Consider the following 57,424-nt stretch of genomic DNA (forward strand, 5'->3'; position numbering starts at 1 on the left):
CATCGCGTCAAGATCATGTGTACCGTTTGCCAGAGGCACTTCTATCGAAACAGCACCTTCGATATCGGCATTGCTCTTGTATACGGAGAAGGTCTGATCTGCCATAATTGTCTCGTCACCCGGCAGGAAAAAGGCACGTGTAATCAAGGCGATGATTTCATCGGAGCCGCAGCCGAATATGATATTGTCGTTCTCCACGCCAAGGTGGCTTGCCAGTGCGCTTGTCAAATCAGCGGCCGCGCCATCAGGATACAGAAAAAGATTGTCCAGATCGGCAATAATAGCAGCTTTTGCGCTCGGCGAAGGTCCATAGGGGTTCTCATTGGACGCCAGTTTAATGACCTCGCTTAAGCCCAGTTCTTTCTTAACCTCATCAATAGGTTTGCCTGGCTTGTAGACAGGGAGGTTGATAATATTTGGTTTCGGATTCATTTATGTTCCTCGCTCTCCATGGGTAAGATAGCTGCTCTCAGATCTGTTAGCAGACCGTTATGGTCTTAATTGTGCCACAAATTCACGAATTTGCAACAGTCCTTGGCTGCGGGTATCCGGATTGTCCAGCAGCGGAATCACATCCTCCACCTTGCGGACAATGGCACTGCCTACGACCACACCGTCGCAAATGCGGGCAAACCGTGCCACCTGCTCGCCCGTCGAGATGCCAAATCCAACAGCTACCGGCAAGTCTGTTGCCCGGCGTACGGATTCAATAAAGTCATCCACTCCGGTATGAAACGACGATCTTTCGCCTGTCACACCAAGGGAGGAGACACAATAGACAAAACCGCTGGCACCGGAGACAATTTTGGCAATCCGCTCACTGGAGGTCGGCGCGACAAGCGGTATCAGATTCACACCAGCCTCACGGCTACGCAGGCGCATCTCCCCGGACTCCTCCACAGGCAGATCGGGAATGATCAGGCCGCTGATTTCGTGGGTCTCAAGCTCTGCAAAAAAGGTGTCCAAGCCCATCTGCATAACCGGATTATAATAGGTGAACAAAATGAACGGAAGCTCGCTTCCCGCCTGTCGGGCCTTCAGTGCCGTTTCCATACAGGTTCGAAGGTTAATGCTGCCTCGCAGCGCTCTAGCCGATGCCCGCTGGATCACCGGACCATCCGCGAGCGGGTCGGAGTAAGGAACGCCCAGCTCCAGAATATCTGCACCCGCTGCCTCCAGTTCGGCAATGATATCAAGCGTGGTCTTCAGATCCGGATCGCCTACCGTTAGAAAAGGAATCAAGGCCGTCCGGCCGGCCTCTTTAAGCTGCCGGAAGGTCAAATCCATCCGGTTTGTCGTGTCCGTTGTCATTGCTTACCCGCTCCTTCCGTATAGGCCATTATAGATTCCACGTCTTTGTCGCCGCGCCCGGACAGACAGATGACTACAATATCATCCTTGGTGAGCGTGGGTCCGATCTTAGCAACATGCGCCAAAGCGTGGGCCGACTCCAGAGCCGGAATAATGCCTTCAGTCATACACAGCAGCTTCAAAGCTTCAAGCGCTTCCTCATCCGTAACCGGCACGTATCGGGCACGCTCTATGTCTTTGAGGTAGGAATGCTCAGGGCCAACTCCCGGATAATCCAATCCGGCAGAGATGGAATGCGCCTCTGTAACCTGTCCATGTTCATCCTGCAGCAGATAGCTCAGGGAGCCTTGAAATACTCCATGGGTTCCCTTGCTCATTGTCGCAGCATGAAAAGGGGTATCGATCCCCTTGCCTGCAGCCTCTACTCCGATCATGCCGACATTCTCATCCTCCATGAACGGATAGAACATACCGATTGCATTGCTTCCTCCGCCTACGGCAGCAACCAGCAGATCCGGCAGCCTGCCTTCGGCCTCCAGAATCTGGCGGCGGGTCTCATCGCCGATAATCCGCTGGAAGTTGCGGACCATCATCGGATAAGGATGCGGCCCAACTGCAGAGCCTAAGATATAAAAGGTATCTTCAACATTGCTGACCCAGTAGCGCAGCGCTTCATTCCCTGCATCCTTGAGCGTCCGTGATCCGGAAGTCACCGGTATAACCTCTGCCCCCAGCAGCTTCATACGGAAAACGTTAAGCGCTTGGCGGCGAGTATCCTCCTCCCCCATAAACACCTTGCACTCCATCCCAAGGAGCGCTGCCACCGTAGCCGTAGCTACGCCATGCTGGCCTGCACCTGTCTCGGCAATAACCTTCGTTTTGCCCATCATCTTGGCCAATATTCCCTGACCGATCGCATTGTTGATCTTATGTGCTCCGGTGTGATTCAGGTCTTCACGCTTTAGATAGATCTTAGCCTCACCGATATGTTTACTGAAACGTTCCGCATAATACAGCGGAGTCTCCCGTCCGGAATACTGCTTCAGCAAATAATCTATTTCTTCCTGAAAAGCCGGTTCCCCCGAATACTTGCGGTAGGCTTCCTCCAACTCAATCAGTGCATTCATTAAAGTTTCAGGAACGAAGCGGCCTCCAAAAGAACCAAAACGCCCATTGATGTCCGGTACTTGTATCATGATTGCTTCACCCTCTCCACAAAAGCTGTCATTTTAACAATATCCTTAATTCCGCCGCTCTCCACTCCGCTGGAAACATCCACGCCATCCGGGGCGTAGCCCGTAAGCAATTCACTGACATTCCTCGGCTCCAGACCCCCGGCGATAAATAAAGGCAGCCCATACGCCGCTGCCGCCTGCTGGAAGTGAGGAATACGTGCCCAATCAAATGTCCGGCCTGAACCGCCGCCCTGCGGATCATAAGTATCCAGCAGCAATGCATCCACCACACCGGCATAGCTTTCCAGGCTACTATAGCTATCCGAAGCTTGTTCCGTATCACGGCTGACCACAGAAAGAGCCTTCCAGACCTGTACCTGCGGAAACGCCAGCTTAACCTCACGGCAGAATTCCGCACTTTCCTGCCCATGCAGCTGTATCACACCCAGTGGAACTGCGTTCATGATTTCCCGAAGCTCTGCCAGTTCAGGGTTCACAAACACACCTGCGGCTTCCGGAGCCTTGTCTGCCTGCCAGTCCGCAAGCTGCGCGGCAAGCACTGCTGCCTGCTCCGAGGTTATTCTGCGGCGGCTGGGAGCAAAGACAAAACCGACATAATCCAGTGGTAATCGCTTCATAGATTTTAGCACTTCAACGTCCTGAAGTCCACAGATTTTTACCATTGTCTCACTCATGCACGGCACGGCCTTTCCCTGCCTGCACCGGACCCAGCAGCTCATTCACCGCCTGCTCCACGTTCTGCTTACGCATTAAATATTCTCCAACCAACACGCCAAGGGCGCCGGTTGTGCTCAGATAATCTATATCGCCGGGCCCGGCAATTCCACTCTCACTAATCACTGGCACTCCCTTAGGTGCAAGCGTGGCCAGCTCTGCTGTAGTCGCAAGCGAGGTCTCAAAGGTATGCAGGTTGCGGTTATTGATTCCCAGCAGCACATTCGGATGTGCCGCTTTGCCGGTCTCCAGTAGCATTTCCAGTTCATTGCGGTCATGAATCTCAATAAGTACGTCCATTCCCAGTGAGGAAGCCAACTCTGTGAAGTTAGCAAGCCGGTTCGGGTCCAGAATAGCCGCGATCAGCAGGATGGCATCCGCTCCCAGCAGACGCGCCTCATAAATCTGTTTCTCGTCGATAATAAAATCCTTGCGCAGCAGTGGAAGACTTACCGCCTTTCTAACCTGCTGCAGGTATAAACCGCTGCCCTGAAAATACTCGCTGTCCGTAAGAACGGATAAGCAGTCAGCACCTCCCGCCTCATAGCCTTGCGCTATGGAAACCGGGTCAAAATCCGCCCGGATCAGACCTTTGGACGGGGAAGCCTTCTTTACTTCCGCAATCAGCCCCATCTCTCTGTTCCGCCGCTTCGTGAGCGCATCACGGAATCCTTTTGTGGACGGCAGCCCGGAAATTTCAAGTTCAGCCTGAGCCAGCGAAAAAGTCGCGGCCAGCGCCTCTACCTCTTTGATTTTGGTGGCAACAATCCGTTCAAGATACATAATCAAGCTCCTTCGTCATGACTTTCAGCTGCTCCAGCTTGAGCAGTGCCGCGCCTGAATCTACTACTTCTCTTGCTTTCTCTACGCCATCTCTCAATGTATCCGCCAATCCGGCGACATAGATACAAGCACCTGCATTGACCAATACAATATCACGGTAAGGATTAACTTCTCCGGCCAACACGGCGGTGATAATCGCTGCATTTTCAGCTGCATCTCCGCCAAGCACATCTTCCAGCGGATGTCTGCTGAGGCCCATTTCCTCTGGAGTCACTTCATAGGTAAACACAGCCCCGTCTTTCAGCTCGGATACCTGTGTAGGTGCCGAAATACTGATTTCATCGAGACCATCCAGACTGCTTACAATCATCGCCCGCTTGGAGCCGAGCTCCTTCAGCACATTCGCAACTGTTTCCGTCTTGTTGCGGTCATAAATGCCCATCAGCTGCCGGTCGGCTCCCGCTGGATTGGTCAGCGGTCCAAGCATGTTGAATACGGTCCGGACGCCGAGCTCACGGCGGGGTGCAGCGGCATGCTTCATGGATGGATGATAGATTTGTGCGAACAGGAAGCAGATACCGATGCTGTCCAGGCACTGCCGGGCCTGCTCCGCATTCAGATGAATGTTGACGCCCAGCGCTTCCAGCACATCAGCGCTGCCCGCTCTGCCGGAAGCAGAACGGTTGCCGTGCTTGGCGACCCGGACCGAAGCGGCTGCGGATATGATCGCCGAGGCCGTAGAAATGTTGAATTTATGGATTCCGGAACCGCCGGTTCCGCAGGTATCCAGCAGCCGGGTGCGCTCCGTAAGCACTGGAGTGCCGAAACCGCGCATGGCTTCAGCGAAACCGGTAATCTCCTCCACCGTTTCCCCCTTGATCCGCAATGCGGTCAGCAAGGCGCCTATTTGCGCCGGCGATGCCGATCCCTCCATTATTGTTCCCATAAGCTCACGAGCCTCTGTGCGGGTTAGATCCCTGCCCTCGATCAGTCCGGCAATTCCTGATTGCATCAATTGACTTGCTTCCATAGTTCTTTTCCTCCTAAAAGTTTTATGGAGCATTCTCTGCTCTGCTCATCTTCGTAATAAAACTCGCTTCGTAAGCATTCGCTTAAGTTTTGTGAGCATATGCAGCCTGAACCCGCGTCGAACAAAACTGACACCGGAAGCATACGCTAAAAGTTTTATGGAGCATTCTCTGCTCTGCTCATCTTCGTAGTAAAACTCGCTTCGTAAGCATTCACTAGGTTTTATGGAGCATTCTCTGCTCTGCTCATCTCTGCTATTCCCTGGTTAAGGGGTATATTCGTACATGTAATCCTGGTTGATTACCTGTTTTTCTTTCACCTCAGCCGGGAACATCGCTTCCGCCATGCGGATCGCCTTCAGCATCCCTTTTGCCTTGTTGAGGGTCTCCTCATATTCCTTCTCCGGAACAGAATCCCAGACAATGCCCGCCCCGGCCTGCACATAAGCCCGGCCCTTGCGGAAGATAATGGTGCGGATCGTAATGCAGGAATCCATATTTCCGGAAAATCCGAGATAACCGATGGCTCCGGCATACGCGCCTCTTGCTTCGCGTTCCAGCTCCGAGATAATCTCCATAGCCCGCAGCTTCGGTGCTCCGGAAACGGTGCCGGCAGGAAGGCAGGACAGGAAGGCGTCGAAGAAATCCTTGTTCTCGTCAAGCGTTCCGGATACGTTCGAAACCATGTGCATCACATGGGAGTATTTTTCAATTTCCATGAAGGAATCGCATTTGACGGTGCCGAACTTGGAGACCCGGCCCAAATCATTGCGCCCCAGATCGACCAGCATCAGATGTTCTGCCCGTTCCTTCTCATCATGCAGCAGTTCCTCAGCCAGTTCCCGGTCCTGTGCTTCATTCTCGCCCCTAGGACGGGTTCCGGCAATCGGGCGGGTCTTAACCCGGTCACCGTCCACCTTCACCAGCGCTTCGGGAGAAGTGCCGACAATGATCTCTTCATCCATCTTCAGATAATACATGTACGGCGAAGGGTTCAATGTGCGCAGCATCCGGTACACATGGAGTGGCGATACTTCCGTTTCTATGTGCAGCCGCTGTGACAGCACCACCTGAAAAATATCCCCGGCCCGGATGTACTCCTTGGCCTGCTCCACATTGCCGATATATTGCTCCTTCGTCAGGTTGGAGTGGATTTGGCCCAGCTCGATATCCTGCGGTATGCTGCGCCGGTTGACGTTTTCCTTCGGTCCTTCCTTCTGCAGCTCTTCAGCCATAACCTCCAGCTTGCGGCTAAGCTCTTCATAGCCTGCGCGGATGTCCGAGTCCGTATCTCCGTCCTTGATGTGCAGATTGCCGACAAGCAGGATTTGCTGCTTCACATGATCAAAGACAATGATCCGGTCGCAGAACATAAAGCGGATGTCGTCCATATTAAGATCATCTACGGCATGTGCCGACAGCTTCTCGTAATACTGCAGCAGATCATAGCCGAAGAATCCGATGGCTCCGCCTGTAAAGGGAGGCATTTCTTCCAGCTTCGGGCTGCGGTAAGAGCGGAGCAGCGCTTTAAGCTCCTCGACCGGCTTGCCCAAGAGCCGTTTTTTCTCTCCGCCGACTTCAACGTGAATGATGCCTTTTTTGCCGGAGATCATGAGGAACGGATCACTGCCGATAAAGGAATAACGGGCCCATTGAATGCCGCCCTCTACACTTTCCAGCAAAAATGCACGATCCTGTTCGGCAAAACGCTGGAACAGCCGGATCGGCGTCTCCATGTCGGCAAGCAGCCGCTTTACGACCGGAATTAAGTTATACTCCCGGGACAACGCCACTACTTCTTCGACTCTTGGGTTCGTCATTTGAAAACCCTCCTTGGGATCTGATATTATGTCCGAAATACAGAAAAACCTCTACCGAAGTAGAGGTTTGTATAAGTGTAAGTATGTGAAAAAGCGCTCAGGACCGGCATTATGAGCCATATATGCGGATATCTCCTATGTGGGAATAGACGGGTAGCGCTGTGAAACTCTACACCAAAATAATCCCAGAAGGGAATCACAAATAAATGGATTGCCTATACGAACTAAATCCTGCACTCAACTCAGCTATACTCATCTCATCTAAACTAAACTCTGCTTCACTCGGCTAACTCCACTATACATGATGATGGAGGTCATTGACAACCCCGCATCTGCAAATTATTACTTGCTCTGTGATAGATCCGGGCGAAGCTTCTGGGCTTCGTTCAGATACACATGGCGGATATCCCGCTGCGATTTATCGGTGTTGACCTGCACCATGAGGCGGATGCACTGTGGCAGGCTCCCCTTGACCGGGATTTCGACGGAACACATGAGCGGCACCATCTCCCAGCCTTCAATCTCACGGATCGCCCTTGCCGGGAAGGTAGCATCCAGATCAGCAGTCATCGTAATCCATACGCTGCAAATATCCTCTGCAATCACGTCATTGCGTTCGACGATTTCCCGCAACAGTACAACCGTTTCACGCAGGATCTCGTTTTCCTCGTTTTTCGCTACGGTTGTTGCACCGCGTATCCCCCGGTTTACCATGGGCTTTCCTCCTTCTTAAGCTGCGCTATAACCTCACGAACAGATGATTGCTGCACATCATTGACAATACTGACCGAACCTATGGAATCTGGCACGATAAAGGTCATTTTGCCTTCTTTGAATTTCTTATCATGCATCATCGCCGCCATCAGTTCATCCTCACCATATTGCGCCGGCAGTCTTACCGGCAAGGCGAGCGCCGACAGCATAGATACCGTGTCTTCATAAATGGACTTATCTTTGCCCAGTTTGGCCGCTAAAAGAGCCGATCCGGCCATTCCGATGGCAATCGCTTCCCCGTGCAGGAATACACCGTAACCCCCCACTGCCTCGATCGCATGCCCAATGGTATGACCAAGGTTCAGTATGGCCCGTTGTCCATGCTCACGCTCATCATTGCCGATTACGGCGGCTTTGATCGCACAGCCCCGCTCGAGCGCATAACCAAGCGCTTCTACGTTCAACTCAAGCAGTTCTGCCGCATGATCACGGCACCAGTAGGCAAAATCCCTGTCCAGAATCAGGCCGTGTTTTACAACCTCGGCCAGCCCTGAAGAAATCTGGCGCAGCGGAAGGGTACGGAGCGTGTCCAGATCATACAGCACCATAGACGGCTGATAGAAGGCGCCGATCATATTTTTGGCTAGCGGATGATTAACAGCCACCTTCCCGCCGACACTGCTGTCATGGGCAAGGATGGTTGTCGGAATCTGCAGGAAGCCGATACCGCGCATGTAAGAAGCGGCCACAAAACCCGCCAGGTCACCGACCACACCGCCACCGAGTGCCAATACCGCCGAGCTGCGGTCCAAACCAGCCTGAATGGCTGTTGTGATAACCTCTTCATATACGGCCAGAGATTTGGAAGCCTCCCCGGCAGGGATAATATGGCTTACGACCGTATATCCCTGAGTCTGCAAGGAGCTTTCCACCGTGGCCAGAAAATGTGGGGCAACTTCACTGTCACTGACAACCAGCAGCGGACTGCGCAGTGGAAATCCGGCTTCCTGGCAGCGTTCACCGATACCCTGAAGCAAACCGCTGCCGATATGGATCGGATAAGAACGTTCTCCCAATTCTACAGTAATACTGCGCATAATCAGTAGCTCTCCAGTTGGGACAAGTAATTATTATAGTTGGCTCTGATTTCTTCCAGGGAATCGCCGCCGAATTTATCCAGGAATGCCTTCGCGATCTCCCAAGCCACGACATTCTCCAGCACAACACAAGCTGCCGGAACAGCGCAGGCATCCGAACGCTCCACCTGCGCGGTGAAAGGCTCTTTGGTATCAATATCAACGCTTTGCAGCGGTTTGTAAAGTGTAGGTATCGGCTTCATCACTCCGCGGACAACAACCGGCATTCCGTTCGTCATGCCACCCTCAAAGCCGCCCAGCCGGTTGCTTGCCCGGTAGTAACCTCGTGAGGCTTCATACATAATTTCATCATGGACCTGTGAGCCGCGCAGTTCACCTGCCTCGAAACCAATACCGATTTCAACACCCTTGAAGGCATTGATCGACATTACCGCTCCAGCGATAGCTGCATCCAGCTTACGGTCATATTGCACATAGCTTCCAAGACCGGTAGGCAATCCTTCAACGACGCATTCCACGATTCCACCGATGGAGTCGCCTTCCTCCTTGATCTTGTCTATGTAAGCCTCCATCTTCTGTTCGGTCTCTTTATCAACAACTCTCACAGAAGAGGCTTCGGTCAGCTCGATCAGTTCATCAATCGGAAGATTGTTGGCCGGCGCTTCAATCTCGCCGATCCGGATAACCTGTCCGGCAATCTTCACTCCGAAAGCGGCCAGCAGCTGCCGGGCCACAGCGCCTACGGCTACTCTTGCTGCCGTTTCACGGGCGCTGGAGCGTTCCAGCACATTCCGCAGGTCGGTAAGATTATATTTCAGTCCGCCGTTCAAATCCGCATGCCCTGGACGCGGCCGGTTTACCCGCCGCTTCTCTTCGTCGCTGCCGGGAATCGGTTCGATATTCATAATGTTCTTCCAGTGTGTCCAGTCCTTGTTCTCTACTACCAGCGCTACAGGAGCTCCTGTCGTAGAGCCATGGCGTACACCGCCGACAATCTGTGCGGTATCTTTCTCGATTTGCATCCGGCGGCCACGGCCGTAGCCCTTCTGGCGCCGCTGCAATTGAAAATTGAGCTCTTCGAAATTAAGTGTCAAATTGCTGGGCAGTCCTTCAATAATTGCTGTAAGCTGGGGGCCGTGCGTTTCCCCCGCTGTTAAATAGCGTAAACTCATGCTGCGTTCCCCCTTCACACTTTTAAACTGTAAACCGCTAAAATCTTAAATGTCTTTGCTCATTATAGTATAGGGAATCCGCTTTGACAAGAAAGGGATGGCCTCTAATCAGGTGCCCCGCATCCATAAAAGAACAGCGCCGCCATACTCTTCCGAGTAAAGCGGCGCTGCAGAGCGTCCGGGGTCAAGAGCCTCTAATCAGCCCCCGATCCTCCGGTTTGACGGAGGTAATGTCGTCTTGCTCTCCTCAAGCTGCAGCAGGCTTTGCAGCTGCAGCTCCTCAATGCCTAGAATCTGCCCGCATTCGCGGACGGTAAGGAAGCCGCGTCTGTACGCGGCAATGACCTTGCTTTTGTCCATCTGGATTTACGACCTTTCGCATAGCGTACGGGTATCTACTACTCAGTATCACTGAAAAGAAGCGAAAGTATACGTTTACCAGATCGGGCGGTACAGCACTATTTCTTCCGGTAGAAGAACGTTTCCGTCGATTCAAAGCCATACTGCGCAGGTGTAAAGATTTGCTCCGTACTGCCCACGAACAAATATCCGCCCGGGCGCAGACTGTCCGAGAACTTATGATAGAGCTTATTCTTAGCCTCTTCTGTGAAATAGATCATCACATTCCGGCAAATGATCAGGTCAAACCCTTCGTCAAACTTATCAAGCAGCAGGTTCTGCTTGCGGAAATCAATACTTTTTTTGAGTGACTCGCTGACCTTGAACACCGGTCCCTCCGGCGCGAAATAACGGGCGGCTACATCTTTTGGCACGTCCTTTAAGGATCGTTCCAAGTAGAGGCCCTGCTTTGCTTTGGCCAGAGCGCCATCATCGATGTCAGTAGCCAGAATACCGGTCTGGGAAAGAAGATTTTTGTCGGATAAAATCATCGCCAGCGTATAGGGCTCTTCCCCGGTAGAGCAGGCGGCACTCCATAGCTTTAACCGGCGCCCCGAGCGCTGCAAATCAGGCAGAATGACATCCCGCAGGACTTCCCATCGGTTCGGATTGCGCCAGAACTCCGAGACATTAATCGTCATCCGGTCCAGAAATTCATAAAATAAAGCCTTGTCCTTCATCATTGCGGCATAAAAATCCTGAAATGAATGATAGCCGTTCTTCATCCGCAGCGTAGTTAAACGCCGTTTCATCTGTGCTTCCTTGTACTGGGCGAGATCGATTCCCGTACTTTGCTTGACGTTATGGATAAACCCGGTGTAATCCGGATCTGCTGCTTCAATCTCTTCACGTTCTGCCATATGACTTCTCCTGCCTCCCGCCTGATGTTACATCCATGCCTGGATGTCTTTGTTGTAGTGAGCCAGTTCATTCGGAGCAAAGAAATTGGCAATTTCACGTTCAGCACTTTCCGGTGAATCCGATCCATGAATAAGGTTAAGCGGTGTATGGCTGGCAAAATCGCCGCGGATTGTACCCGGCAACGCTTCGCCTACCTTGGTCTTCCCTATCAGCAGACGGGACAGCGCCACTACATCATCGCCTTCCCACACCATGGCAAACACAGGACCGGAGGTGATAAAGCCCACAAGTTCAGGAAAGAAATCTTTACCTTCGTGTTCTGCGTAGTGCTTCTTGGCTTGTGCTTCTGTGACAGTAATCAGCTTCGCGGCAATCAGCTTAAATCCTTTGTCCTCCAGGCGGGCGACAATACGCCCGATCAAACCGCGTTGTACTCCGTCCGGCTTGATCATCAGATACGTTTTTTCCATAGAGTCACTCTCCATTTTTATGAATAGGTTAGTACATCGCTGCGAATTCAAGTGGTTTATTTTCTGATATTATCAGAAACCCGGTCATCTGTGAACGCTTATATTTCAAAGAGGAGCGAAGTCTAATAGGCTCTGCCTGTTACAAAAAATGCAATATCCCGCAGATTGCGCTTTGTTTTGTTGTTCGGAAGCTCATCCAGCGCCGCCAGTGCTTTGGCTATATAGCGTGAAGCCAGCTCTTCTGCGCGGGCAATACCTTCTCCTGACAGGATCAGATCAATGGCCCGGCCCACACTCCGCTGCCCTTCACGGATAAGCTTCAGCTCCTCCAGCAGCGAATCGCGAAGCCGGTCGTCCTCAAGGCTGTAGATCACGGGAAGTGTAATGTTACCCTGGCGCATATCGCTGCCCGGAGGTTTGCCGATTTGCTTCTCCGTTCCGGAAAGATCGAGCAGATCATCACGGATCTGAAACGCCATACCGACGTTGTATCCGTAATTATAGAGCAGCCGGGCTGTCTCCGGCTCCGCGTCAGCTGCCAGCGCGCCCAGCTGGCAGCTGATCGCGATGAGCAAGGCCGTCTTGCGGCGGATCCGCCGCAAATAGTGGCGCACACTCTGCTCGCTGTTGAAGAAATCACGGATCTGCTCCATTTCTCCGATGGACATTTCAACCATCGCCTTGGAAAGGATTTGGTGGATGCGGGGATTTTTCAACTCCGAAGTCATAACGAGCGCTTTCGCATAAATATAGTCCCCGGTGTACATGGCGATCTTGTCGCCCCACTTCGCTTTGACAGTAAGCTCTCCACGCCGCAGCTCTGCATCGTCGATCACATCATCGTGAACGAGCGAAGCACTATGTATGAGCTCAAGCGGGATAGCTACACGCTTCAGCTTCTCCAGATTATATTGGCCAAATTTGCCGCCCATCAGCACAAATACTGGACGCAGACGTTTGCCGCCCGCCTTCAGCAGATGCAGGGAAGTCTCTGTCAGCAGACCATCATCGCCTTGAACGCTGCGGTACAGCTCTTTTTCGATCAGATCCATATCCTTGTTCAGCAAACCGAATATTTGCATTCGTTTCATTCTTTCACCCGTGTCAGCAGATTGTGGCTCCAAAGCTCCATCTTCACTTCCTGCGGCAGCAGGCCCATTTCATAGGCGTAGCGGAAATAGAGGTTCAGACCTTCCTGCTGCCTTTCCCCAAAGTCATAACATAAATTACGGAAATATCCTTCCCAGTAGGCAGCCGTTCCGCCGATAGCCATGCACGCCTCCCGAATAACTGGCGCGAGTTCGCGGATTCCGCGTCTTTTACTTTCCGCAAAGGCCTCGGCAATTTCGGCAATCGCTTTAGGCTTACTGTTCGCTGCCTCCCGGTTTACCGCCCAGACGGCAAAGGTCATGCTGAGTCCAGTCCACTCATTCCACAGTTCACCCAAATCAGTAACGATGTAGCCCTGATTCTGCCACGAGGCTTTGATCGCATTGTCGCCGATTAAGAGGCAGGCGTCCGACTGATCCATCATGTGATCCAGATCAGGCTCTGCACTGATATATTCCGGTTTGCCATGAACGGCTTTCTCCATCAGAATCTTCAGCAGATTCACCGATGTTGCGGAGGTATTAGTTACGGCAATCCTCGCGTTTCCAAGCTGCTGAACAGGCATCCGGGAGAACAGCAGAATTGATTTGACCGGTCCCTCCGCACTGACGGATAGATCCGGAAGCAGCAGCAGACGGTCACTGGCTGCTGCATAGGCAAAGGAAGATAATGCACCCACATGGATAGTGCCCTCAGCCATGCCCTGATTAAGAATGGCAGGCACTTCACTCACCATCTCTGCAGGATAACTTAACGAAGAGGGGTGAAAATTGTGAAATACCGGCCATGAGTTGGTATAGCTGATTTTACCGATAACGGTATGCTGCGAATTGACCATCCCTCATTCCCCCCATCTGCGAAATAAAGTGTGCTCAATGTTAAAGCTGTCCAGCACCTTGCCCACCATAAAGTTAATCAGATCATCCATGCTGCCCGGGCCAAAATAAAAGGCAGGCATTGCCGGGATCAGCTTGACGCCCAGCCGGGACAGCTTCAGCATATTCTCCAGGTGAATGGCATGCAGCGGTGTCTCCCGGGGGACGAGGACCAAGGGGCGCCCTTCCTTCAGCATGACATCGGCAGCCCTTGTCATCAAATTATCGGAGCTGCCATGCGCCACAGCAGAAAGTGTACCCATGGAGCAAGGCATAATAATCATCCCTTCCGTGCGGAAGGAGCCGCTGGCGATCGATGCCCCGATGTCCTGTACTTTATGATAAAGCAGAGAACCGGGATAGCCGCTGAACTTTTCGTTCAGAAAGCCTTCCCGGTCAGAGGCGGCAAAGCCAAGCTCCTCTTTAAAAACACGCCAGCCCGCATTGCTCACAACGAGATGGACCGTATACCCCAATGAAAGCAGGGTTTCCGTCAGACGAACGCCATAAATGCCTCCGCTCGCTCCGGTAATTCCTACAACGAAATTTTTAGGCTTCTGCTCTGTCATTTGTAAAACTGCACCACCAGGTCAATCAAAGTAAATGAGAACACCACGATGCTCAGCACCCCGTTCATGGTAAAGAACGCAGTCTGCAAGCGGCTTAAGTCACTTGGAGACACAATGTGATGCTCATAAAAAAGAATGATGTAAGCAATCAGCATCCCTGCTACATACCACCAGCTTAAATCAGTGATAAAAAGGAGCGAAACGAATCCGATGCCCGTAAGAAAGTGAAATACCTTCGCAATGTCCAGCGCCCGCGGAACACCAAAGCGAACCGGAATGGAGTAAAGGCCTTCCTTCGTATCAAATTCAACATCCTGGCAGGAATAGATAATATCAAAACCCGCAGTCCAAAACACAATCGTGAAATAAAAGATCATGGCTGTCCAGTCCACAGTGCCCGTGACGGCAACCCAGCCCCCAAGCGGAGCCAAGGCGATGGTTAGCCCGAGTATCAGATGGCAGGCCCAGGTAAATCGCTTCGTGAAGGAATAAAAAACAAGGAGAAAAACAGCGATCGGCAGCAATTTGGCCGACAAGGGATTAAGCTTGAAAGCAGCCCAGAATAGTAAAAAGAATGAGATCCCAATAAAGATAATTACTTCTCCAACCTTCAGCAGCCCTGCGGGAATCGCTCTTCCAGCGGTCCGCGGATTCTTGGCGTCGCTGATCCGGTCAATCAGCCGGTTCAGCCCCATGGCCGCGCTGCGGGCGCCAAACATGGCGATAACAACCCAGCCGATCTGGGCCCAGGAAGGGAGTGTGCCGAACATGACAACTGAACCGAGCAATGCGCCCATAAATGCGAAGGGTAATGCAAAAACAGTATGTTCAAACTTGATCATTTGCAGAAAAACGCCGACTTTTTTAAACATTACAGTTCTCCTTGAGCCCAATATGTAATGCTGCGATGCCGCCGGTCAAGGGATAGGATTCCACTTGCTCAAGACCGGTTTCACGGAAAATCACCGCAAGCTGCTCTCTGTCCGGAAATAGGGCCAATGATTCGGGAAGCCATTTATATTGCTCGTATCTTTTGGCAAACAGTTTCCCAAGGAGCGGAAGTACACGCTGAAAATAAAAATAATAAATGCCTTTGAACGGCTGTTTCATCGGCTTGGAAAGCTCGAGGCAGACAACCATTCCTCCCGGCTTCACTACACGCTTCATTTCGTTCAACACTTGAACGAGATCAGGCACATTGCGAAGTCCGAAGCCTATCGTCGCATAATCAAAGCTGTTGTCACCGAAAGGCAGGTCCATCGCATTGCCCTGGACCAGTGAAATGCGGTCCTGCAGTTTGCGCTCTTCCACCTTGCGGCGGCCTACCTCCAGCATGCCTGCACTGAAGTCAAGCCCGATAACACTTCCGGTCTGGCTGGCATCAGCCAAGGCAATACTCCAGTCACAGGTACCGCAGCACAAGTCTACAGCGGAATCGCCGCGCTTCATGCCCATCTTGCGCATCGTGAACTTTCGCCACGCTTTATGGCGGCGGAAGCTTAGAATATCATTCATCAGGTCATATTTGCCGGCGATGCTCTCAAATACGGAGTGTACAAATTGTTCCTTCGGTTTGATGCCCTGGTCACCCAAAGGTGACGTTTTCTCTATAGTCATTCTCTACCCCTCCACGGCCGCTTGTCCGGAAATTTTCGTCTGCAGGAGAAAGTGGTCAAGCGCGGAGCTAAGCTCGCTGATCAGGTACTCGTCCTTAATGTCTTTCAGCAGTCCCTGTATGGACTGGAGCGACCCATGCAGCTTGTCGGTCAGCAGGGAATCGCATTTATATTTCAGCTTCAGCTTCTTCCAATCCTTCAGATCTAGATTCTGCTCGCCCAGCAGCTGCCGCTCTTCTTCGGTGGCTAATTCCATCACCTTCCAGTAACAATAGCCTTCCCGGGCACTTGCCGGATTACCAGACCGCCGCAGTTCCAGACATAAGGTCTCGCAGTGGCTGAATTCAGCCAGCAGCTTCTCCCACAGCTGGGTGAGCGACTCCTCAATCATCGGTGTAAAAGAAAGGAACAGCCGCATATTGAGCTGTACCGTGTGCCGCAGGTATTGTTCAGCGGAGAGCAGCATCCCCTTCATTTTGCCGTAAAGATGGGCTTTCATCACGTTAAAGTCGGCAATGGCCGTACTTAAGATGCCCACCATCTCAATCTGTTCACGTTTCGCAAGCAAATGGTAAAACCAGCTGCTGAAGTAATCGCCGGCCAGCACCTTGAGCTGACGGGAACGCATCTGGTCTCCCCCCGGTTCTTCAAGGGATATATCGATGCTCTCATGTGTATCAAGACCTAGCTGCACAAGTGCTGTTACCAGAGTATACAACTCACCGTTTTGTGCACCGTCCGGGGTGCCGTGATTCAGAAAAATATATAACAAATGACCACGCCCATCGGAAAACGGCGGTAATTCCGTATGCCGCTGAATCATATCGTAGTCGGTGTAAGGTTTAGCAAGTTGTGGTATGCGGTACGGTTTCATTTCAGCCTCCGAAGCCATTGACGTTATGACAATATCTTTGTTCACAATCTTGTCTATTATATCACATGTTTTTTTGTCACGCACTCTAGGGCGTTCTAGTTTCATTTACCCACATCAGGGATAAATGAACTGCCTTTTCCACAGCTCGCTTTCACGAATACGGAAGCCTTTCTTGAGCGCATCTGGCAGCGGATCATTCCCGGACGCCTCCAGCTTCTGCTGCAGTTGAAGCGACCACTCCATGCGTCTGATATCCCCGGCAAGCAATAGACGGCGGGTGTCCAGCCATTTGTCCTCGGCAACGATGCGCAGGAGCAGCTGATCGACATTCCCCGTGTCTTGGAAAGCAAAGGAGATCGCCTGAGCCATATTCTGATACAGTTCCCTAGGCTCGTGGTTATTGCCTGTTACCTTCAGATCCAGTGACAAGACGCTCTGATCAAAGTCTACGCTATCAATGGACAGGGTAAATGGGATCCCGTTCAGTATATCTACAAGATTATCATTATCGAGAATCGTATTTGCACCGCTGAAGGTTTCCACTACTCCCCGCTGATTCTGCAAGGAAGGTTCGAGCTCCGCCAGCAGCGGCAGAATTACGGCAGAAGCCGTGGTCACGAGCAATACAGTTCCGATTAGCCAGCCCCGGTTCATGACCTGCCCCCTTATCCATAATTTCCGCCTTGCCGTGCGTTTATACGATCCTGCGGACTTGCCTATACTTAGTTATATTTTGAAAAAAAGCAGGCTATGCCTGCTTTTCAGCTTTCGCTCTCCAGTTGTCCGTGTTTGCTCCATATTTCCGCCTTGCCGCGGATTTTCATAGCTGAGGTATGATCGGTGAATTGAGCGATCAGCACCTCGCCTTTGTCCAGCTTCTCTGTGTGGTGGAAGCGCGTATCCAGTCCTCTGGTAAGCCCGATTACCTGAACGCCGTTCTCTTTGGCCTTCACCACGATGTACTCGCTGCCTGACGGTGCAGGGCTAACGCCATTATTCTTCTCGGTCATCTTTGATCCTCCTAAAAGTTTTGTGAGCATCTACTTCCTTGAAATTTCTTCGTACAAAACTAGCTTCGGAAGCATTCACTTAAGTTTTGTGTGAGTATACGCTTTCTCTAAGCAATTGCGGATAAAGATTGCAAAAACAAATGCCGCCTTGGAGGGCGGCATAGTTGTTACTCGGAAGACTATAGGATCGATATGTAGAAATCTCTATTTGATTCCGTCTTTAAGCGCCTTACCGGGTTTGAATGCCGGTACTTTGCTTGAAGGAATTTCGATTTCTTCACCAGTTTGCGGGTTGCGGCCTTTACGTGCGGAACGTTCGCGCACTTCAAAGTTTCCGAATCCAACCAGTTGTACTTTATCGCCGCTTTGCAGAGCACCTGTGATCGCTTCGAAAACGGCATCTACCGCTTTAGTAGCATCTTTCTTGGGAAGTTCAGTTGCTTCTGTTACTACGTTGATCAAATCTGATTTATTCATGTTTTCTCACCTCCCTGGGTAAATTTCCGGTATCATACACTGTTTCCGTTTCAACGCAAAATATACGTGATAATCCCGTTTATTGCTAGATACTGGCGCCCTTCTTCCTAGAAGCGCAACAAACTTATAGTAATACAGCCCACCCATAATTTCAAGGCGTTCCTCAAAAAAGGAGCAGAAAGTATCTACTAAACCCTCAATAAGGCCGAAAATGAGAGACTATTAATGGAAGAAATTCCTATTAACCATAAAGTAGAGAAGCATTTCCGTGTGAAAAGAGCGCGGAGGGGAAGCCATCGGATGTCATATGCCCCCACTCCGGACATAACAAAAAGAGAGCCGGAAATCCCTGCTCTCTTTTTGTTATGAGATATGCCTTACAAAATGATGGCGATCAGGCCGCCAGAACCCTCGTTGATGATCCGTCCAAGTGTTTCCTGCAGCTTGTAGCGGGCATTATCCGGCATCATGGCAATTTTGCCCTGAATACCCTCACGCACAATCGAATGCAGCGAGCGGCCAAAAATATCCGACTCCCAAATCTTGATCGGGTCATTCTCAAAGTCCTGCATCAAATAGCGCACCAGCTCTTCGCTCTGTTTCTCTGTGCCGATGATCGGCGAGAACTCCGATTCCACATCCACGCGGATCATATGAATCGAAGGTGCTGTCGCCTTCAGGCGAACCCCGAAACGCGAGCCCTGGCGGATCAGCTCCGGCTCATCGAGAGCCATTTCCGCGAGTGAAGGAGCGGCTATCCCGTAGCCGGTTGTTTTGACCATTTCCAGCGCTTCGGAGAAGCGGTCATACTCGCGTTTGGCATGGGAGAAGTCCTGCATCAGCTGCAGCAGATGATCTTTTCCGCGGATTTCAACCCCTACCACTTCCATCAGAACCTGATCATACAGTTCTTCCGGCGCATACAGGTCAATCTCGGCTACACCTTGGCCCATGTTCATTCCGCTAAGCCCTGCTTTATCGATGAAATCATATTCCGTAAACTGGGAGACCAGCCGGTCAACATCACGCAGGCGGCGGATGTCTTTCACAGTATCGCGGACGGAATTCTCATAGCTGCTGCGCAGCCAGTGATTTTCGCCCAGCACCATCACCCAGCTAGGCAGGTTCACATTGACCTCATGGACCGGGAATTCGTACAGCACTTCGCGCAGCACACCGGTCACATCGTCTTCCGTCATATTCGCGGCACTAAGCGTCATAACGGGAATATCATATTTAAGGGCCAGCTCACTGCGCAGCTGCTGTGCCTCTTCACTGCGCGGCCGGGTGGAGTTGATCACAAGCACAAACGGCTTGCCTACTTCCTTCAGCTCCGCAATGACCCGCTCTTCGGAATCAATATAAGAGTTCCGCGGGATTTCAGCAATCGTGCCGTCTGTAGTCACAACTACACCCAGCGTGGAATGCTCCTGAATCACCTTACGCGTGCCAATTTCCGCCGCTTCCTGGAAAGGAATCGGTTCCTCAAACCAAGGAGTGGAGATCATGCGAGGGCCGTTCTCATCCTCATACCCTTTTGCACCCTCCACAGCATATCCTACACAGTCGACCAGCCGGACATTCACTTCCAGCCCTTCCGCAACCTTGATCTGCACCGCGTTGTTCGGTACAAATTTCGGCTCAGTTGTCATAATAGTTTTACCCGCTGCACTTTGCGGAAGTTCATCCACTGCCCTTACCCGGTCTGCCTCGCTGGTGATGTTCGGCAAGACAATCGTCTCCATGAACCGTTTGATGAACGTCGATTTCCCCGTGCGAACCGCGCCGACGACGCCAAGATAAATGTCTCCGCCGGTACGCTCGGCAATGTCCTTGAAAATATCCACTTTTTCCAAAAGAGATCCCCTCCTCATATTACTCCGAAGAAAAAATGCCTGAAGAGCATCGACTTCGCGTTCCGCCGGCAATCTGACCCTTGCAGGACATCCACCGGACTTTCGTATGTCCGCCCGAAGCCTAGCTGCTGCTTAAGGGCGGAACACTTTTGCCCCGCGCTAAACTCCGAATGCTCGGACATGCATTTGGACTAGTATCATCATATGTATCCGGAACGGATTTATGACCCGCAGCTGCGCAATTTGTATAGTAATTTGCGAAATGAGGTTCTGCACCCCCGCAGGCGTCATGACGCCCGGAAGTCTTCTCATCAATCATATGAGCGCGGAGTAGCAAGTAGAACTACCTCTCTCCTTGCATGTGGCCCCTTCCTCAGAAGCACTGGATAATACAAAAAAACAGTCCCAGAATAACTTCTGGAACTGCTGCCGGCTGGAAACGGTCTATGGACTGTCCGGAGGCTGAGGAACTGGCTGACCATTAATCCACAAATACGGCAACGACTTCACCGGTACATAATAAGAAGCCTGCTCCAGCTCAATCCGCAGATCCTGATTGGCCGCAGGTGTTGCGCCTTCCTTGTCGATGGCAGACATAATATCAAAGCTGTAGTCGACATACACTTCACCGTTCTTGTCCATGATAAACTCCAGCGGCTGTCCGGAATAGACGCTCTTCAGCGTTATAGCAGCCGTTCCCGCCATTTTGGAATCAATGGTGAAGAAGCCCGGATACCGTTCCTCCCCTGCCGGGAGTGCGCCTCCATGCGCTGATTTGTAGCGGTTAACCTGGCGGGAGACATCATTTACCTTCTGCACGGTAACGAGATCCATCAGCTTCACGGTAGGATCACTTTCTTCGTCCAAGATAAGAAAATAGGCCCTGCCGCCCTTCTCAAAGGCCGCAGCCGGAATTTCATCCAAATAGCCTTTTTGGCGCAGCTTCTCCAAATCAATTACGAATTTCTCATAGCGTGGAGTAGATTCCTCGCTATTCAGAATCGGCAGCAGACCTTCCTCCTGCTGATAATCATCCACTGCCGCCTGAACCCGCTTGACACTCTCGCGGAAATTGCCGGCAGGCTGGTTCTGTTCTCCGCGGTACATACAGCCCGTGAGAACTAAGAGCAGTAAGCTTATCCCCAGCAGCAAGCCCATTCTGATTCCGGATGTCTTCTGTCCATCTGTGAAAAGCACTCCGTCCGCCCCTTTCTGCTCCAGCATTCTCCAAAAGTTACTTCACAAGCTTACCACAGCCCGTCCTCTTCCCCACGACGCGCTGCTTCCAGCCTGCGCCGTACTGCGGCTTTGAGCGGGTCCTCGGGGACAATGACGCTCAAATCGTTCCAGACGGCTGCCTGGCACGCCAGACGGACGCCTGAATCCAGCAAGCCGCCAAGCTTCCGCTGCTCGGCATCCCCCGGCGGCCGAAGTGCAGCCGCCTCTTCCTGTGGGACCGTCACCTTGCACATCAGGCAACCGGCTTTGCCGCCGCAGCGGGTAGGCAGGACCACTCCCGCCTTGCGCGCAGCTTCCAGCAGGGTTACCCCGTGCTGCACTACTGTTTTTCGTCCTTCAGGCTGGAAGGTGACAGTCCATCCTTTTTGCGGCTTCATGACATAGCTTCCTTCCTTTGCTTCTTGTTAAATCTGTATCGATGTCGACACTCCGAGCAGTTTCTCCAATTGCAGTCCAAAGGCTTCATCCAGTCCATTCTCCAGAACTAGCTGCTGCAGCAGTGGTAAATGAACAGCCAGATTGACCTTCATAAAATTGGCAATAGCACTGCACCGCTCCACCCTGCACCGCAGCAGGTTGAACACCAGCTCGTGAGCCGCAGGCATGAGGCGCATGAAGCCGATACCGTTAAAATCCTCGATGAGTGCATGCGGCAGAAGCTGCTGAACATCCACGGCATACCGGCGCGTGCCCGAGCTGATCTGAAAACCACATACCAGTTCTACCCTCGCATCTCCGATACGGTAACGGCTGCGCAGCGAATAGCAGCCTCCACTATAATCTTCTTCCGGACCTCCGTCCACCGAATAACAGCTCAGAGCCGAATGAAGTACTTCAGCATCCTCCAGATCGGCGTAGAGGTCGATGTCGCGCGGAGGTGCACTCAGCTGCACTCCGTGCAGCAGAAGCCCGCAGCTTCCTCCCAGTAGCCATACAGGCGGCTTCTCCAGCCAGCTCAGGTCTAACACCTCGGATATAGAGGCTAGCGCTGCTTCCAATATGTAGGGAATTCCCGAATCTGCCATCTACTCACTTCCTATTCCTGCAAAAAAAGTCCAGTGATTCTTCCAAGAACCTTCTGCCTGAATTCAATGTAAATGCTTACATAATTGAAGCGGCTCCACCCAACAGCCCGATCAGCATAATGACAAAGGCAATTAATGATAATATAGCTCTCAGCAGGCCTTTTGTCTTGCTGCGCGCAAAGGTTATCAGAAATACGGACAATCCCATTACCAGAATCGCTATTAGCGACAACCACATTTTCGTCATCGGATCCATGGACAAACCGCCTCCATCCGGCAATATTTGATTGCGACTATTATATCATGAAGACTACGGCATGAAACCTACTAAGTCTAAGGGTTCAAAAAAAAGAGCAAAAGATCACAGAATCAGGACTGATTCCGGATCATCTGCTCTTTGCTCCGCGAAGAGTAATGCTATTTTTTCAGCATCATTTTCATTAAAGACTCCATGGTGCCCGAATTCGCGCCGCCTTTTTTGACAGCGTTGATGATATCCTGCACCGTAGCCTCGCTGACCGGTACCTTCGCCATTGATGACACCTGCTTAATTAACTGGCGGAGCTGGGCTTCATTCTGCATTGTTCCCGGTTTGACCGTACTGGCCAGCTTTTGGACGGCACCTGGTGTGATGTTTTTGCCCGCTTTTTTATTGATGGCGTTCAATGCATCCTTGGAAAAATCTTTGCTCACTTTTCATCCCTCCTCCGTCAATCCCCATTACAACATATGAGGATCCCCGTCAAAAGGTGAACGTGATCAGGAATGCCACTGCTCCCAAGTTTCCTGCGAGATCGTTTCCATCTCCGTCTTGCGGTCGCGTCCCATCAGGGCCTCGACGGCGCTGCGCGGCGTTTTGCCTTTGAACAGCACATGATAGATCTGATCAGTGATCGGCATCTGCACGCCCAGCTTAAGCGAAATAGCGTATGCGGCTTCCGTGGTGCGTATCCCTTCAACTACCATGCCCATGGACTCCAGCACTTCAGAGAGCGGTTTCCCTTGGCCAAGCAACGAACCGGCCCGCCAGTTGCGGCTATGCTGGCTAGTTGCTGTTACCACAAGGTCACCGAGTCCAGCCAAACCCGCAAAGGTTAGCGGATTAGCACCCAGCTCGACACCGACGCGGGAAATCTCGGCAAGACCGCGGGTGAGCAATGCCGCCTTGGCATTATCGCCAAAGCCCAGACCGTCAGACAGACCTGCCCCAAGCGCTATGATATTCTTCAGTGCTCCGGCCAGTTCAACGCCTACCTGATCTCGATTGGTGTACACACGGAAATCATTGTTGATAAATAAACTTTGTGCTTCTGTAGCGCATCTGTCGTCCGGTGAAGCTACCACAACCGTTGTAGGACACAGGCGCACCACCTCTTCGGCGTGGCTAGGTCCGGATAGAACAACCACCTGGCCTTCAGCACAGCCCAGCTCCTCGGAAATGACGGTGGACATCCGTTTCATGGATTCCGTCTCGAAGCCCTTTGTAGCATGTACACAGAGCATATCTTCTTTCCAGAAAGGTTTGAGGCTGCGGGCGACCTGGCGCATTCCAGAGGACGGGGCAACAATAACCACCGCCTTGGAACCGGTGACCGCTGTCTCCATATCCGTAGTTGCGATGATATTAGCGGGCAAAGAAATCCCGGGCAAGAAGTGCTCATTCGTGTGAGCCTCATTAATCTCGGCAGCCTGTTCGGACCTGCGTGTCCATAGATAAACCTCCGAGTGGTTAGCCGCCAGCACAGTAGCCAGCGCAGTTCCCCAACTGCCCGCGACCAGCACGGTTACTTTATCAGACAACGCGATTCCCCTCCTTGACTTTAGCGCCGATTTTATTCTCTCTTCCCTGGGAGATCTTCACAATATTGCTGCGGTGCCGCCAGAAAGCGAAAACTGCAATGATAATGCTTCCCCACAATTCAGGTGTTGTAAATTCGGTAAACAGCAGGAATACCGGGGTAAGCGCAACAAAAATCAGGGAGCCCAGCGACACAAAGCGGGTAATAACGATGGCCAGGATGGCAATGATCCCTGCGATCAGCGCAGGCCAAAAACAAAGCGTAGCCATTACGCCAATTGTAGTTGCAATGCCCTTCCCGCCGCGAAAGTGAAAGTAGAGCGGCCAATTATGCCCGATGATGGCTGCGACCCCGCAAGCCACCGCGATCCAGGTTCCCCAGCCGCCAGCCCAGGTTCCGAGCCAAACTGCGGCAATTCCCTTCAGTACGTCCAGAACCAGCACCAGTATTGCCGGTCCTTTCCCCATCACACGCAGCGTATTGGTCGCTCCGGCATTGCCGCTTCCGTATTGACGGATATCAATACCTTTGAGCAGCCGGGCGAGCAATACACTGAAGCTGACAGAGCCAAGCAAATAGCTTACAACGATCACCAGAAGTTCAAACGCCACTACTCTTCTCCCCTAACCTTCGTTTTCGGATTTGCGCCGTGTAAACAGACGGATTGGTGTTCCTTCAAAATTGAACGCCGCGCGGATTTTGTTCTCCAGGTATCGTTCATAGGAGAAGTGCATCAGCGACGGGTCATTGACAAATACCACAATCGTCGGCGGCTTGACAGCAACCTGAGTGACATAATTGATGCGCAGGCGCCGTCCTTTATCCGTTGGAGGAGGATTAATGGCCACAGCATCGGATACCACATCGTTGACCAAATGCGTCGTAATCCGCAGAGCATGCTGCTGGGCGACATGCTGCACCACCGGCAGCAGTTTCTGCAGACGCTGTTTCGTTAATGCGGACAAGAACACTACAGGTGCGTAGCTCATGAACAGGAAGTGATCACGGATTTTGGTCTCAAAGTTCTGCATCGTCTTGTCATCCTTCTCGACAGCATCCCATTTGTTGACCACAAAGATCGAAGCTTTCCCGGCATCATGAGCATAACCGGCAATATGCTTATCCTGATCGATAATGCCTTCTTCGCCGTTGATTACCACCAGAACAACATCAGCCCGCTCAATGGCCCGCATTGCGCGCATCACGCTGTATTTTTCCGTGGTTTCATATACTTTGCCGCGTTTGCGCATACCCGCAGTATCGATCAGAACATAGCGCTGCCCGTCCCGTTCAAAAGGAGTATCAATGGCATCGCGTGTAGTCCCTGCGACATCGCTGACAATTACGCGTTCTTCACCCAAAATGGCGTTGACCAAAGAAGATTTACCTACATTCGGCCGGCCGATCAGGGCCACACGAATCACATCTTCGTCGTATTCCTCTTCAGTTGGCTCTGGAAGCTTCTCGGTTACCGCATCCAGCAAATCGCCGATTCCGGTACCATGGCTGCCGGAGATGCCGATAGGATCGCCGATTCCCAGGGTGTAAAATTCATAAATATCATCTGTGCGCTTCATATTGTCCACTTTATTGATTGCAAGCACGACCGGTTTGCCGGAACGGAAAAGAATTTGTGCCACTTCTTCATCCGCATTGGTCAGTCCGCTTTTCGCCTCGCACATAAAGACGATGACATCCGCTTCCTCAATCGCCAGCTCCGCCTGAACACGAATTGATTTCAGAATCGCGTCTTCACCGTCAATTTCAATCCCACCGGTATCAATTACACTGAAGGCTTTGCCGTTCCAATCTGAAACGCCATAAATCCGGTCGCGTGTAATCCCCGGTTTATCTTCTACAATGGCCAGTCTATCGCCAATCAGCCTGTTAAATATCGTCGACTTTCCGACGTTAGGCCTTCCTACGATGGCCACAACGGGTCTTGCCATATTCATTCCTCCTGTCATCCTTACGTAACTCATCATAGCAAAAAACAATTAAATTGGCTAACCAGCTTGTACCTTGTACCTTTTGGACTTACATGCCTGTAAAAACACAATCGGCGAACCCTCTTATCGAGGGCTCGCCGATTACTTTACCCGGTATGACAATCTAAAGGATTAGTTGTTACCCTTGAATTTGTCCAGCTTGTCGCCGAAGCGTTCAGCAAGCGTGAAGCTGAGTCCTTCGTTGCTGAGCGATACGTTAGGATTGTTCAGCACTTCTTTAGGAGCTCTGTCTCTGCTGTTGCTGCGTTCCGGTCTTGCTGTAGGAGCCGGAGCTTCTTCGGTTTCTTTGATGCTCAGGCTGACGCGTTTCTCGGATGGATTGAAGTCAAGCACTTTCACTTGTACTTCTTGTCCTTCTTTGAGCACTTCATGCGGAGTACCGATGTGCTTGTGGGAGATTTGCGAGATATGCACAAGGCCTTCCACGCCTGGAAGCAGTTCAACAAACGCGCCGAAGTTTACAAGGCGTTTTACTTCGCCTGTAACTACATCGCCAATGTTGATTTTACCAGCTGCAGAATCCCAAGGACCTGGAGCAGCAGCTTTGATGCTGAGGCTGATTTTGCCCTTTTCAGGATCAACCTTAAGCACTTTTACACGAACCTTGTCGCCTTCGGAAACAACATCGGAAGGTTTTTCGACATGGTTCCAAGCGATTTCGGATACGTGAACCAATCCGTCAACGCCGCCCACATCAACAAATGCGCCGAATTGTGTCAGACGTTGCACAGTACCTTCGATGATTTGTCCTTCGGACAGCTCAGCCATAATCTTCAATTTGTTGGCTTCGAATTCTTCTTCCAGCACTTCTTTGGCGGAAAGAATAACCTTGCTGTTCTCACGGTCCAGTTCTTTCACTTTCACGCGTAGAGTGCGGCCTTTGTAGTCGCTGAAATCTTCTACAAAGTGACGTTCAACCATGGAAGCCGGAATAAATCCGCGCGCGCCGACATCAGCTACGAGGCCGCCTTTGACAACGTCAGCCACAGTAACATCGAACGCTTCCTGGGAAGCAAAATATTTCTCCAGATCTTCCCATGATTTCTCGCTGTCAATTGCACGTTTGGAGAGAACCAGGCTTTCCTTGTTGTCATTGATGCTGACAACTTTGCATTCAACTTCTTGTCCAACTTCTACTGCTGCTGCAGCATTGTCCAGTTGGACGGAAGACAATTCGCGAATAGGAATAACGCCGTCGTATTTATATCCAATGCTTACATAAGCTTGGTTATCTTCGATTTTGACGATTGTTCCTTTCACGGTATCGCCTTTTTTCAACGAAATGATTTCCAAACCTTCTTGGCTTGTCACTTCTTCTTCGTTACCTGCAGCGGGTACAGCGGATTCCACTGTTTCTGTTGCTTCTACGGCTTCGTTGTTCTCAACATTAGCCGCAGCTTCCTGATTTCTAGTTTCTTCAGACATGTGATTACCCTCCTCGATTCAAAACCCCATTTATTTAAACCCGCGTAGAGCAGAGTTCAAAACAAGCATTACCTAAATATCACTTACATTTTTAAGTTAGTATGTTCCAAAAAATAGCGGTTATGCCGTTATTCCTCAGTATCCGTAAAAAAGCGACATGATTCAACGTTTATCTTGCACTGGGCCTGCCGGTCTTGGCCATCTCATGGATACGCCCCATAATTACATCAGTGACTTCTTCAAGAGACTCGCTTCCCTTTCCATCGAACGAACTAAGGTCAATGGGAGCTCCATAAATGACAGTCATTCGGCGAAAGGGCTTGTAGGATCCGACGATAGCGGCTGGAACAACTGCTGCACCGCTGCGAAGCGCAAAACTCGCTGCGCCCTTCTTAGCCACACCGGAATCAGAGTTTCGCGTCCCTTCCGGAAAGATACCCATAACATGTCCGCCGCGAAGCGTATTAAGGGCCGTTTTGATGGATTCTTTGCTTACGCCGCCGCGTTTCACCGGAAAAGCGCCCAACTTATTAATGAGCCAGCCTAGCACAGGAACCTTGAACAGCTCTGCTTTGGCCATATACTTTACCTGGCGGTCCAGCTTAATGCCGATCGTCATTGGATCTAGCAGGCTGATGTGGTTGGCGCAGAGCAGCACCCCGCCCTCCTTTGGCACATTCTCTTTCCCGACAATCTTCAGCGGGAACAGGATGGCATAAATCAAGCGAAGCAACCCACAGCAAATGGCATAAATCATGAATGATTTCTCTCCCCGTCAACATGAGATCTGCAGTGGGAGACAATGGCTTCCACGGCTTGCCTGATATCCATAAAGGTCGTGTCAAGAAGAATGGCATCTTCTGCACGGCGCAGCGGTGAAATCTCCCGTCCTTCATCAAGACGGTCACGGGCTGCAATATCGCGTTCAAGCTGCTGGAGAGTTATTGTTTCCGTGTCCTTCAGCTCTTTGTAACGGCGGAGAGCCCGTTCCTCCACACTTGCCGTCATGAAAATCTTCACTTCGGCATCCGGCAGCACGGTCGTACCGATATCGCGGCCATCCATTACGACCCCCTTGCGAAGCGCCATCTGACGCTGCAAATGACTGAGTCTGGATCTAACACCCTCGATCTTCGAATACTGCGACACCTGGCCGCTAACCTGAAGACTGCGGATATGCGGGGTTACGTCCTCCCCATTGATCAGCACCTTCTGGATGTCCTGCTCCGGGATAAGCTCAATCACCATATCGCGGACCCTTTGATCCACTGATTCATGATCTTCCGGCTGAATGCCTCTGCGGAGCATATCCCAGGTAATGGCCCGGTACATTGCACCCGTATCAACATAAATGTAAGACAACTTCTGGGCTACCAATCGGGCTACAGTGCTCTTGCCTGCCCCGGCAGGTCCGTCGATGGCGACGTTGATTCTGTCGTAAGTATGTGTCCCCTGCCTAACCAACGGGGCATTCCTCCTCAAACACGCTTTCATTAAGAAATACGTCCACCGACGTATCTCTAGGGACTTGATGATCTTATCAAGAAAAAAGCAGGCATTGCCTGCGACTTATAAAATTATACCACAGTTTATACCTCAGTGCAAAATGGCATAGCATTAATTCAGCATAAAAAAGGCTATTTTGATGCCTTTTCCGGGCGTTTAGACGGCTATCATTAACGGTCGCGGAAATCAAACTGGCGTTCGAAGCAGTAACGGATTATTTTTTGACGCTCGGAATCCGTGATGGCGGCAAACTTTAACATGACTAGATTACGCCCGCTTTCCAGCTGCTTTATCCGCACAATCTCACCTTCAAAGTTCACATGCTCGGTGCTGCCATTTCGGTAAGGGACCAGCAGCCAACAGAACAGTTTGTCCCCCACCTCCACCTTTACTTTGGGATCACTGAGAAAAGAAGCTCCGCCTCCTCCGATATCATCGGTCCGCACCAGAAAACGGCTGCCCAGCGAATCCTTCACTGCCAGTTCAAGCTCGGCATTTACACGGAAGAAGCTGCGGCGCTGTATTTTGAAGATGGCATCCGTTTCCGGTTTGCGCACCCGGACCATCCGGATAACATCCTCTTTAAAGCCGAGTACATGCGTGTTGAAATAATTTTTGATTCCGCCTTCGGTAAGAAAATATACAGAGAGCTCGTCCCCTATAAACAGCTTTTTCAGCCGCCCGTTGCTGGCCTGCATTGGAATTTCAATCAGCAGGGCCTCATCTTCCATATCTGCAATTCTGGATCTATATTCTAGTTCTGCTTCAGCCGCATCGCTGGAAGCAATCTGTATGTATAGATATTCGTTAATTTTGGGATACAATCATGTCACCGCCACAGAGTTAGTAATTAATTCTTCATGATTATAGCATGGCCGTTTGTCCTCCGGTTAGAAATATTATTGCACAACAGAAAGAAAAAAAAGAGGCGGCATCCCCCAAAGGAACCGCCTCTCCCTCCACTATCCTGTGCAGTCAGGCTTCATTTATTTATCCTGAGCTCCCGAAGAGGTGCGAATCTCTTCGACCGCTTCTTCATTTCCATCCGCCGCATTGAGGTATATCCGATACTGTGAACCGTTGATTTTGCCGCCAAATTCATAGGTCAGCAGTTCGACGGCATCCTCATTCTCGATCCAGGCCATCCGGTTGTACAGCTCCTTGAATTCCGGATTCAGCTTCTCTCTGGCCTTGGCGAGGGACAGCTCAGGTTTTGGAATTTCACGTTTCTCCTGATGCTCACGGACATAATCGCTGGCTTGAAAACCAACGGTTTCTCCGGTATCCAGCCCGACGCGCAGCGTCATTTTCTCTGGATAGATCAATACACCGTCTTTGCTGCTTACAAAAGTTAAATTCCCCAAATTATCATATCTGTCAGCGCTGACTGCCGTCATGCCGGCATAGCCCTTCTGCTTCAGAAACTCCCCGGCCTTGGCAACAGCCTGCTTCATGGAAACCTTGGCTGGTCCAACCTCGCGATTGTCATTGTACGAAATCAGCATTCCGCCCTCCACCGTGAAATCCATACTGATGGGAGCTTTGTGATTCGGAGATGTCAAGGTAGCTGTATAGGAAGCCCATTCGGTTCCTTTACCATTTTCCCTAACATCCACCTTGGTATTAGCACCACTATCGGCAAACTTTACAGCCTTGGCTTTGATATCCTCTGCTGTGACAGGTTTACCCCCGAGCTTCTTGACAGAACGCTTGTCATAAATACTGGCAACAGAGGGGCCCCAGTCCAGCTCAGGGTAGGCCGCCACACGCTTGTCTACCGTTTTGAAGCCATCAATAATTGTATTGTCTTCCGCCTTTTCTTCTGTAGCAAGAGCTGACTCGACATCCATCCAACGCAGTTTATTGCTGATGACCTTGTTCTGTACCTCCTGCAGATCCTTGGAGATTTCACCCGAATTCTTATAGAGCGCCTTTAAATTCCCCATCTCAGCCTCAGTCAGCGGCTTCTTGGTGAAATCGCGGACAGCCGCTTTGTAAGAGAAATTAGAGATCTTGGAGAGGAACTCCTCCGTTTGGCTAAACGGCAGCAGCGTAAGCGGCAGCTGGTTGATCTCATTCTGCGCCTCGCTGGTAAGCCGCCATACATTGACAAGTCCTTTGCGGTGCACACCGTTAGAGGCTGAATTGACGGCAAGTGTATTTCCCAGCTCTCCATGAAGCCGCTCCACATGATAGGAGAGATCATGAAAAGCCCGTTGATACTGGTTCTCCGCTTTAATCAGAATCGAATTTTTCTCCTGGTTCTCCTGATACCCCCACACCAGTGCGCCAATCAGCAAAAGCGCGGTAAGCGGGAACATTATGGCACTTAATCTTTTGTACATAGGGCTGCAAGACTCCTTTCGGTAGCTTATTGCCGTTAGTTTGACAATAACTGAGAAGTCTTATGCACCGGGCAGGCTGATAATATCAAGAGAATACTTCCAAGCAGCATTTTAGCCACATTCCTCGATCTGAAATCCGCTGCTGCTGTTGCACAGACATTGCTTGAAGCCGGTCTGGATGATTCCCTCTTCCTTGTTTCCTCTTAATATGTAGCTCTCGCCGCACTGCTTACAGACAATCCGAACTTTTACGCGCAAAAAAAAGACACCTCGCTCCTCTCTGGAATTCCTTGCATACGGGAACTACCCTTCAAGTTTAAGTGTGTCCATCTCTATTACAGGTTAACCTCTTCCTCCCGCTTCAGAAAACGAAACGGCGAACGGTTGTTGGCCCGCGCCACCTTGCCCATTCCTCCATACCACAGTACGGCCATCAAAGGTACGATATACCAAATCCAGTAATTGGGCGACGTGCTCAGGATAAAATCATAGATTCCATGCCACAGCCAAGGCAGCAGCAGAGAGACCAGCAATATTCCTCTGCCTTTGCCCGGTTTCGAGAACTTGGCCCTGCCCATGTGGTAGCCCATAATGACCCCGAACATTGCATGTCCCGACACCGGAAGCAGCGCACGCATAATCATTGAACCTATTGAAGCTTGACTGTACCAGGCGTACATTACATTTTCTATTGTTGCAAAACCGAGCGAAATCGCCACGGCGTATAGTATTCCATCATATGGCTCGTCAAATTCGGTATGGTTGTAAATCATATGGTACAGCACAAACCACTTCAACCCTTCCTCCACCCCGGAGGAAATCAGAAAAGAATCGACATAAGGTCCACTGTCCAGCCCAAGCGTAAGACCTCTCTGAATGATCATTACCGGAAAAACAATCAGCAGTCCAAGCAAAAACACCTTGACCACCATATGCAGCGGTTCCTGATCGTACTTGTCTTTCAGATAGAAAAAAGTCAGCAGGGCAAGTCCCGGTGCCACTGCCGACGAAATCACCGATAACCAAAGCACCGAATAACCTCCCCTGAAACTATACCCATTTCTCCTGCATTATCTTCCAATGGTCGAAGGAAGGCAGAAAGCATCCGCTGTCCTGCCGTTCCTCAATTTGTTATTCCTGGCGCTTAAAGTGAGTGCACAACAATTGGATCGCATTTTCGGCCATAACCGTCTTTCCGTATTCATCCAGTACGGCCTCGGTAACCGGCGAAGAATCGCCAAACTCTGCCAATACGGCAACAAGTCCAGACAATGCCGGCTCCTCAAATTCCTTCGGATCGAAGTAAAGATACCATTTATTGTTATAAGAATACAGTTTCCCCTGGGAAGTAATATTGCCGATGAGTACATGTGCCGCTTCAACCAGAACCTCAAAATCGCGGAATGCATACACAATGGAGTCGCTTTGTTCAAGAGTAACTTCCATTTCATAGATCTCTTCAGGCAATTCTTCTTCACCGGGCGCACCGTACTGATGGTGATCATATTTCCCCCGGGTCACAATAACGACCATACCTTGCGCGGGCATTGCGAACACTTCTACGGCAAGCGGACCGGTAGCGTCAAAACCAAGTTCACTATACGCTTGATCCATCATTTCCGTAAAAAGGTCATGCACCTTGGGAACTTCCTGCCACATATCTTCCTTCTGGATGCCCCGCTCGCTCAGGTCGTCAAAAGTGAGGAAAATCCGTATCTTATCTTGACTTAATCGCTCTATTCTCATGACAGGATCCTCCTTTTGCAAGCTCATTTGATATTAATGTATGATGAGTCCCGAGTAATGAGCCAAAAATGGTTACTATGTATGTATGTTATCATTTTGCTGCCATAAATGCACGTAAATAAATATATTTAATCACCCAATTGTTGCGGTTTATTGATAAAAAAAGAATCATTTTGCGGATGGAATCCTCCCCAAAATGATTCTAACGCTTTGCTTTGCGGTTACAAACCCGGTATCGCTGTATGTGTTTCTTTGAGAATCTGCTCTACTTCATGCTTAACATCAGGGTTGCTGCGGATGAAATCCTTCAGCATATTGAGGTTGGCTTCCTTGGATTTAACCGTGGACTCCCCCTTGTGATCGGCACTGCTCTTCGGCTCATGCGAGCCTTTGTCCTGGGAGCTGGCGCCGGCTGCGGTGTTTCCGAATCCGGTCATGGCCATGCCCAGAATTTTGTCCTTCGCTTTTTCACCGGCTCCTTGCATCGAACCGCTTGATCCGAGCGAGGACATCATGGCGCTGCGTTTTTTGGACATAATCATACTGGCGGCTGCACCCATCACCACTCCGCATAAAAATGACGAAGTATTCATATCTCTAACCTCCTTGTATGGTAAAATCATGCTTAGTGTTCGCGAAAAGATTCCGACTCATACAGCAAAGTTACAAGAAAGCGAGATGAAAAAAGTGGTTAAAGCGACATCAGCACTGCTGCTGGCCGCCATTTTGCTGGCATCCTGCAGCAACGGCGACAACAACGGCAAGACAGTGAACAACAATGCTCAGCCGACAGCGGCGGCAACTGAAACAGCATCGCCATCAGCTACGGCACAAGCCTCTCAGGGGAATGATGCTGCGGAGGCAAGCGCCTCACCTCAGGCGACACCAGCCGGCTCTTCAAACACTGGATGGACTGCGAGCGGAGAGACAAATCCTGCTGAAATCCCGCTTCTGTACCATATGAACAAAAATTACGACATTGTTCCGAATGAAGAAGGCACCAACAAGAAAGTCATCCTGCTGACCTTCGATGATGGCCCGAAGGAAGCGGAAATGATCAATCCGCTGATGGATACCTTGGATAAACACAAGGCTAAAGCGGTCTTCTTCGTGAACGGCTACCGCGTCAAAGAACATCCCGAGCTGCTTGAGCTTATCCATAGCCGGGGCGGAATTATAGGCAATCACAGCTGGGATCATATCAAGCTGAAGGACGAACCCTATACAGAGGTGAAGAAACAGATCGAGGATGTGCAGAAGATAGTCAAAGAAGTTGTAGGCGAAACCCCGCATTTCTTCCGTCCCCCGCATGGAGCAGGCGGCGATGTCGGCAAGAAGGTGGCGGAAGAGAACGGACTTCTCTATATGACCTGGTCCGTAGGATCACTTGACTGGGAAATGAAAGAAAAGGATGCCAATAAAACGGAGAAGCTGATTACGAATGTAACCGACCAGCTTCATTCCGGAAGCAACATCCTGATGCATGAGCTTCCCTGGACCGTGGAAGCATTGGATACGCTGCTTACGAAGCTGGAAGCCAAGGGTTACAGCTTCGTAGATCCGCGCAGCATTGAGCTGAAGATGCGCTGAGCATTGCTGCAGCTCAGTTCTAATAGAACACAATAAACAAGAGGTATCCAGCGCATGTTGCGGAGGATACCTCTTGTTTATCTGTATACATAACCCGATCCAGCGCCGCTAATCCGCTCTCTTAGCCAAATTGCTCAAGCGGTTCCTGCACTTTGCGCAGGGTCAGTACATGCATTTCTGCCGGACTGCTCCAGCGCAGCGGGAGATGAGCGGTGCCGAAGCCGCGGCTGATTAGCATTTGGACGATTGCTCCCGAGCTGTCCTGCCGCTCAAGCCGGTACATTCCGGCATTATATTGTTGATAGAACAAATCTGTATGCCTCTGCCTGATCAATGGCAGAACCACCTGTCCACCATGCGTATGACCGGCCAGAATGAGATCTGCGGGCAAGCTGGGCTGCTGGGACACCCAAAGCGGATCATGAACTAGAATAATCCGGCAGCATGAAGAGAGTGATTCAGGGACCGGAGCCAGAGGGGCATACGCTTTTTTGCCGCCTTTCTTCGGGAAATCCACACCGGTCAGCAGCAGACATTCATTTCCCCGTTCAAGGGTTATATTCTCATCAATCAGCAGGCTGGCCCCGCTGCCGCGGATAATATTGTCTACCAGCGAAATATTTGCCCGGTAATCATGGTTACCGTGAACGGCATACACAGGTGCAAGTGAAGCCACAAGCGCCATATTATCAACGAGACGGTTTATGGGACTCCCCTTCTCCGTCAGGTCACCTCCCAGAAAAACAGCATCCACTTTTCCATGTAAGGGGTCGAGCAGCTTTTTGGGTAACCGGCGGCGATGAATATCTGTGATAAACAGAATCCGGTAACCGTCAAATGCCGCTGGAAGTGAACCGAGAGATATTTCCTCGGCAATAATGTTCTTTTTAAATGCCGAAACTACCATAATTGCAGCTACTACGCCCAGCAACAGGAGCAGGGCCGCCATAATAATTATTACCCAGCCGGTTACCATAGAGTCCTCAATTCAGGAGCTCCTTCAAATCCCCACCAAAAGAGCGAAGCGAGCAGCATGACAAACATTACAATCAACGAGTTGACGAAGATTTTACTCAGGCGGATACGTTCCGAAGGGTAAGACTGCGCACGGGAAGGCGTATCCTCCCCCTCCTGGTCTGCTCTATCATGCTTCACAGAGGTTCTAGCTGCGGTGCTGGAATGCCGGGCCTTCCTTGACAGCGTACCAGGCACAAGAGCAGGCGCTTCCGACTCATGGGGGGGAGATACCGCAGCTTGCTTTCTATTTTTACCTTTGACCGGAGCCTGGCCTTCGCCTTTATATTTTTTCTGGCGGGATTTCACCCGGCTTAAGTCGTCACTCATGATACCCTCCTGTAGCGAATCACCAGACCTGAGAACAGGTCGATGAAGAAATGACATAAAATCGGTGCCCAAATCGTTCCGGAATGGATGTATATATAACCAAGGCCGTAGCTGCTGAGGAATACCCACCCGGTCGGAATCCAGTGCCGCAGATAACGCACATGAATAACTGCAAAAAGAATGCTCGTCCAGTAGGGACCCAGTCCATGCTGAATGGCACCGCGGAACAGAAGTTCCTCGCAAACTGAAACAACCGCTGCAATAACAACAATATGCCACAAAGGGCGGTTGCCGAACAACAACTGGTTAATTCCTCCGTCATCCATGCTTTCTTCTGGTACAATATAAGTCAGAATAAAATCCACAATCAGCATAATTCCTGCCAAACCAAGGCCCCAGTACACAAAATTTACACCGTTAGGAAAATTTAATATGTCAAACGGATTTCTTTTCTGCAATAATATCCATATCAAACCGATAAATAAGGTAAGGCCCTGTGTAATGTAGAGATTGATCAGCAGCAGCTTGTCGGTTAACGCTTGAGGATCGGCTTTTTTAATCTTTATGTCACCTAATTTGAATTTTTTCATTGTAACCTGCCTGTTCTATATTGTTTTTACATAAGATAATTTCCATAGAAGAAGGAGCACTAATTATGAACAGTCGTACCTCCCGCACTCAAATGTTATACACGCTAGGTTTTGTATTTTTCCTGATATGCGCTTTCGCCGCTTTCTTTACGGGAGTGAAAGTAGGTGCAGACAAGACAGAAGCTAAATATTCCCACCTGATTGAAGCTGACGGCGCATCGGAGGAATTCTCCGGATCTTACCAGCAGCAGGATCTTGTTACCTTCTATCATAACGTATTTTTGCCGTATCGTGAATTCAAGCGGAATTGGAACAACGAGGTAGACAGTTTATCACGCAGCACGGATGCCCGTGAGAACGCGGCTACACTGAAAAATCTCAGTATTCTGGCGGACAAGCAATATGAGAAGGTTAACCAGGATTCCATCTTCAATGGTTCGCCACTCCTGTATCAATCCCAGCTTAACATACTTAAGAGCCTGACGCTCTTCTCCCAGGCCTCCAACAAGGTGTCTGCTGGATCATCAGGTACAGAAACAGCCAAAGCGCTGAAGAACGATAACTTCACGGCAAATGCCATGCAATTCGGGCTGCTTGCCCAGAAGGATTTCTATGATTCCATGCTGAAGTGGGGTTCCAAAACCAACAGCAAAATCCCGGCGGTACCCAGTGAACTGAAGACGCTGTCCTTCATCCAATGGAAGAAGATGCCGCTCCTGCTTAAAAATGCTTCTATCGCCGAAATGATGCTGAACCGGGGAATTTACGCCGGCTATGATCCACAGGATATTACGGCCAAAATAGACGACATGATCTACTCCGGCATGGCCAGCTCCCTGAAGCTACAGGATGTCCAATCCTCAGTTACACTGCTTATTTCTACCGGAGCCATACAGGAGCAGGACTTCATGAAGTGGCGGGAACAATATTATGGCAAAGAAACGATGCCGCAGCTTCCGTTTTTCTATGAATAAGTCTAGTATATTGCATCATAACGAAAAATGAAGCCTACTTCAAGGCAGGCAGGTTGTAATAAGCCTATTGACACTTTTGGTGCCACCATGTTACATTATGAAAAAATTAATCAAGTAAAACCGATGATGGAACAAGGATGCTGGAAGCCTTCAGAGAGCCGGTGGGTGGTGCAAACCGGTGGCATACAGATATCTTTAGCGCTCCTGAGATATTGTATCGAACTATAAGTAGATGCAATCGGATCATCTCCGTTACCAGTGTGGCCTTTGCAGGCCAATGAGGCTGCTTCTTCAATGTTGCAGTGAATTAGGGTGGTACCACGACAACTCTCGTCCCTTACTACGGCAGTAGTATGGGGTTGGGAGTTTTTTTGTTACCCGGAATCCGTCTTTTGGCCTAAAAGGCCCAAAATTGGCAGGAGACTGTCCTCCTACACTCTCTTTCTTTTATGCGACAGCGCGTTACTTTGTTATTCTGACATGCTTTTCACCCGTTTTGATGCTTCAGGTACTGTGGATTGCCTTATCAGGGCATCCTTGGCATATTAAGCTTTATCACTTTAAGGGGGACAAGAAACCATGTTTAAAGTATTAGTATCGGATCCAATCAGTGATTTGGGCATTCAGCAATTGATGGACGCAAACGACGTGACTGTAGACAAGAAGACTGGACTTAGTGAAGAAGAGCTTATTGCAATCATCGGCGAATATGACGGCCTGCTCGTACGCAGCCAAACCACTGTTACCGAGAAAATTATTGCCGCAGGCACAAACCTGAAGGTCATTGGCCGCGCAGGTGTAGGTGTTGACAATATTAAACTGGAGGCGGCAACGCAGCATGGCGTTGTGGTCATCAATGCGCCGGACGGAAACACGATTACGACCTGTGAGCATGCTTTTGCCATGATGATGGCACTCGCCCGGCATATTCCCCAAGCCTATGCCAAAACGATTTCCGGCGTATGGGATAGAAAGACATTCCTTGGCGTAGAACTACGCGGCAAAACACTGGGTGTTCTCGGCATGGGACGGATCGGCAGCGAGGTGGCCAAACGGGCCAAAGCCTTCGGCATGAACATTCTCGCCTTTGATCCGTTCCTGACTCCGGACCGTGCGGAGAAGCTCGAAGTGAAACTGGCCTCCGTTGATGAGATTGTCCGCGGCGCTGATTTCATGACCGTGCACACACCACTGACACCCGAAACCCGCCATATGATTTCCCGCCCGCAGTTCGAAGTGATGAAAAAAGGCATGCGCATCATCAACTGTGCCCGCGGCGGCGTAATCGACGAAATGGCATTGGTTGAAGCCATCGACAGCGGCATCGTCGCCGGAGCAGCATTTGACGTATTCGAACAAGAGCCGCCACAAGCGGATCACCCGTTCCTTTCCCATCCAAAAATCATCGTGACTCCGCATCTGGGTGCTTCGACCGTAGAAGCCCAGGAGAATGTAGCCATCGATGTATCGGAGCAGGTGCTGCATATTCTGCGCAACGAGCCGTTCATTAACGCTGTAAACATTCCTCCGGTTGCGCCAAGCGTAATGAATAAGCTTCAGCCTTACTTCACACTGGGTGAGAAGCTTGGCAGCTTTGCAACACAGCTGACGGACGGCGCTATTCGTGAAATTCATGTTGAATATGCCGGGGATCTCTCGGATGTGGATACACAGCCGCTTACCCGATATATTGTAAAAGGCGTGTTCACCCGCCACTTCGGCAGTGATGTCAACATCGTCAACTCCATGCATCTGGCCAAAACGCGTGATGTGAATGTTGTCGTGACAAAGGCTTCCAAGACTAAGGGCTTCACTAATCTTATCACCGTTACGCTGAAGGCCGAACCGGATGAAGAACGCCTGGTAGCCGGAACATTGCTCCAGGGCTACGGCGAACGCATTGTCCAGGTCAATAAATTCCCGGTTGATATCGCTCCGGAAGGCCATCAAATTGTAATCTCCCACAACGACAAGCCGGGGATTATCGGTCTCGTCGGCACTCTGCTCGGACAAAACGATGTCAACATCGCTTCGATGCAGGTGGGACGTAAAATTGTCGGTGGTGCAGCTATCATGCTTCTGACAGTGGATAAAGAGGTGCCGCAGCATGTGCTTGTGAAGCTGGCTGGCTTGCCGGAAATCAACACTGCCGAAGAAGTCGTTCTGCTATAGAAGCCATTTCGTATCATTAAAGTTCTGAGTATTAGCAAAAAAAATCGCTCTTTCGAAAATGGAGGCATCCTGCAGCCATTTCAAAAGAGCGATTTTTGTTTATTCCGGTTTATTCCGGAACTTTGAATACCGGGACGACCCGCCCGTCAGCATCAGTGAATCCGTATTGTACCGCAAGGCTGCCTACCTGCTGCGGGATTCCCGTTATGGTCATTACCTCTGGATCTGCAGCCAGCTGAACCACGGCCCGCCCGATATAGGCTGTGGACTCACTGGTTTGCAGTTCAGGCACCTCCTGCCAATGCTCTTCATCTGTATTGAGGCTCTCCAGCACCAGTTCAGTCCGCATCCAGCCGGGCGACAACGGGATCACGGCTATACCGTCTGCCGCAAGTTCTACCGACAATCCATAGGCCATGCGCACCAGCGCATTTTTAGCCAGATCATAATAGAAGTTGTCAATGTATTTGTAGTGGTCCCAATACGTTGTATGAATAATAATACCACCGCTCTGCCGGTTGCTGCGCATTAGCGGAATCGCGTAATAGTTGGTCATCAGCTGCGCTCTGACTCCCGCATCGAACATATGGCTCCAATGTTCCAGAGGCAGCTCCCAGAAGGGTTTGCTCTCGATGGACAGCTCATTACCGCCCCATACATTGTTGACCAGGATATCCAGCCTGCCCTGCTCCGACGCTATCCGCCGGATGGCTTCTTCCGTTTCGCTATCCCGGGTATGGTCACAGCGGATCGCTTCACCCTGCCCTCCAACCGCCTTGATTTCATCGAGAACACTGTCGATCGTCCCTTTACGCCTTTCTTCGTGCGAAAGCCCTGTGCTTCTGCCTGTGATATACACATACGCACCTGCTTTTGCCAGTTCCAAAGCTATTCCCCTGCCGGCCCCCCTGCTTCCTCCGGTAACCAGTGCCACTTTCCCTTGCAAATTTGTCATACTACCGCTCCTCTCTTCATTGTTGATCTTAGTATCATTGGTTCTTCTGCTTGCTATACTCATCATAAACTCTATATATGACATCAACTGACATATATATATGATAAAATGAAAAAAGAGTTAAATTAGGGGGATACCCCCTATGAGGAGGACGTATGAGAGCAGACCGTTTATTATCTATATTGCTTCTGCTGCAGAACCGCGGCAAAGTCACCTCCCGTGAGCTGGCCAGCACCTTGGAGGTGTCCGAGCGGACAATATTTCGTGATATGGAGGCGCTCAGTGCCTCTGGAATACCTGTGCTGGCTGAACGAGGCCGGGAAGGCGGCTGGATGCTCACCGAAGGCTACCGCACTTCCTTAACTGGAATGAAGCCCAACGAAATAGGCGCTCTCCTGCTCTCTGCCGATTCGGCAATCTTGAAGGATCTTGGTATTCATGAAGATTTCACGATTGCATCGCGCAAGCTGGAGGCTGCTGCCTCAGGGAATAAATCCCCTTCCGCCAACTATTTTAACCAGCGTATTCATATAGACAGTGAAGGATGGCTTTCATCCGAGGAAAGCTTCCCTTTTCTTTCAACCTTACAGGCAGCTCTTTGGGAAGACCGGAAGGTAAGTATTTCTTATCTGCGAAATGGGGAAATAAAGAACAGAATCATTGGACTGCTGGGCTTGGTGGCGAAACGGGGGGTATGGTATGTTATCGGGCAGCATGAGGAGCAGTTCAGAACCTACCGGGTTTCGAGAATCGTTGCTGCCCAAATATTAGAGGAAGCTTATTCACGACCTGACGATTTTGAGCTGACGAGTTACTGGGAGTTGTCTAAAGTATCGTTCAAATCCGCCCTTCCCAGTTATCAAGCCAAATTCACGCTAAAGTCTTCCTCCCTTCAAGCGTTAAGGCAGGAACGCTTTGTTACATTGCTGTCCATAGATGAATCTCCTGATTCTGCATGGCTGGAGGTCGAAGCTGAGTTCAACGTCATAGAAGCAGCTTGCCGAATCATGTTGTCCTTGGGTCCCCATGTGATCGTCAGGTCACCAGAGGAGCTGCGTATAAAAGTATATAAGGCTGCACTGGAAACCGTGCTATTGGGTCGTCGGGTGAGTCGTCTCCCAGCTACTGATTCATTTAGCGGCTTCATCAAGTTTCTTTAAAAACTCTGCCGGAGTGCATCTTCCATCCATTAAAGATTGATGGGCCTCCATTACTTTATTTTTAAATTCATTACTTCCTTGATCCTGGAGCGGGGTCCCGCTGGAAGTTGAAATGGAGCTAAAGATGTCTACCAGTCCTTTTTGCAGCTTATTTTCTGCCCCAGTCAGGTATTGATCGAATTTTTGAGCGGGTATCCCTGCTCCACTTTGCCAAATAAGCTTCGCCCAATTCTCTGGATCGTAGAAGTATTTCAAAAATTGTACAGCCTCCCCTTTATTCTTAGAATGTGCGGAGATTGAATATCCACCGCCGAACCAGGCTGCGACATCCGTCAGCTTGCCTCTATCAGAAGCGGGATACGGTGCAGCTGCAACATTACTCCGGAATTCATCCGAGAAATTCTCATCCGTAGCAAGACTGGATTCCCAGCTCCCCATCAAAAAGAAAGCCGCTTTACCTTGTCCAAACAAGTTGCGGGCTGCGCCGTAATCGGCAGTCAGGAAGCCGTCCGCAAGTGTCTTCTCTTTCTGGAACCTCTGTAATTCTTTAGCTGCTGCAAGAAATTGTTCATTGCCTGTAAAGGTAGCTTTGCCCGCGAGAACCTCGTCCATTTTGCTAAAATCGCCCGTATGCCGCTGAGCGATGTACTCGAACCAGATCGGTAGTGACCAGCCTTCAACAGCATTGGTTGTGATAGGATTAATGCCTTTCTCTCTTAGCATCTTGCTTGCCTTAAACCATTCTTGTGTTGTTCCAGGAACCGGGATACCGGTGTCGGCCAATATTTTTTGATTGTAGTACATCACAAAGAAGTCGGTATTTCTAGGTAACCCGTATAATTCACCATGCTGCTTGAATCCATCGAGTGAGCCGGATACGAAATGGTAGGAGATATAATCTGACTCGTTCAGCTCAGCCAACAAACCTGCATCAATTAAGGGTTTGATAAACGAGGTCTGTCCCCAGGATTGAATAATATCCGGAAGAGCATTCGATGTAGCGTATATTTTAACTTTGGATTTATAAGGCTCATCCTGCAATGCCTCGACTTCTATTTTTACATTTCTATGTTCTTTCATATAAGCGTCTATGATTTGCTGTTCGATTTTCCCCTGTCCGTTCTTGCGGTCAGCAAGGGCTGTGAACAATTTCAACGTGACAATTCCCGGTGTCTCTGTATTATTCGGATCTTTTATTGCAGGTGTCTTGGAATTCATATTCGTAATACTAAATATTGCGCAAGCTGTCAAACCGGTTATGATCAGTATGGATAGTGCGCGGTATTTCTTTTTCATCCTCTTCCCCACCTCTTGAGAAGTTATTATTACTAAAATTCAGGGGACAGCACATATATTATTACCTTAATTATAGTTATACTGATGATATTCTATGTAAAGCAGGGTGAGACAATATTAAACCTATCGTGACGCGGTATCGAGACATTTCACTGCAGTATAAACTACTGATCTGGGTTATCCCTCTACTGATCTTTACTGTAGGTTTAACTGGCCTTTATTCCTATTATATTGCCGCCAATGAGATCGTCGATAAAATCCGTCAAGCGCAAAGTCACATGGCAGCCAAAACGACGAACCAGCTTGATTTTATCACCAGCGGTACTATTAGCACAGGTAACTTCCTGTTTCTCAATCCATCCTTACAACATTTGGTGACCACCAGTGATACACTCGAGGTAAGAGAGCAAATCTACAAATCCCTCCTCCCATTGATGGTCTCGAGCGAATCCTTTCAATCCTTGCTTATTTATCGCTTGTCTGCGGGTCAAGAAGATAATGGGCCATTCGCCATTACACAAACCGGCATTGCCAGTGCTGCCTCCTTCGCCGAGTTTCAAGAAACCCGGTTTTTCAAGAACATTATGAAATCTGCCGGTGAGCCAATATGGGATATGTTGTCCCCTGAGGATCACCTGCTGCATGGAGACAGACATTATAAGCTCGTGATGATCAAGCCCTTTAAGGATTTCAATACCTATAAACGAATCGGTGTGCTAATGATTGGGATCGATGCCGATCAACTCAGCAATAATCTTTTCCGCAAAGAAAATAATGCTTATCAACTAGTTATCAATGACGATGGTGTGATTCTGGCCTCTACGGAGTTGGATAATTTGGGTGAACATATCGGTGATCTGCCTTATTTCCAATCTGCTGAACCTGCACTCTCAAAAGATGATGCGCTCAGCTACCTGCTGGATAGAGATGATTTGGTTGTCTCTCAGACCACTTCCCCGCTGACAGGCTGGCACTCTTTGGTGATACAGAATAAAAAGGATTTATTGAAAGAGCTCGATTATATCAAATCCATAACTGTTCTTATTATGGCAGTGTTTACGCTGGTAATGATACTGTGCACTTGGTTAATCGCCAAAATCATTACGAACCCTGTCAAAACATTAATTCTCTCGATGAAGCAGCTGCAGCTTGGAGACTTCAGTCAGCAGGTTAATTTTTCGGGGAATGATGAGATCGGCCAACTGGGTTACTGGTATGATACGATGGTCAAGCGTGTCAAAACCCTAATCGATGATGTATATACTTCACACCTAAAGCAGAAAGAAGCAGAGCTTAAAACGCTGCAATCGCAAATCAATCCTCACTTCCTGTACAACACTTTAAATATGATAAGCTGGACGGCGATGCAGAAGAATGAGCGGGATATCGCAGAAATGGTTCAATCTTTGTCCCAGGTGTTTAGGTTAAGTCTAAATAACGGCCAAGACAATGCTACTCTTCATCAGGAGGTTGAATTCATCGAGAATTATTTATTTTTGCAAAAGAAACGCTTTACTACCAGATTTCATTTCTCCGTCACCCTGGATGAAGAGATCAGTCATTTCCAAGTCCCCAAATTATTATTGCAGCCCCTTGTTGAAAACGCCATCATTCATGCCATAGAACCTTTAGAGGGAAACGGAATGATTGCGGTAGCCTGTTATGCTGAGGAATCGTGGATCGTACTGGAGGTTGTTGATAATGGGAAGGGTATGACTCCAGAACGGGTAAAGCAAATTTCATGTCATCCTAAACCGGTTGCTCCTTCCATTGGACACTCAGGCCTCGCCTTAAGTAATATTCGCGAAAGGTTGAATCTGTACTTTGAGCTTACGGAATTTCACATTGAAAGCACCTTAGGTCTAGGTACGCGTATCCAAATCCGAATCCATAGAGGGGGTAACTAAACGATGCTCAGGTTGCTGATTGCCGAAGATGAATTATCATTCCGGCAAGGAATTATTCAGATGATCGATTGGTCCTTTTACGATATTGAGATTGTGGGCGCAGCGGGGGATGGACGAGAAGCTATAACATTAATGAGAGAAAGGAAGCCGGATGTATTATTAACAGATATTCGCATGCCTTATATAAATGGACTGGAACTGATCCAGACTGCGCAGGAGGAGGGGCTGTCCTTCTATTCCATCCTGCTTACAGGGTACAGTGATTTTAATTACGCGAGGGATGCAGTCCGTTATGGGGCAAGCGAGTATTTGTTAAAGCCCTGCTTACCTGAAGATATTCTCCAAGCCATACTTACGGTGAAGGAAAAGATCGATAAGGAACAAAGGGAAGGCTCCACGCTGCAGCAGCTCAATCAGAATTGGACAAAAAATATTCCGCTGCTTAAAAATCAAATTTTAAATCAGTGGCTTGCGAATCCCCCGCTCCTTCTCGAAGACAGGCAGAAAATCATAGAAGAGATGGGAATCTCACTTAAGCCTTTAAAGATTCATATTGGATTGCTGCGGATTGACACCCCGGACCACCGGAATGACTCCAAACTATATAAACGGGATATGGCATTGATCCGATACGCAGCCAGTAATATTCTGACCGAGACATTGCTGCCTCTATTCCATGGGTTTATAGAACCGATTAGCTACGGAGAGGAAATATTATGGCTGGCCAACATCCCTGATCATGAGACCGGTACCTCTTTGAAGAAAAAGATGGAAGAACTCCAGAAGAATATGGAGACCTTCTTGAAAATTTCCATCAGTATAGCCATCTCTTCCGTAAAACCATCTCTGGATGAAGTACATAGCGCGTACACGGAAGCCTTGGAAGCCATGGCAGGCCGGTTTTACAAAGGAAAAGGCGGGGTATTTCTTTTTTCCGAATATAATCAGCGCGGTCTGGTTCAAACCTCCATCTTGGAGAATGAAGAACTACAGCAACTGGAGAAAGAAATAAAGCTCAACTTGGAAAATCATAATTATGAACAAGCATTAGATCATCTGGACCATTGGCTGAATTATATCCGCAACACCTCTCAATATGATAAAACGGAAGTCAATCTACGGGCCACGATCTTCATTCTAGAGCTGCAAAAATTCTCACAGGAACGTAATCATACCGCCTTCGAATGGAAGGATGATCTCATTAATTGGGTGGAGAAAGTTCCCTTGATCGAGACATTAGAAGAGCTGGCTACCATTATGCAAAAAATCATTCAAAGCATCGTTGAAATTGACTCCCGGCAGAAGCCTCTTCACCGGACGGTTCAAGCTGCACTTGATTGGATTATTCAGAAGTACAACACCAGTATCTCGCTGGAATCTGTCGCTAAGGAAACTTATGTATCCAATACCTACTTAAGCTCTTTATTCAAACAAGAACTAGGGATTAACTTTTTGGATTATTTGCATCAATTCCGTGTGGAAAAAGCGAAGGAACTATTGAAGCAAAACTACAAAATATATACAATTGCCAAGCAAGTGGGGTATCAGGAGGAGCGGCATTTTAGAACTACTTTCAAAAAATGGACGGGGCTGACCCCAACACAGTACCAGAAAATGATCGGTTACCTTGAACCTACAAACTGATAGTTTAAAAGGGTATTTAAAAACCAAAAAAAGGGCCAACCGGAACCTTCCGATTGGCCTTATCTTCATTCAACTACAACAGCACTTAGTTATTGCAAATTATACATCTTATAAATCATAACCGAAGCTTCAGCACGGGTTGCAGTCCCAAGCGGATTCACAAGGGTCCCGTTACCAGACACGATTCCATTCTTGACCAGCGTTGCTATGTCTTCAACCGCGAAGGGTCCGATCTTCTTATTATCATCAAACCCTGCCAAGTCCGCTGCAGATCCCTGTTCCAAATGAATCTGCGCAGCACTCAATGCCCGGTTGGCCAAAGCCATCATTTCTTGTCTCGTGATGTTTGCTTCCGGTTCGAAGACATTGCCGCCTTTTCCTTGGACAATCCCGAGCTTCTTAGTTATGCCAATAGCCTCTGCATAATAAGCCGTGGATTTGACATCGGCAAAGTTATCACCTGCTACTTCTGTAAGTCCAAGTGCTTTGACTAATAATACGATAAAGTCCGCTCTTTTAATCTTTGCATTAGGGGCAAATGTCGTATCTGATGTGCCCTGTATCACTCCCTTGGACGCCAGAACCTCGATTGCCTGCCTTGCCCACCCGTGCTTACTGATATCTGTAAAAGATTTATTAACATACGCTACAGCAAATGTGCCGAAATGTGTCGTGGTGAAACTAACCATTCCGGTTTTTTCATCGTAACGGCCGCTTGGAACCGATATTAGATTTCCTTGTCCATCGATATACCAGATAGTGATTTGCTCCTTATGGGCCAATTCCGTTGCCGAAGGCGTGTAAGGAATAGACACCGTTACCGGTGCTTTCGGATTATTCCATTCAATGACCTGATTACCGGCTCGTAAGGTCAGCCCGATGACGGGATGTTGCCCAATCTTTGCTTTCACCCCATCCTCAGTAATATCCGCTACTGCAATCGTTAATCCAATGTTGTCTACACCACTCGCAACAGTTCTGCTTAGCATGTTACTTGGCACGATTATCTTCCCAATGGCCGTAACAATTTCCAGCTTCGAGGTTAAAGTCCCCGTCGTCAGATTCTCAACAGGAAGAAGTATTTCGTATCCCTTTTGTCCTGCTAATTCCTCAACTTCTATAAAGACCGTTGGGACTCCTTTGACTGGTTTCGCAGCTTGTAGCGCTGCTTTCAAATCTGCACTTGCTATCGTTGTTGTTGCGCGTCCTGTGTTAGGATTTACTACAGGCTTCGGAGCTTTGATCATCGCCTTTTGCCCATTATCAACCGGGGTAGTCCCTGGGGTTGTTACGGGATTTGTTACTGGGTTCGTACTGGGATTCGGATTTGGATTATTAGTAATATTGAAAGTGAATTCACCGACAGCACTATGATTCAAGCTGTCTTTAATAGAAACTGCTTTGATCGTCGTATCAGAAGTAACCGTAAGCGGTCCCTGATATAAGAGGCTTGTCGTCGTCGGTACGGTACCATCGGTAGTATAATAAATAGTTGCTCCTTTGGTTCTACTTGTTAGATTCACATTGACCAGGCTGTTATAACTTCCCGCACCTGGACTTGCTTGCGGTGATGCCGCTGCTGCTGCATAGAAGGAGACATAACTGTCATCCATCCCCGCTTTTACGACAATAGCCCGAAGGACTTTCGCAGGTGACACTGAGACAGGACCCGTATATAATGTGCTGTTCTTTGTTGGAAGTGTACCGTCTGTTGTGTAGTAGATTTTCCCGTCAACGATATTCGTATTGAGCTTTACGATTTGCTCGTCATCCCTTTGACTATCTTCATACAAGACATGAGGTGCTGCAGCCATTTCAAAAACCGGCGCCGGAGCGGAATCCGTTGGCTCAAGCTGGAACCGGTCCAAGTTTACTCCGTCGCCATTAATGACAAGCCGAATGGTCTGCGTGCCAGCTGTTAAAGGAAGGATCGAAGCCGCTTCAGAATAGACAACCCAGCCACCAGTACTTGGCAAGCTTGTGGTACCGGTTGTTTGACCCTTCGTCTGCAGCGATACGGAAACTCCGCCTTGTGGAGTCGCATAATTATATTTAACTTTGTAGTTGCTGGACTTCGGTACTGTAACTAAGTAATCCATATAGGTGCCCGCAGCTGTATAACCTAGGTTTGTAATTGGATCTCCTACTTGGATCACGTTCTGACCAGCTTTTACGAAACTCTCCGCTTCCACTTTCAAGATGCCGTCCCCGTCCACGGAATGAGAGCTCACTTCTTCGACTATAATATGCTGCATTTCAAAGGTGCCCACACTGCCGAGAATTCTAATGATCTGCTCCCCTGCTTCCAAATCCGCCGAAGTACGTATGAGATTCCAAGTATTAGGTCCGGAAGGAATGTTAAATGTGGCGAGCGTTGTATGATCAGATTTCATCTGGAAAGCACTGCCTCCACCACTTGGAACTACAGCATTTAACGTAAATGCATATTTGCCGGCTCTCGGAACATTAATCTTAAAGTCTACCCAGTCCCCTGCTCCTATGTCTGTAAATTTCCATCCCTCCGTAAAATCCACTCCTGAGAACTGATAGTAAACATCCGCGCTGACGGTACCTGGTATAGGTGTAGCCGGTGTCTGCCTTGCAGTCCCTTTCAGCTTCATAAGCGCTGAAAGCGGCTTACCATCAGTAGAATCAGAATAGGCGGTAGCCGGTACATTTAGGGTCAGGTTCACATCATTATAATAAGGCGTTCCATCCCATGCGAGTTTTACTTTAACCTTATCCGGGTTGTAAGTAGCGTAGGTAACAGAGGTTACTGTCACACCCTTATCCGTTGCCTCACCAGATAATGAAATGTCATTTACATTTAAACTATTAAAGGTGCCTCCGCTAAGATTCAACGTTACTTCTTTGCCGTTTACATCATAATCCAAAACATCCGGAGTAAGACTTAGCACTTTCTCCTCCCCAGGTACCGTTTGAACGTCACGGTTCCAACGGTAAGTGGCTACTGACTTGGGTGCTAATGTTGCCGCAATTTGTGTTCCGTCACTCACCAGCTTAAACGTTTGTGTTGATGCCGTCTGGTTAATAACGACCGTAACGATCGTTTTCTTATCCGGACTCATGAAGGATACATTCGTTACACTATCCTTATTACCGTAATTGCTGTCGATTCGAGTGTAGCCTGGTTTCACGAACTTTGTGAAGTGGCCCACGAAGTAATACTCCGGCGTCAGCCAATAATTATCGGTGTTCGACGAATCCTGAATTAACATCGTCGGGTCCGGTGTTCCAACCCACTGGTGGGTGTTGATATCGCTATCCAGCATAAGGACCCATGAATTATAGCTTCTTGCCCAATTTCTGAAATACTGTGCAATCCGATCCGTACCTAATGTTCCCCATACTGCACGTTCCGTTAAGTAAACGTTCTTCTCGGGGTACATATCATGCAGCTGAGACATAAGCCCAAGATCGCCGCCGTAATCATGGAAAGCCGTTCCGTCAATCGCTGCGTAGTTCTCAGAATCAGCCAGCATTGGAGCCGGATAAGACATCGTGTCGCCCGGGTTGTGGTCGAATATCCATAACTTGACGTCCAGTCCTGCTGCTGTAAGCTTCTGCTTCAGCAGCTTGGCAAGCTCCGCTTCTTGTTGCCAAGGCATTTTCGTACTGGGATATTCGATTTCAAGAAGAGGCTCGTTCTGTAAGGTCATCGCTTCGATAACAATCCCTTGCTTCTTATACTCTTGAATGAATTTGACATAATAGTCCGCGAGTACAGGCAGGTATTCATCCTTGACCTGCCCTTTAACCATGCTGTCAGTGGTCTTCATCCAGCCTGGAGGACTCCATGGTGAAGCGAAAAATTTGAGTTCCGGATTGATCGCCACCATTTTCTGCAATGCCGGAATAATACCGAAGTCGATATCCTTCTGAATTGAGAAATGACTTAAGCTTGTGTCCGTTTCCCCCTTTGGCATATCATCATAGGAATAAAACTTCTGTGCTGTAAAGTCAGCCGAACCAATCGTCACGCGCATCATACTCATGCCAATGCCTTCAGTCTTGCTCACTAGCTTCTTCAGTAATTCGTCCTGTTTCGCTGGTGACATCTTGAGCAGATTGTAAACAGTCGATTCTTCCATCGATGTTCCAATCCCCATCATCGACTGATATTCTTTGTTAGGATCAATAGTAATCGTTGTAACTTTAGGGTCAATGGCCGTTCCAACCTCAGTCAAGTCGATATTAGCTTGCTGTTCAAGCTTCTTGTCACCATCCTGCCAACGAGGATCGTAATACCATCCCATATCCCCGGAATCCCGTTCAGTGGTTACCCAGTTCTCTACTGCGTTCGCCTGTATGACCGGTGCCGGGGTTACAATTCCCCCACTATCAATTTCTGGCGCTGCGGGTGAGAAGCCTTTGGAACCAAACCAGTTTAAGTTTAGTCCGCCCGCCTTAAGCACTAACTTAATTTTCTGAACACCTGCTGTAAGGGCAATGTCATGAACTGTAGTCGTCTTCCAGTTCTGCCAGGCTCCTGTGCGGTTTACGGATAACTCTCCGAGTTTCACACCTGACTCATTTAGAATGTTAAATCCGGTAGTATCACCTTCACCGGCATGGCGGAAATCTATATCAAACACTCCATCTGCTGGAACGTCGATCAGATATTCCATCCAGTCCCCTGCATCTGCATAGCTAATATTTTGGCCTCCACCCACATCAGCAGTGCCCTCTAACTGTATCCCTTGCTGTTGTATGAAGCTCTCCGCCTCTACTTTCGCGTAGAGAGCGTTGCCCGGCTTTTGCGGAAGAGCGGGTAAAACAGGTGTGGATTCGTTTTTAGTCAATCCATACCCATAATCAAACAGAATATATTGCTGTTCTAAATTCGAGGTGCCTGCCTTCAAAGCTGAGTATGCCTCTGTGTAGAAAGGCCAACGAATCGGTAATTTACCTGTGAATTCGTAATCACCGAAAAGGACATCAGCTACTCCCTGCCCCTCCGTTCCCGGCAGCCAAGCTTCAACCAGCCCTGCAATATCCTCCAATTGATCATTTATGATCAAAGGTCTTCCGGATACGAGGACAACAATCGTCGGAACCCCAGATTTGCGGATATTATTTAACGTAGCAATATCTTCCTTATCCAACTTGAGACTGTTCAGGCCATCACCGTTTGATTCGGCGTACGGCTTTTCACCGATAACAGCAATCGCGACATCGTTGCCTGCTGCGCCACGGCCATGTTTGTTGTAGGTTACCTTCTTTGATTCACCAGCTGTGTTCTTAATCCCCTGAAGGATCGTGGTTCCTTCCGTAATTTTCCCGGATAGACCCTGCCAGCTGATGGACCAGCCACCCGACTGTATGCCGATATCATCTGCACTTTTGCCTGCGACAAAAATCTTGTTCATATTCTTAAGCCGGGAAAGGATCGGCTGACCATTTACCTTATCGTTTTTCAGGAGAACGAGGGATTCACGTACTGCCTTCTGGGCAAGCGCACGGTGTGATTTAGAGCCGAAGGTAGTCACAAGACTCTGATCCGTCATCGGATGCTCAAATGCACCTGACTCAAACTTAACGCGCAAAATACGCGTTACTGCGTCATCTATACGGCTTTGACTAATTGATCCATCCTCTACAAGTGCCTTCAGGTGAGTGATGGTTACTTTCCAATCGGCTGGCATCATCAACATGTCAACGCCGGCATTCACAGCTACTTTAATCTGGTTCTTCAATCCACTGACTGCATTACCCTCCCAATCCTTGTTGATTTGCTGCACGGCATTATAGTCCGTAATAACAAAGCCCGTGAAGCCAAGCTGGCCCTCGCCTGTACCCTTCAGCGCATCGGTGAGAATACGTTTGTTCGCGTGCATCTTCAATCCTTGGATACTGTTATAGGAAGCCATTACCGTCCTTGCCCCAGCTTCTATAGCCTTTTTGTACATAGGCAGATTCAGGTCGAGCACTTCCTGCTCAGTCATCCCGGTGATATCGCCCTGATTCACTCCATTATCCGTTAACCCTTCTCCAAGAAAGTGTTTTGCGGAGGCGATCACCCGATCACTATTCTTCAACTCGCCAATGTTTTTTCCCTGCAGTCCCTTTATGTACGCAGAGGCCATTTCAGCTACAAGGGACTGGTTGTCACTGAAGCCTTCATACGTCCGGCCCCAATTTATATGTTGCGGATCAGCAATGGTAGGACCAAAGATCCAATTCGTTCCAGATGCTTTAGCCTCCTGTGCGGTTGCGATCCCAATTTGTTCGACAAGTTCTGTATTTCGTGTGGCTCCTAAACCTATATTATGTGGGAATAAGGTCGCACCCATGATATTGTTCTGACCATGTACCGCATCAACCCCATAGAGAAGCGGAATACCCAGTGGTGTTGATAAAGCACCTGCTTGATAGGAATCCACCAGTGCCTCCCACTTCTCACGAGTACTGTCTAATTGCTTCCCGTTCGGGAAAGAACCTCCGCCACTGAGAACCGAACCTAAGTGATACTTCTTGACATCTTCCGGTGTGACGGATGCACGCTCCGCCTGCACCATTTGCCCGATTTTCTCATCCAGAGACATCCGTCCCAGCAAGTCCGCCACTCGGGTATCCACAGGCAGTGAGGCTTTATAATAGGGAACCAGGGCTTCCGTAGTTGACGCTGCTGCATAGGAAGTTGCAGGTGCTGCTCCTGCAAGTGTTGACCACAAAAGGAGTAAAGCGGTGGCCGAGGAAATTGCGCGTTTCAACATTTCATATTGCCTCCTTCAAAAGTAGTGAGCATTGAAATTCGATTACAAATTCCCCTTTCTAACAGAACCTCCTTAGGCAATTGTTATATAACGATTGAAAGCGTAATCATATATAATCATAATTTCAGCATTCACAAAAATATAGGAGTCATTTTTTAGATAACCTGCAGCATTTTTTAGATTATTCCTATCTTAAATTTATGTCAGTTCTTACAATAGACCAAACCTCCTAAAATCGCCTATAATATTACAATACACAACACTTTTATTAGGGGGAAATAGTTATTATGGACTGGATGAACAAGCTTCCGTTAAAACAGAGAATAGTTGCCGGTTGTTATCTGATTGCCGCATTATTCGCAGTTCCTGTTCTGATTACTTTATTGATCATGGGCAAGATCCTGATCGGAATTATTCTTGTTGTGGTGCTTTCAGCGCTGACTTATCCTCTTTCACGATTTATTGAGAGAACGCTTACATCTTCGTTTGACGACATTTCCAATGTGACGCACACGATTGCCAAAGGAGATTTCACAAGCCGTGCGGACGAAAGCGGGGCCATGGGCGACATCAGCCGCTCGTTCAACACGATGATCGAGAAGCTGAAGAAGATTCTGACGGAAGCTTCGGGAATTACCCGCCAGGTAATGGACGCGAGCCGGGGTATTGAAGACAAGAACCAGAATCTCAAGATTGTCATGGCACAGGTTGCCTCTTCTTCCAACGAGCTGGCCCTGGGCGCCAATGAGATATCCGTGGATATTGCAGATATGACGGAATCCATCAAAGACATAGAAACCAAAGTTTCTAACTACACAAGCTCAACTAAAGAAATGAATAAACGTTCTATACATACGCTGGAGCTGGTCGAAAAAGGACGTGTGTCCGTTGACACTCAGGCAGAAGGCATGCGTAAAAATATTCAGGCTACGCAAAAGGTGGCCGATACGATTGATGCCCTTTCACAAAATGCCCGGGGAATTACCATGATTACGAAGACCATCACCGAAATTGCCGAGCAGACCAACCTGCTGTCGCTGAACGCATCCATTGAAGCCGCACGCGCAGGCGAGCATGGCCGGGGGTTCGCCGTGGTAGCCCAGGAGGTCCGCAAGCTTGCCGAGGAGTCCACCGCTTCTACTAAGGAAGTATTCGGGCTGGTACGCAGTATCGAAGCCGACATCAAGCAGGCAATCGACAATATTGCCATCAACGAAGAGGTCGTGCAGGTTCAGAACGAGATGATCACTGAGACCGCTCATATTTTCGCGCAAATTGTGCAAAGTGTTCAGTACATAACCGAGCAAATCGCCTCCTTCTCTGCTGAAAGTGATCTCATGCTGGAAAGTGCACTCAAAATCTCCAGCGCCATTGAGAATATTTCCGCGATTACCCAGCAGACGGCAGCCGGAACCGAAGAGGTATCTGCAGCCATGAATGAGCAAATCAATGCCCTGCAATCCGTAGCCGAAGAGACAGATAAAATGACGCAAGCTGTATTCCAGCTGCAAAAGACCATTCACATCTTCAAGTTCTAGATTAAGCGTATCCTGCTCAGAGACCTCTTTATGGATTATGGCTGATTATCAGCTGTATCCTGAAGAGGTTTTTTTTTGATATTTTGTGACAAATTAATACAAGTTTCGACTTTATTATTGCATATACATGAAATTCATGGTTATCTATATGAACAGATATACATGAGGACCGCAAAGGCAAGTTTAGCTGCCCCCTCATGTTCAGCAATCCACTAACGGGAGTGATGTACAGATGGGGAAATTTATTTTAAAGACAGATGTGGAACAGAAAGTCATCGAAATCGAATTGGAAGGCACCTTCTCTGAAGAGGACGGTCTCCGGTCTATCCAAACTTATCAGCAAACGATCAATCCTATTAACCCAGCCGACTATGAACTAAAAATTGATTGTATAAGGTTAAATGTAACCGCTCCAGATGTGGTGCCTCTGCTGGAAAGCTGCTTCGTGATGTTCAAGAGCGACGGATTTGTGAAGGTTAAGCTGACGCTGGAAAACAATCCGATCCTTAAAATGCAGCTGGCGCGGCTGGGCCGCAAGGCTGGTCTTGAGAATTTAGAGATCATTTCCGCGGTTGAAGTGTAGCAGCCGTTATGGGAGAATATGTAATTAACAAAATGACTGATTTCTCGGAAGAATCTATTGCGGCTGTGAAGTCGCTGGAGCTGCTCTGTAAAAATTCCGATGGGAGCAATCTGAGAGTTGGCGTTGAGAGTCTGGGACCGGAGAACGGTGATGCTGCTTTCCTCTGCCATGCCGGGGAACAGTTAACCGGTTTTCTGAGCTGATGCTGGTTGGACTGATAAGAGTTAATAAAGTTGACTCCCGGACAGCGGTTATCCACGATTTCTGCGTCCTTCCGGCTAAAGCCCGCCAGAACAAATACGGCGCTCAAGAAGAACCTACTCTTCTTGAGCGCCGCTTGCGTGATGGGGTGTTGGTAAAACTCGTTTCCAAATCGGTACATGAATACATTCCTGCTTACTGACGCCCCTCATGCTTCTCCCAGCCCATGGTACGCGCTACAGCATCCTTCCAGGCGCCATAGCGGCGTTCCCGTTCCTCCTGCTCCATCAGCGGCGAGAACACCTTCTCGGCCTTGTTGAAGCTCTCAAGCTCTTCTCTTGACCAAATCCCTGAGGTGAGTCCGGCCAGCAGCGCTGCCCCCAGAGCCGTCGTCTCCGCATAGGTGGTGCGGGTCACCTCACTGCCTAGAATATCTGATTGAAACTGCATCAGCAGATCATTGCGGACAGCGCCGCCATCCACGCGCAGTCCGGTCAGCGGCATCCCGGCGTCTTTTTCCATCGCCCCAATCACATCCCGGGACTGAAAAGCCAGCGACTCCAGCGTGGCCCGCACCAGGTGACCTGCCGTAGTCCCCCGGGTCAGTCCGAACACCGCGCCGCGGGCGTACATATCCCAATAAGGCGCCCCTAGGCCGGTGAAGGCCGGTACGACCACGACACCTTCGCTGTCCTCCACTTCCCTTGCTTTGTCCTCCGAGTCCGAGGGGCCGGTAATCAGCCCCAGTCCTTCCTCCAGCCACTGGACGGCTGCACCAGCCACAAAGACACTGCCTTCGAGCGCATAATACAATTCATCGCCCATGCCCCAGGCTACGGTGGTCAGCAGCCCATGAGTGGAGACGACTGCTTCTGTACCTGTATTCATCAGAATAAAGCAGCCTGTGCCGTATGTATTTTTGGCGCTGCCGGCATCCAGACAGGTATGGCCGAACAATGCGGCCTGCTGATCGCCAAGGACGGAGCGGATAGGAATTTCCGCACCGAACCACTGTGCCTGGGCTACGCCGAATTCTCCACCGGACATCCGCACCTCCGGGAGAATGGCGCGGGGGATGCGCAGAACTTTGATAAGCCGCTCATCCCATTTGCGCTCATGCAGATTAAACAGCATCGTACGTGAAGCATTGGTCACGTCCGTGGCGTGCACAGCGCCTCCGGTGAGCTTCCAGATCAGCCAGCTGTCAATGGTTCCGGCAAGCAGCTCTCCCCGCTCGGCACGTTCCCTTGAGCCCGGCACATGGTCCAGAATCCAGGCCAGCTTTGTTGCCGAGAAATAGGCATCGACGACAAGTCCAGTCTTCTCGGCAATTTCAGCGGCAAGACCTTGCCGCTTAATGTCCTCACACTGCTCCGCCGTGCGCCGGTCCTGCCAGACAATGGCCGGATAAATCGGCACACCTGTAACCCTGTCCCAAATGAGCGCAGTTTCCCGCTGATTGGTGATGCCGATGGCCAAAATCTCCGCAGCCGGGACCCGACTTCCGCTGATAGCATCTCTGGCTGCGGCAAGCTGGCTTTCCCAGATTTGCTCCGGGTCATGCTCAACCCAGCCTGGACGGGGGAAAGATTGTTTAATATCATACTGACCCTGGGAGAGCATGCCCGCTTCCAGATCAAACATAATCGCCCGTGAGCTGGTCGTGCCTTGGTCCAACGATAAAATC

Annotated in this window: 56 protein-coding genes and 1 other annotated feature (2 of these 57 only partly in view); of the genes, 9 read left to right on the plus strand and 47 right to left on the minus strand. The window is 49.6% G+C overall.

The window, feature by feature from the left end; genetic code table 11:
* From hisC to AC3WT9_RS11245, 40 genes are all read right to left on the minus strand, one after another.
* Positions 1 to 432, minus strand: the 5' end (the start) of a protein-coding gene (gene hisC / locus AC3WT9_RS11050; RefSeq protein ID WP_341379138.1) for a histidinol-phosphate transaminase. The gene continues 666 nt to the left of window position 1, outside the view; only the first 432 of its 1,098 coding nucleotides appear in the window; its start codon is at positions 430 to 432; its stop codon lies beyond the left edge, outside the window.
* Positions 433 to 489: 57 nt separating this feature from the next.
* Entirely contained in the window at positions 490 to 1,311 is an 822-nt protein-coding gene (gene trpA, locus AC3WT9_RS11055) for a tryptophan synthase subunit alpha (RefSeq protein WP_341094498.1), read from the minus strand.
* Complete coding sequence (trpB, locus tag AC3WT9_RS11060; protein ID WP_341094499.1) at positions 1,308 to 2,507, minus strand: tryptophan synthase subunit beta; 1,200 nt, start codon at positions 2,505 to 2,507, stop codon at positions 1,308 to 1,310. The genes trpA and trpB overlap by 4 nt, the downstream gene beginning before the upstream one ends.
* Positions 2,504 to 3,181 carry a phosphoribosylanthranilate isomerase gene (locus AC3WT9_RS11065; protein ID WP_341094501.1) on the minus strand — a complete coding sequence of 226 codons (678 nt, stop codon included), beginning with the start codon at positions 3,179 to 3,181 and terminating at the stop codon, positions 2,504 to 2,506. Before AC3WT9_RS11065 ends, trpB begins: the two co-directional genes overlap by 4 nt.
* Positions 3,174 to 4,004, minus strand: a complete 831-nt coding sequence (gene trpC / locus AC3WT9_RS11070) for an indole-3-glycerol phosphate synthase TrpC (RefSeq protein ID WP_341094503.1) — start codon at positions 4,002 to 4,004, stop codon at positions 3,174 to 3,176. The genes AC3WT9_RS11065 and trpC overlap by 8 nt, the downstream gene beginning before the upstream one ends.
* Positions 3,994 to 5,034 carry an anthranilate phosphoribosyltransferase gene (trpD, locus tag AC3WT9_RS11075; RefSeq protein WP_341379139.1) on the minus strand — a complete coding sequence of 347 codons (1,041 nt, stop codon included), beginning with the start codon at positions 5,032 to 5,034 and terminating at the stop codon, positions 3,994 to 3,996. The genes trpC and trpD overlap by 11 nt, the downstream gene beginning before the upstream one ends.
* Before the next feature lie 264 nt (positions 5,035 to 5,298).
* Positions 5,299 to 6,852 carry an anthranilate synthase component I gene (gene trpE / locus AC3WT9_RS11080; protein WP_341379140.1) on the minus strand — a complete coding sequence of 518 codons (1,554 nt, stop codon included), beginning with the start codon at positions 6,850 to 6,852 and terminating at the stop codon, positions 5,299 to 5,301.
* A gap of 342 nt (positions 6,853 to 7,194) precedes the next feature.
* Positions 7,195 to 7,566 (minus strand): chorismate mutase, encoded by a 372-nt coding sequence (aroH, locus tag AC3WT9_RS11085; protein WP_341094509.1) that lies wholly within the window; start codon positions 7,564 to 7,566, stop codon positions 7,195 to 7,197.
* On the minus strand, positions 7,560 to 8,663 hold the full coding sequence (gene aroB / locus AC3WT9_RS11090; protein WP_341094511.1) for a 3-dehydroquinate synthase: 1,104 nt from the start codon (positions 8,661 to 8,663) through the stop codon (positions 7,560 to 7,562). The genes aroH and aroB overlap by 7 nt, the downstream gene beginning before the upstream one ends.
* Positions 8,664 to 8,665: 2 nt before the next feature.
* Positions 8,666 to 9,835 (minus strand): chorismate synthase, encoded by a 1,170-nt coding sequence (aroC, locus tag AC3WT9_RS11095; RefSeq protein WP_038594501.1) that lies wholly within the window; start codon positions 9,833 to 9,835, stop codon positions 8,666 to 8,668.
* A 198-nt stretch (positions 9,836 to 10,033) separates the two neighbouring features.
* A complete protein-coding gene (locus tag AC3WT9_RS11100) occupies positions 10,034 to 10,195 on the minus strand; it encodes a hypothetical protein (protein WP_179091700.1) in 162 nt (53 codons plus the stop codon).
* A 98-nt stretch (positions 10,196 to 10,293) separates the two neighbouring features.
* The gene (locus tag AC3WT9_RS11105) at positions 10,294 to 11,094 is read right to left on the minus strand and encodes a CheR family methyltransferase (protein ID WP_341094513.1); all 801 of its coding nucleotides are present in this window, start codon (positions 11,092 to 11,094) and stop codon (positions 10,294 to 10,296) included.
* Positions 11,095 to 11,121: 27 nt separating this feature from the next.
* Positions 11,122 to 11,565, minus strand: coding sequence for a nucleoside-diphosphate kinase (gene ndk / locus AC3WT9_RS11110; protein ID WP_076109858.1), 444 nt, complete (start codon positions 11,563 to 11,565; stop codon positions 11,122 to 11,124).
* Positions 11,566 to 11,687: 122 nt separating this feature from the next.
* Complete coding sequence (locus AC3WT9_RS11115; protein ID WP_341379142.1) at positions 11,688 to 12,656, minus strand: polyprenyl synthetase family protein; 969 nt, start codon at positions 12,654 to 12,656, stop codon at positions 11,688 to 11,690.
* Positions 12,653 to 13,513: a menaquinone biosynthetic enzyme MqnA/MqnD family protein gene (locus tag AC3WT9_RS11120; RefSeq protein WP_341094517.1), complete on the minus strand. Its 861-nt coding sequence runs from the start codon at positions 13,511 to 13,513 to the stop codon at positions 12,653 to 12,655. The genes AC3WT9_RS11115 and AC3WT9_RS11120 overlap by 4 nt, the downstream gene beginning before the upstream one ends.
* A 3-nt stretch (positions 13,514 to 13,516) precedes the next feature.
* Positions 13,517 to 14,119 carry a UbiX family flavin prenyltransferase gene (locus tag AC3WT9_RS11125; RefSeq protein ID WP_341094518.1) on the minus strand — a complete coding sequence of 201 codons (603 nt, stop codon included), beginning with the start codon at positions 14,117 to 14,119 and terminating at the stop codon, positions 13,517 to 13,519.
* Complete coding sequence (locus tag AC3WT9_RS11130; protein ID WP_341094520.1) at positions 14,116 to 14,991, minus strand: UbiA-like polyprenyltransferase; 876 nt, start codon at positions 14,989 to 14,991, stop codon at positions 14,116 to 14,118. The genes AC3WT9_RS11125 and AC3WT9_RS11130 overlap by 4 nt, the downstream gene beginning before the upstream one ends.
* Positions 14,984 to 15,736 carry a demethylmenaquinone methyltransferase gene (locus tag AC3WT9_RS11135; RefSeq protein WP_341094522.1) on the minus strand — a complete coding sequence of 251 codons (753 nt, stop codon included), beginning with the start codon at positions 15,734 to 15,736 and terminating at the stop codon, positions 14,984 to 14,986. Before AC3WT9_RS11135 ends, AC3WT9_RS11130 begins: the two co-directional genes overlap by 8 nt.
* 3 nt (positions 15,737 to 15,739) lie before the next feature.
* Positions 15,740 to 16,609: a heptaprenyl diphosphate synthase component 1 gene (locus AC3WT9_RS11140; protein WP_492407589.1), complete on the minus strand. Its 870-nt coding sequence runs from the start codon at positions 16,607 to 16,609 to the stop codon at positions 15,740 to 15,742.
* A 114-nt stretch (positions 16,610 to 16,723) separates the two neighbouring features.
* Positions 16,724 to 17,263, minus strand: coding sequence for a hypothetical protein (locus AC3WT9_RS11145; protein WP_341094527.1), 540 nt, complete (start codon positions 17,261 to 17,263; stop codon positions 16,724 to 16,726).
* Positions 17,264 to 17,370: 107 nt separating this feature from the next.
* Complete coding sequence (mtrB, locus tag AC3WT9_RS11150; RefSeq protein WP_038594522.1) at positions 17,371 to 17,619, minus strand: trp RNA-binding attenuation protein MtrB; 249 nt, start codon at positions 17,617 to 17,619, stop codon at positions 17,371 to 17,373.
* Between the two features lie 204 nt (positions 17,620 to 17,823).
* The gene (locus tag AC3WT9_RS11155; RefSeq protein ID WP_019909963.1) at positions 17,824 to 18,096 is read right to left on the minus strand and encodes an HU family DNA-binding protein; all 273 of its coding nucleotides are present in this window, start codon (positions 18,094 to 18,096) and stop codon (positions 17,824 to 17,826) included.
* Positions 18,097 to 18,473: 377 nt separating this feature from the next.
* Complete coding sequence (gene spoIVA, locus AC3WT9_RS11160; protein WP_038594524.1) at positions 18,474 to 19,952, minus strand: stage IV sporulation protein A; 1,479 nt, start codon at positions 19,950 to 19,952, stop codon at positions 18,474 to 18,476.
* A 444-nt stretch (positions 19,953 to 20,396) separates the two neighbouring features.
* On the minus strand, positions 20,397 to 21,176 hold the full coding sequence (locus AC3WT9_RS11165; protein ID WP_341094530.1) for a YphF family lipoprotein: 780 nt from the start codon (positions 21,174 to 21,176) through the stop codon (positions 20,397 to 20,399).
* Positions 21,177 to 21,199: 23 nt separating this feature from the next.
* A complete protein-coding gene (locus tag AC3WT9_RS11170; RefSeq protein ID WP_341094531.1) occupies positions 21,200 to 21,568 on the minus strand; it encodes a 2Fe-2S iron-sulfur cluster-binding protein in 369 nt (122 codons plus the stop codon).
* A gap of 27 nt (positions 21,569 to 21,595) precedes the next feature.
* Positions 21,596 to 22,216 (minus strand): hypothetical protein, encoded by a 621-nt coding sequence (locus tag AC3WT9_RS11175; RefSeq protein WP_341094533.1) that lies wholly within the window; start codon positions 22,214 to 22,216, stop codon positions 21,596 to 21,598.
* Positions 22,217 to 22,292: 76 nt separating this feature from the next.
* Positions 22,293 to 22,472, minus strand: coding sequence for a DUF2768 family protein (locus tag AC3WT9_RS11180; RefSeq protein ID WP_341094534.1), 180 nt, complete (start codon positions 22,470 to 22,472; stop codon positions 22,293 to 22,295).
* A 161-nt stretch (positions 22,473 to 22,633) separates the two neighbouring features.
* Positions 22,634 to 22,909: a stage VI sporulation protein F gene (locus AC3WT9_RS11185; protein ID WP_038594530.1), complete on the minus strand. Its 276-nt coding sequence runs from the start codon at positions 22,907 to 22,909 to the stop codon at positions 22,634 to 22,636.
* Between the two features lie 66 nt (positions 22,910 to 22,975).
* A complete protein-coding gene (locus AC3WT9_RS11190) occupies positions 22,976 to 24,016 on the minus strand; it encodes an NAD(P)H-dependent glycerol-3-phosphate dehydrogenase (protein WP_341094536.1) in 1,041 nt (346 codons plus the stop codon).
* Positions 24,009 to 24,626 carry a glycerol-3-phosphate 1-O-acyltransferase PlsY gene (gene plsY / locus AC3WT9_RS11195; protein ID WP_341094539.1) on the minus strand — a complete coding sequence of 206 codons (618 nt, stop codon included), beginning with the start codon at positions 24,624 to 24,626 and terminating at the stop codon, positions 24,009 to 24,011. Before plsY ends, AC3WT9_RS11190 begins: the two co-directional genes overlap by 8 nt.
* Before the next feature lie 12 nt (positions 24,627 to 24,638).
* A complete protein-coding gene (gene der, locus AC3WT9_RS11200; RefSeq protein ID WP_341094541.1) occupies positions 24,639 to 25,964 on the minus strand; it encodes a ribosome biogenesis GTPase Der in 1,326 nt (441 codons plus the stop codon).
* Between the two features lie 171 nt (positions 25,965 to 26,135).
* Positions 26,136 to 27,449 (minus strand): 30S ribosomal protein S1, encoded by a 1,314-nt coding sequence (rpsA, locus tag AC3WT9_RS11205; RefSeq protein ID WP_341094542.1) that lies wholly within the window; start codon positions 27,447 to 27,449, stop codon positions 26,136 to 26,138.
* 169 nt (positions 27,450 to 27,618) lie between these two features.
* On the minus strand, positions 27,619 to 28,206 hold the full coding sequence (locus AC3WT9_RS11210; protein WP_341094544.1) for a lysophospholipid acyltransferase family protein: 588 nt from the start codon (positions 28,204 to 28,206) through the stop codon (positions 27,619 to 27,621).
* Positions 28,203 to 28,913, minus strand: coding sequence for a (d)CMP kinase (gene cmk, locus AC3WT9_RS11215; protein ID WP_341094547.1), 711 nt, complete (start codon positions 28,911 to 28,913; stop codon positions 28,203 to 28,205). The genes AC3WT9_RS11210 and cmk overlap by 4 nt, the downstream gene beginning before the upstream one ends.
* A 212-nt stretch (positions 28,914 to 29,125) precedes the next feature.
* Positions 29,126 to 29,779, minus strand: a complete 654-nt coding sequence (locus AC3WT9_RS11220) for a flagellar brake protein (protein WP_341094549.1) — start codon at positions 29,777 to 29,779, stop codon at positions 29,126 to 29,128.
* A 162-nt stretch (positions 29,780 to 29,941) separates the two neighbouring features.
* Entirely contained in the window at positions 29,942 to 31,300 is a 1,359-nt protein-coding gene (ypeB, locus tag AC3WT9_RS11225) for a germination protein YpeB (RefSeq protein WP_341094551.1), read from the minus strand.
* 111 nt (positions 31,301 to 31,411) lie between these two features.
* A complete protein-coding gene (locus AC3WT9_RS11230) occupies positions 31,412 to 31,558 on the minus strand; it encodes a hypothetical protein (RefSeq protein WP_341094552.1) in 147 nt (48 codons plus the stop codon).
* 77 nt (positions 31,559 to 31,635) lie between these two features.
* The gene (prsW, locus tag AC3WT9_RS11235) at positions 31,636 to 32,331 is read right to left on the minus strand and encodes a glutamic-type intramembrane protease PrsW (RefSeq protein ID WP_038594548.1); all 696 of its coding nucleotides are present in this window, start codon (positions 32,329 to 32,331) and stop codon (positions 31,636 to 31,638) included.
* A gap of 100 nt (positions 32,332 to 32,431) precedes the next feature.
* Positions 32,432 to 33,046 carry a genetic competence negative regulator gene (locus AC3WT9_RS11240; protein ID WP_038594550.1) on the minus strand — a complete coding sequence of 205 codons (615 nt, stop codon included), beginning with the start codon at positions 33,044 to 33,046 and terminating at the stop codon, positions 32,432 to 32,434.
* A gap of 221 nt (positions 33,047 to 33,267) precedes the next feature.
* On the minus strand, positions 33,268 to 33,639 hold the full coding sequence (locus tag AC3WT9_RS11245) for a hypothetical protein (RefSeq protein ID WP_341094554.1): 372 nt from the start codon (positions 33,637 to 33,639) through the stop codon (positions 33,268 to 33,270).
* 85 nt (positions 33,640 to 33,724) lie between these two features.
* Here AC3WT9_RS11245 and AC3WT9_RS11250 point away from each other — a divergent pair, with 85 nt between their 5' ends.
* Positions 33,725 to 34,636 (plus strand): polysaccharide deacetylase family protein, encoded by a 912-nt coding sequence (locus AC3WT9_RS11250; RefSeq protein ID WP_341094556.1) that lies wholly within the window; start codon positions 33,725 to 33,727, stop codon positions 34,634 to 34,636.
* A 121-nt stretch (positions 34,637 to 34,757) separates the two neighbouring features.
* On the opposite strand, the gene AC3WT9_RS11255 is transcribed toward AC3WT9_RS11250, so the two are convergent.
* From AC3WT9_RS11255 to AC3WT9_RS11265, 3 genes are read right to left on the minus strand one after another with little or no spacing between them, the layout of a single operon-like run.
* Positions 34,758 to 35,612: a metallophosphoesterase gene (locus AC3WT9_RS11255; protein WP_341094558.1), complete on the minus strand. Its 855-nt coding sequence runs from the start codon at positions 35,610 to 35,612 to the stop codon at positions 34,758 to 34,760.
* A complete protein-coding gene (locus AC3WT9_RS11260) occupies positions 35,606 to 35,980 on the minus strand; it encodes a hypothetical protein (protein WP_341094559.1) in 375 nt (124 codons plus the stop codon). Before AC3WT9_RS11260 ends, AC3WT9_RS11255 begins: the two co-directional genes overlap by 7 nt.
* Positions 35,977 to 36,570 carry a CPBP family intramembrane glutamic endopeptidase gene (locus tag AC3WT9_RS11265; RefSeq protein WP_341094561.1) on the minus strand — a complete coding sequence of 198 codons (594 nt, stop codon included), beginning with the start codon at positions 36,568 to 36,570 and terminating at the stop codon, positions 35,977 to 35,979. The genes AC3WT9_RS11260 and AC3WT9_RS11265 overlap by 4 nt, the downstream gene beginning before the upstream one ends.
* A 65-nt stretch (positions 36,571 to 36,635) precedes the next feature.
* Here AC3WT9_RS11265 and AC3WT9_RS11270 point away from each other — a divergent pair, with 65 nt between their 5' ends.
* A complete protein-coding gene (locus tag AC3WT9_RS11270; RefSeq protein WP_341094563.1) occupies positions 36,636 to 37,544 on the plus strand; it encodes a hypothetical protein in 909 nt (302 codons plus the stop codon).
* Between the two features lie 114 nt (positions 37,545 to 37,658).
* Positions 37,659 to 37,885: a binding site (T-box leader), on the plus strand.
* A 238-nt stretch (positions 37,886 to 38,123) separates the two neighbouring features.
* Positions 38,124 to 39,716: a phosphoglycerate dehydrogenase gene (gene serA, locus AC3WT9_RS11275; protein WP_341094566.1), complete on the plus strand. Its 1,593-nt coding sequence runs from the start codon at positions 38,124 to 38,126 to the stop codon at positions 39,714 to 39,716.
* A 109-nt stretch (positions 39,717 to 39,825) separates the two neighbouring features.
* Here serA and AC3WT9_RS11280 read toward each other — a convergent pair whose 3' ends face one another.
* Positions 39,826 to 40,671: an SDR family NAD(P)-dependent oxidoreductase gene (locus tag AC3WT9_RS11280; RefSeq protein WP_341094567.1), complete on the minus strand. Its 846-nt coding sequence runs from the start codon at positions 40,669 to 40,671 to the stop codon at positions 39,826 to 39,828.
* Between the two features lie 155 nt (positions 40,672 to 40,826).
* On the opposite strand from AC3WT9_RS11280, the gene AC3WT9_RS11285 reads away from it, so the two are divergent.
* Positions 40,827 to 41,831 carry a helix-turn-helix transcriptional regulator gene (locus AC3WT9_RS11285; RefSeq protein ID WP_342480212.1) on the plus strand — a complete coding sequence of 335 codons (1,005 nt, stop codon included), beginning with the start codon at positions 40,827 to 40,829 and terminating at the stop codon, positions 41,829 to 41,831.
* On the opposite strand, the gene AC3WT9_RS11290 is transcribed toward AC3WT9_RS11285, so the two are convergent.
* Entirely contained in the window at positions 41,802 to 43,127 is a 1,326-nt protein-coding gene (locus tag AC3WT9_RS11290; RefSeq protein WP_492407590.1) for an ABC transporter substrate-binding protein, read from the minus strand. The genes AC3WT9_RS11285 and AC3WT9_RS11290 overlap by 30 nt on opposite strands.
* Positions 43,128 to 43,405: 278 nt before the next feature.
* Here AC3WT9_RS11290 and AC3WT9_RS11295 point away from each other — a divergent pair, with 278 nt between their 5' ends.
* Both AC3WT9_RS11295 and AC3WT9_RS11300 read left to right on the plus strand, forming a co-directional pair.
* Positions 43,406 to 45,034, plus strand: a complete 1,629-nt coding sequence (locus tag AC3WT9_RS11295) for a sensor histidine kinase (RefSeq protein ID WP_492407591.1) — start codon at positions 43,406 to 43,408, stop codon at positions 45,032 to 45,034.
* A 3-nt stretch (positions 45,035 to 45,037) separates the two neighbouring features.
* Positions 45,038 to 46,678 carry a response regulator transcription factor gene (locus AC3WT9_RS11300; RefSeq protein WP_341094575.1) on the plus strand — a complete coding sequence of 547 codons (1,641 nt, stop codon included), beginning with the start codon at positions 45,038 to 45,040 and terminating at the stop codon, positions 46,676 to 46,678.
* A gap of 89 nt (positions 46,679 to 46,767) precedes the next feature.
* Here AC3WT9_RS11300 and AC3WT9_RS11305 read toward each other — a convergent pair whose 3' ends face one another.
* Positions 46,768 to 53,415 (minus strand): glycoside hydrolase family 3 N-terminal domain-containing protein, encoded by a 6,648-nt coding sequence (locus tag AC3WT9_RS11305; RefSeq protein ID WP_492407592.1) that lies wholly within the window; start codon positions 53,413 to 53,415, stop codon positions 46,768 to 46,770.
* A gap of 287 nt (positions 53,416 to 53,702) precedes the next feature.
* Between AC3WT9_RS11305 and AC3WT9_RS11310 the strand changes: the two genes are divergently transcribed.
* The 3 genes from AC3WT9_RS11310 to AC3WT9_RS11320 all read left to right on the plus strand — a co-directional run bounded on the left by AC3WT9_RS11310 (position 53,703) and on the right by AC3WT9_RS11320 (position 55,739).
* Positions 53,703 to 54,953 carry a methyl-accepting chemotaxis protein gene (locus AC3WT9_RS11310; RefSeq protein WP_076108999.1) on the plus strand — a complete coding sequence of 417 codons (1,251 nt, stop codon included), beginning with the start codon at positions 53,703 to 53,705 and terminating at the stop codon, positions 54,951 to 54,953.
* 232 nt (positions 54,954 to 55,185) lie between these two features.
* Positions 55,186 to 55,536 (plus strand): hypothetical protein, encoded by a 351-nt coding sequence (locus AC3WT9_RS11315; RefSeq protein ID WP_341094577.1) that lies wholly within the window; start codon positions 55,186 to 55,188, stop codon positions 55,534 to 55,536.
* 8 nt (positions 55,537 to 55,544) lie between these two features.
* Positions 55,545 to 55,739, plus strand: a complete 195-nt coding sequence (locus AC3WT9_RS11320; RefSeq protein ID WP_341094579.1) for a hypothetical protein — start codon at positions 55,545 to 55,547, stop codon at positions 55,737 to 55,739.
* A 193-nt stretch (positions 55,740 to 55,932) separates the two neighbouring features.
* Here AC3WT9_RS11320 and glpK read toward each other — a convergent pair whose 3' ends face one another.
* Positions 55,933 to 57,424 carry the 3' portion of a glycerol kinase GlpK gene (gene glpK / locus AC3WT9_RS11325; protein ID WP_341379148.1) on the minus strand. Its footprint extends 2 nt past the window's final position, so the window shows 1,492 of its 1,494 coding nt (coding positions 3-1,494); its start codon straddles the right edge of the window (only 1 of its three bases is visible, at position 57,424); its stop codon occupies positions 55,933 to 55,935.

It is taken from the genome of Paenibacillus sp. EB106-06-01-XG199 (genome assembly GCF_058791575.1).

What these genes read in the sequence shown, in the direction of transcription:
- AC3WT9_RS11125 (WP_341094518.1), bottom strand. Translation starts at nt 14,119, where the DNA reads ATGACAGAGCAGAAGCCTAAAAATTTCGTTGTAGGAATTACCGGAGCG.
- AC3WT9_RS11165 (WP_341094530.1), bottom strand. Translation starts at nt 21,176, where the DNA reads ATGCTGGAGCAGAAAGGGGCGGACGGAGTGCTTTTCACAGATGGACAG.
- AC3WT9_RS11130 (WP_341094520.1), bottom strand. Translation starts at nt 14,991, where the DNA reads ATGTTTAAAAAAGTCGGCGTTTTTCTGCAAATGATCAAGTTTGAACAT.
- AC3WT9_RS11250 (WP_341094556.1), top strand. Translation starts at nt 33,725, where the DNA reads ATGAAAAAAGTGGTTAAAGCGACATCAGCACTGCTGCTGGCCGCCATT.
- AC3WT9_RS11240 (WP_038594550.1), bottom strand. Translation starts at nt 33,046, where the DNA reads ATGAGAATAGAGCGATTAAGTCAAGATAAGATACGGATTTTCCTCACT.
- AC3WT9_RS11290 (WP_492407590.1), bottom strand. Translation starts at nt 43,127, where the DNA reads ATGAAAAAGAAATACCGCGCACTATCCATACTGATCATAACCGGTTTG.
- AC3WT9_RS11280 (WP_341094567.1), bottom strand. Translation starts at nt 40,671, where the DNA reads ATGACAAATTTGCAAGGGAAAGTGGCACTGGTTACCGGAGGAAGCAGG.
- AC3WT9_RS11265 (WP_341094561.1), bottom strand. Translation starts at nt 36,570, where the DNA reads ATGAAAAAATTCAAATTAGGTGACATAAAGATTAAAAAAGCCGATCCT.
- aroB (WP_341094511.1), bottom strand. Translation starts at nt 8,663, where the DNA reads ATGCGCAGTATTACTGTAGAATTGGGAGAACGTTCTTATCCGATCCAT.
- AC3WT9_RS11115 (WP_341379142.1), bottom strand. Translation starts at nt 12,656, where the DNA reads ATGAAACGAATGCAAATATTCGGTTTGCTGAACAAGGATATGGATCTG.
- AC3WT9_RS11175 (WP_341094533.1), bottom strand. Translation starts at nt 22,216, where the DNA reads ATGGCAGATTCGGGAATTCCCTACATATTGGAAGCAGCGCTAGCCTCT.
- AC3WT9_RS11145 (WP_341094527.1), bottom strand. Translation starts at nt 17,263, where the DNA reads ATGAACCGGGGCTGGCTAATCGGAACTGTATTGCTCGTGACCACGGCT.
- AC3WT9_RS11305 (WP_492407592.1), bottom strand. Translation starts at nt 53,415, where the DNA reads ATGTTGAAACGCGCAATTTCCTCGGCCACCGCTTTACTCCTTTTGTGG.
- AC3WT9_RS11320 (WP_341094579.1), top strand. Translation starts at nt 55,545, where the DNA reads ATGGGAGAATATGTAATTAACAAAATGACTGATTTCTCGGAAGAATCT.
- AC3WT9_RS11295 (WP_492407591.1), top strand. Translation starts at nt 43,406, where the DNA reads ATGGCAGCCAAAACGACGAACCAGCTTGATTTTATCACCAGCGGTACT.
- AC3WT9_RS11270 (WP_341094563.1), top strand. Translation starts at nt 36,636, where the DNA reads ATGAACAGTCGTACCTCCCGCACTCAAATGTTATACACGCTAGGTTTT.
- ndk (WP_076109858.1), bottom strand. Translation starts at nt 11,565, where the DNA reads ATGGAAAAAACGTATCTGATGATCAAGCCGGACGGAGTACAACGCGGT.
- AC3WT9_RS11180 (WP_341094534.1), bottom strand. Translation starts at nt 22,472, where the DNA reads ATGGATCCGATGACGAAAATGTGGTTGTCGCTAATAGCGATTCTGGTA.
- AC3WT9_RS11140 (WP_492407589.1), bottom strand. Translation starts at nt 16,609, where the DNA reads ATGAAACCGTACCGCATACCACAACTTGCTAAACCTTACACCGACTAC.
- der (WP_341094541.1), bottom strand. Translation starts at nt 25,964, where the DNA reads ATGGCAAGACCCGTTGTGGCCATCGTAGGAAGGCCTAACGTCGGAAAG.
- AC3WT9_RS11120 (WP_341094517.1), bottom strand. Translation starts at nt 13,513, where the DNA reads ATGGTCAATTCGCAGCATACCGTTATCGGTAAAATCAGCTATACCAAC.
- AC3WT9_RS11285 (WP_342480212.1), top strand. Translation starts at nt 40,827, where the DNA reads ATGAGAGCAGACCGTTTATTATCTATATTGCTTCTGCTGCAGAACCGC.
- AC3WT9_RS11245 (WP_341094554.1), bottom strand. Translation starts at nt 33,639, where the DNA reads ATGAATACTTCGTCATTTTTATGCGGAGTGGTGATGGGTGCAGCCGCC.
- aroH (WP_341094509.1), bottom strand. Translation starts at nt 7,566, where the DNA reads ATGGTAAACCGGGGGATACGCGGTGCAACAACCGTAGCGAAAAACGAG.
- trpE (WP_341379140.1), bottom strand. Translation starts at nt 6,852, where the DNA reads ATGACGAACCCAAGAGTCGAAGAAGTAGTGGCGTTGTCCCGGGAGTAT.
- mtrB (WP_038594522.1), bottom strand. Translation starts at nt 17,619, where the DNA reads ATGACCGAGAAGAATAATGGCGTTAGCCCTGCACCGTCAGGCAGCGAG.
- AC3WT9_RS11170 (WP_341094531.1), bottom strand. Translation starts at nt 21,568, where the DNA reads ATGAAGCCGCAAAAAGGATGGACTGTCACCTTCCAGCCTGAAGGACGA.
- AC3WT9_RS11310 (WP_076108999.1), top strand. Translation starts at nt 53,703, where the DNA reads ATGGACTGGATGAACAAGCTTCCGTTAAAACAGAGAATAGTTGCCGGT.
- trpC (WP_341094503.1), bottom strand. Translation starts at nt 4,004, where the DNA reads ATGTATCTTGAACGGATTGTTGCCACCAAAATCAAAGAGGTAGAGGCG.
- AC3WT9_RS11100 (WP_179091700.1), bottom strand. Translation starts at nt 10,195, where the DNA reads ATGGACAAAAGCAAGGTCATTGCCGCGTACAGACGCGGCTTCCTTACC.
- AC3WT9_RS11105 (WP_341094513.1), bottom strand. Translation starts at nt 11,094, where the DNA reads ATGGCAGAACGTGAAGAGATTGAAGCAGCAGATCCGGATTACACCGGG.
- aroC (WP_038594501.1), bottom strand. Translation starts at nt 9,835, where the DNA reads ATGAGTTTACGCTATTTAACAGCGGGGGAAACGCACGGCCCCCAGCTT.
- rpsA (WP_341094542.1), bottom strand. Translation starts at nt 27,449, where the DNA reads ATGTCTGAAGAAACTAGAAATCAGGAAGCTGCGGCTAATGTTGAGAAC.
- serA (WP_341094566.1), top strand. Translation starts at nt 38,124, where the DNA reads ATGTTTAAAGTATTAGTATCGGATCCAATCAGTGATTTGGGCATTCAG.
- AC3WT9_RS11155 (WP_019909963.1), bottom strand. Translation starts at nt 18,096, where the DNA reads ATGAATAAATCAGATTTGATCAACGTAGTAACAGAAGCAACTGAACTT.
- AC3WT9_RS11255 (WP_341094558.1), bottom strand. Translation starts at nt 35,612, where the DNA reads ATGGTAACCGGCTGGGTAATAATTATTATGGCGGCCCTGCTCCTGTTG.
- ypeB (WP_341094551.1), bottom strand. Translation starts at nt 31,300, where the DNA reads ATGTACAAAAGATTAAGTGCCATAATGTTCCCGCTTACCGCGCTTTTG.
- AC3WT9_RS11315 (WP_341094577.1), top strand. Translation starts at nt 55,186, where the DNA reads ATGGGGAAATTTATTTTAAAGACAGATGTGGAACAGAAAGTCATCGAA.
- AC3WT9_RS11210 (WP_341094544.1), bottom strand. Translation starts at nt 28,206, where the DNA reads ATGATTTATGCCATTTGCTGTGGGTTGCTTCGCTTGATTTATGCCATC.
- AC3WT9_RS11300 (WP_341094575.1), top strand. Translation starts at nt 45,038, where the DNA reads ATGCTCAGGTTGCTGATTGCCGAAGATGAATTATCATTCCGGCAAGGA.
- trpB (WP_341094499.1), bottom strand. Translation starts at nt 2,507, where the DNA reads ATGATACAAGTACCGGACATCAATGGGCGTTTTGGTTCTTTTGGAGGC.
- AC3WT9_RS11135 (WP_341094522.1), bottom strand. Translation starts at nt 15,736, where the DNA reads ATGACTATAGAGAAAACGTCACCTTTGGGTGACCAGGGCATCAAACCG.
- trpA (WP_341094498.1), bottom strand. Translation starts at nt 1,311, where the DNA reads ATGACAACGGACACGACAAACCGGATGGATTTGACCTTCCGGCAGCTT.
- AC3WT9_RS11065 (WP_341094501.1), bottom strand. Translation starts at nt 3,181, where the DNA reads ATGAGTGAGACAATGGTAAAAATCTGTGGACTTCAGGACGTTGAAGTG.
- trpD (WP_341379139.1), bottom strand. Translation starts at nt 5,034, where the DNA reads ATGGAAGCAAGTCAATTGATGCAATCAGGAATTGCCGGACTGATCGAG.
- AC3WT9_RS11260 (WP_341094559.1), bottom strand. Translation starts at nt 35,980, where the DNA reads ATGAGTGACGACTTAAGCCGGGTGAAATCCCGCCAGAAAAAATATAAA.